Raw genomic sequence first — 57,671 nt, forward strand, 5'->3', positions numbered from 1 at the left:
CGGCGGGACGGGTCTCGTTGCCATCTTTACGAATACGGATACCTACCCCGATTCGCCGGGGGCGGCAGGTGAAACGGATCGTCCGCGCCAACGTCAAAGCATCGCTTATAGCTCGGACAAGGGGCGGACATGGACGATGTACGCGAACAATCCCGTGCTTGCAGACGAATCCATTACCGATTTCCGGGACCCCAAGGTGTTTTGGTACGAACCCGGAAAGTACTGGGTGATGGTGCTCGCGGCCGGCGACCATATCCGGCTCTATACGTCGCCGAATATGCGCTCATGGACTTTTGCCAGTACTTTCGGCAGCACCGAGGGCGCGCACGAAGGCGTATGGGAATGCCCGGATCTTTTCCAACTACCTGTGGAGAACGACGAAGGGAACGCCAAGTGGGTGCTTCTTGTCAGCATCGGAGACGGTCGGCCGGAAGGCTCCAAGACCCAGTACTTCGTAGGCGAGTTCGACGGCATGTCTTTTACTTGGGAAGGCGAAGGCATTCTCTGGATGGACGAGGGTTACGACAACTATGCGGGCGTAACCTGGTCGGATATTCCCGAGGCGGATGGCCGCCGGATTCTGATCGGCTGGATGAGCAATTGGAAGTATGCGAACGCAACGCCGACCAGCGGCTGGCGGGGAGCGATGACGCTGCCGCGGGTACTATCGATTAAGAAGACCGAGCAGGGGATACGGCTATGTCAGCGTCCTATCGATGAGGCACAGGATATTCGCATCGGGAAGCGGAGCTGGACCGCGATTCAATTGGAAAACGATACATGGTCGCATCCGGAATTGACCGGCGATGCTTTTGAGCTGGAAATGGTCTTCGAAGATGCGCATGCCAAGGAATTCGGCGTCCGCGTTCGCCAGTCCGAGCGAGAAGTAACGACAGTCGGTTATTCGGCGGACGACGCGCAACTATTCATCGATCGCACGAAGTCTGGCGAGTCCGATTTTCACGATGATTTTGCCGTCCGTCATGGTGCCCCGTTCGTTCTCGCAAACGGCAAAGTCAGCATCAGACTTTTCGTCGACCGTTGCTCGGTCGAAGCATTCGCAGGAGATGGCGAGGTCGCATTGACCGATCTCATCTTCCCTGATCCGGCTAGCCGAGGAATCGAGCTGTATGCGCTCGGAGGGACGGTGAACGTTGCTTCGTTGACGATTTATCCCTTACATGCAAATGCAACGGTACAAAGCGACCGGGCAGTGCCTGTTGCGTTCGTTTAGTTCTTAGTGTCACGTTCGTGATGTATTCTCTCCATCTATCCAGACGAAGGCAAGGTTGGATGGAGGGGATTTTCTCTGTTTGAATTGTAAGCGCTATATATATGATTTGAATCGACTAGGAGGTCAGAGCGCGTGATCAAAAAGTCAGTCTCATTCAGTCTTGTCTTATCCATGATCTTATCGTTTGTTCTCTCTGCGGGCGGTATCGGAAACGTCGCAAGAGCCTACGCGGAAGAAGCAGCGCCGGTTGAAACGCAAGATATCGCGGCAACATCCGTTGCGGCTGCCGTGTACGCGAACACGATTGAAAACCCAGGGTTCGAGACGGGGAACATGGAAGGTTGGACGGTGATAGAAGGAGGGGCCTTCGGACCGGACAGCGTATCGAACGAGACGATGTATTGGGCGGAGGGAATCCCCTACCAGCAGGAGGGAACTTATCATTTAAACGGCTGGAAGTATGCGGAGACGGCTACCGGCAGAGTGCGGTCCTCCACCTTTACGCTTGAAGGTTCGGGGTGGATTACATTTATGCTTGGGGGCGGCCGGCATACGGATCTGGACTATATCGAGATCCATAACGCGGATACGAACGCGGTAATCGCCCGTTACGGCAATACGGAATGGAGCGATCAGAACTTCCCGAAGGTCGAGCAAGGCTTGCGCCTGGCGAACCTGGTGAAGTACAAAGCGGACTTGAGCCGCTATCTCGGCCAAAACCTGTATATCGACATCGTAGATCAAGGGACATCGGACTGGGGCGTACTGTTTGCCGACTCCTTCAATACCTACCAGGAGACGAAGCCGAGCGAAGGCATCAGAGCGGACAATTTGTACGATGCCGGCGTTAAGGAAATCGAAAACCCTGGATTCGAGACAGGGGATATGACGGGCTGGACTGTCGTAGCAGGAGACGCTTTTGGCCCCGACAGCGTATCGAACGAGGATACATACTGGAACGAAGAGATTCCTTACAACCAAGAGGGCCAGTATCACCTCAACGGCTGGAAATACGCCGAGGATCGGACGGGCAAGCTGCGTTCGACGACCTTTAAGCTAGGCGGTACCGGATGGGTTAAGTTTAAACTGGGCGGCGGCAAAAATACCGATCTGGTCCATGTCGATGTATACGATGCCGATACCAGCGAGCTGGTGGCTCGTTATGGCAATACTGAATTCGCCGACGTTAACTTTCCTCATGTGGACCAAGGATTACGACTTGCGAACATGGTGCAGTATCAAGCGGATCTGCGCGCATTCCTGGGTGCGAATCTGTATTTTGAAATCGTAGACGAGGCCACGAGCGATTGGGGCGTCGTATTCGCGGACGATTTCCAAACCTATCTTACAAGTACGCCGACGGATGGCACGCTTGCCAAAAATCTGTATAACCCGGTTCGATACGAGCTGCGCAATCCCGGGTTCGAGTCGGGCAGCTTGCAGGGCTGGACGGTTGTCGCCGGCGACGCCTTCGGTCCCGGCAGCGTCTCTGCCGATACGACCTGGTGGAGCGACAATATTCCATTCGATCAGGAAGGCAGCTACCACCTGGATGGGTGGGCATACGACGAAAGCAAGACGGGCATTTTGCGGTCTTCTACGTTCACGCTAGGCGGATCCGGCTGGATCACGTTTAAACTGGGCGGCGGCAAAAACACGGATCTTGTGCACGTAGACGTGTATAACGCGGATACGGACGAATTGGTCGCCCGCTACGGCAATACGGAGTTCAAGGATATCAATTTCCCTCATATCGACCAGGGGATGAGGCTGGCCAATATGGTCCAATACAAAGCGGACCTGTCCAAGCATATCGACGAAAACTTATATCTGGAAATCGTCGACAATGCGGTCTCCGACTGGGGCGTTATTTTTGCCGATGCTTTTTTCACCAATCATGTTACCCCGCCGACAGACGGCGTACTGGCCACCAATCTGTACGTGTCGACGACGGAGAATCTGATTAATCCGGGGTTCGAAACCGGCGATTTAAGCGGCTGGACGATAGAGGGCGATGCTTTTGCCGATGCTGTAACGGATCAGTCGAGCTTCGGTGACCCTCAAACGCCATTCGGCAAGGAAGGCAAATATCATGTGTCCGGCTATAGCAAAGCCGATACGGGGACGGGTACGCTAACCTCCAATCCATTCCGATTGGGCGGAACCGGATTTGTCAGCTTCCTCGCAAGCGGCAAAGAAAATGCCGACCAACTTTATGTGTCGCTGGTACGCGCTTCAGATGGCGCCGTGCTGATGAAAGCGACGGGAAATGGATCCGAAGCGTATACGCGTGTTAAATGGGACGCAACGTCTTATATCGGCCAAGTGCTGTATGTTCAGGTCGTCGATCAAGATCCGACCGGTCATATCAATGTCGATGACTTCCAGGTCCGGGGTACGGGGTTGATTGGGAACTGGCAGCTGAACGAGGAGCAGGGAACGACGGCGAAGGACCAGGTCCGCAACCTGGACGACGCCGTGCATTATGTATTTAACGATGCCAAATACAAGCCAAATAGCGAACCGCTCTGGAGAGACGGCGTGGCCGGCAAAGGCCTGCTCTTCGACGGATACTCCACTTGGATCGCAAGACCTTCGAGCGAGATGGCCAAGCCGGGCGATGAAATAACGATTGAATCCTGGGTGTCTCCAAGATCGTACGAGTGGGGCGATCAAGGAAAGCTGTCTGCGATCGTCAATCAATATGACAGCGCGAACCGCAGCGGATATCTGCTTGGCATGGGGCGTCATGGCAAATGGTCGTTCCAGGTTGGGGTGAACGGTAAATGGACCGAAGTCTGGGCTGCGGATAACAAACCGCTTCAGAAAAATGTATGGTCGCATATCGCCGCTACTTACAACAAGACGGACGGCAAACTGAAGCTGTATTTGAACGGCGAATTGGCGGGAACCGCCACAGCCGAAAAGAAGCTCCCGATTACGCCGGCGAACACCGACTTTATGATCGGCAAGAACAATTCAGGTGCAGTAATTAACGGCGTATTCACCGCGAATATGTTCAATGGCATGATCGATGAAGTGAAGGTGTACAACACGGCGCTGTCGCAGGAAGCGATTCAAAGCGACTATCAGTCGGTGGTGTCCGGGTTTGCGGGAGGCGTCGCTCCGACGCCATCCATGGACTTCGATCGCAGCGACTATGACGGAGACCGATACCGGCCGCAATATCATCTGATCGCACCGGGCCATTGGATGAACGAACCGCATGCGCCGCTGTATTTCGAGGGCAAGTATCATATTTTCTATCAGTTTAACCCCCAAGGGCCTTACTGGCATCAGATTCATTGGGGACACGCGGTAAGCGACGACATGGTTCACTGGGAGGATATGCCGGTCGCCCTTGCCCCGGATGGCGGGTCGGAGACGCCTGACGGCGTATGGTCCGGCAGCGCGGTCGTCGGGGACGACGGCAATCCGGCGCTGTTCTTTACGGCAGGCAACGACCAGGCGACGCCGAACCAGGCGACGGGTCTGGCGAGAAGCACGTTTAAGGACGACGGCGACGCCGACCTGAAAAAGTGGGTTTATAACGGAACGCCCGTCACGACGCAAGCTGCGAATCTGACTGCGCCGGAAGGCGAAGTGTGGTACGGCAATTTCCGGGATCCGTACGTTTGGAAGGACGGAGATACATGGTACCAGCTCGTCGGATCGGGCATTAAAAATGTCGGCGGAACGGCGCTGCTGTATACTTCGGACGACATGGTGCACTGGACGTACCAGCATCCGTTTTTTGTCGGTGACTATGAAAAGTATCATAAGACCGGCCAAGTATGGGAGCTCCCGGTTCTTCTTCCTTTAGGCGAGGACGAAAACGGGACGATGAAGTACGCGTTCTTCATCAATCCTTGGTTCGATCATTACGACGCAGACAACGTCAAGTATGTCTTCCATTGGATCGGCACATGGGATAAAACGACGAATAAATTCGTTCCCGACCATGAGGAGCCTCGACTGTTCGATTTTGGCGAGCACTTCACGGGTCCGAGCGGGATGGTAGATGGACAAGGCCGCTCGATTCTGTATAGCATCACGCAGGATCGCAGGACCGAGCAGCAGCATTCGGATGCAGGCTGGGCGCACAACGGCGGATTGCCGCTCGTGTTGTCCCTGCGCAGCGACGATACCCTTGGCATCGAGCCGATTCCGGAGCTGCAATCGCTGAGAGGCGAGCAACTGGTTGACCTTAGCGATACATCCGTTGAAGCGGCTAATGCGAAACTGAGCCAGGTGCAAGGCGATATGCTTGAGATCGTGCTGGAAGCCAAGATCGATTTGGCAAAGAAGTTCGGCATTTCATTGCGGAAGACGGCGGACGGCAAGGAAGAGACACGACTCTTTTACGATACGGAAAACAAGCAGCTCAATCTGGATAGATGGAAGTCTTCGCTCGATCCGGACGTACAGAAGGGCATTCAGAACGGGCAGATGGAACTGGACGGCGATGTGCTCAAGCTGCATGTCTATCTGGATCGCTCGATGATCGAAGCCTATGCCAACGGGAAAAACAGCATCACCTCCCGGGTGTATCCGACGCGCGGCGATGCGCTTGGACTCGCGCTGTGGAGAGAGGGCGGCGCTGCTTCTGTGCAAAAGCTGCAAGTCTGGAAGATGAATTCCGCGTACGGGGACACGGTTCAGGCGAGCTGGCCGGCACCACCAGCGGACCAGGGCTCGATTGGCGAACTGCCAAACGCCGATTTTGAAAAAGGCGATTTGTCCGGATGGACGGCGGAGGGCAACGCATTCACGGATCAAAATATTACAACTGCCAACGACTGGGGATGGGGAGGTCCGTTCAACCAGGCGTGGGTGGCCAAAGACCCCGAGCGTCATCATCTGTGGGGATTTAACCCGGCATACGGAGACGATGCCACGGGATCGCTCACTTCTCAGTCGTTTAAACTGGGCGGAGACGGCAAGATCAGCTTCCTGGTCGGCGGAGGCAAAGAGATCGACAAGCTTTATGTTGCGCTCGTTCGCGCATCCGACGATAAAGTTTTAATGAAAGAAACCGGCAACGACGATGAAGCCTATCGCCGTATAAACTGGGATGCATCGGCATACAAAGGGGAGCTGCTCTACATCAAGGTCGTCGATCAGAGGACTGGCGGATGGGGACACATCAACTTTGATAATCTCAGCGTCCCAGTAGCGATTAGCAGCCCGGACAATCCCGACAACGGGACAAACAATCCGGGCAACGGGGGTGCGACTTCGAATCCGAATGCCGATGTCGTAAACCTGCCGCAGGCGGATGCAACGGGCAAAATCGCCGTCAAGATCGGGAATGACGCTAAAAAAGTTGTTATCTCCGGTCATGCAGCCATCGATAAGACAAACGTCGTCGAGTTCTCAAACGACAAGATATCCATTCGAATCCCGGGAACCGTGCTGTTGAAGCTTCAAAGCTTCCTGTCCGTAGACCAACTAAAGGATGCGACCATTGTGCTTCACTTGGCACCGGTGTCTGAGACGGATCGCACGGCACTTCTGAATAAGGCGGGGACTAAGGCTAAAGCGGCAGTGACGGCAGCCGGCGAACTGTTGGATTTCTCGCTCGCGATCGTTGACAAGGAAGGCAAAGAAACGAAGCTGTCTATCTTTGATGAACCGCTTACGATCGAATCGGCATTCGACGGGAATGCGCGCAAAGCGCTCCTCGGCATGTATAACATTGCCGACGACGGATCGCTCGCTTACGCGGGAGGCAAGATCGTCGGAGACAAGTGGGTTTCGCAAATCTACCATTTCAGCAAATATGCAGTGCTTAGCTACGACAAGTCCTTCAGCGATGTGACCGACGCCTTCTGGGCTTCCGGCGTCATTAAGGAAATGGCGGCGAGGCACATTCTGGAGGGCGTGAGCGATACGTTATTCGCACCAAATCAGGCTGTGACGCGCGCCGAGTTCGCGGCACTGGTCGTACGTGCGCTCGGACTTAAGGCGGAAGGCACCGCGAAGTTCAGCGATGTGGCGGCGGGGAGCTGGTATGCGGATGAGGTGGCTGCAGCCAGCGAGGCTGGCATTGTAACCGGCCGCTCCGATCTTGCGTTCGCACCCGATGCCATCATTACGCGCGAAGAATTGGCCGTCATGCTTGTCCGCGCCTATGCGCATGCGGCAGGCAAAAAGACGGACGTGACCAGCGGAGCTGAGTTTGCAGATCAGGCAGCTGTCAGCGCCTGGGCCATGGAAGCTGTAAAAGCGGTAAAGGCGCTCGGTTTTATCAACGGGCGAAGCAACAATCAATTTGTGCCGAAAGGTACGGCAACCCGCGCAGAAAGCGCGCAGGTCATCGCCAAGCTGTTGGCTAAGCAAGGTTAGTTTACGCCGCCTTTGATTGACGGCCGGCCCCTCTATCGTCTTCTTAGACTTTAGGGGGGCCGGCTATATCAATGGGATCCTTATTTCCGCCAGATGTTCGTTCTCGTTTCTCACAATGAAACTGCTGACAATCGAGGTCATGACGATATCGCCTCTAATCGTGAGACGATGGTCGGCGATAAACTTTTTGATCTCTGAGAATACCTGCATCAGATTTTCGATCTTCCCCTTATGGTAGGCGACAATACAGACGCCAAGCGGGTAATCTCCAATGCCGTCTCCACGGAATTGTCGCTCGAGAGGCAGAATGACCTTCTCGATGTGCCGATCATCCGCGGTATGGAAGTATTCTTCGTTATAGATATAAATATGGCCGTGGTTATGGCCGATCTCCGAATAATTCGGATAGCGAGCGACGAGCTCTTGCAGCTTCGCTTCAAAATCAAACCAATCTTGAACCGTCTGGCAGTCCCCGATTACCCCTCTAATGGAGCCGCAATCGCGTATTTCTATTTCAGGCGCACGCTCAGCATTTTCGAGCGGTCTGCTTTTTTCTTCGATGGTATCCAGTATTAAAGAGAGTCTCTGCGCAACGGTTTGCATTTGGGCGATTCTTTTTTCGAACAGCTTTTGCTGCGTTTTAAGCTTATCCATGGCTTCGCTCAAACTCGTGATTTCCTTGAATTGCTTTGCTTCTTCCAACGATAAGCCTAATAGCTTAAGAAATTTAATATGATCGACTTCAACGAACTGCTCTTCCGAGTAGTAGCGATATCCGTTCAGCGGGTCTGTGAGCTCGGGAGACAGCACGCCGATTTGGTCGTAATATCGAAGCGTTTGCGTATCGATATTTTTGATTTTCGCAAGCTCCCCGATTTTAAATTTCTTTTTCAAGGATGTCTCTCCTCTTGGAAATATGCCATTGACCTTATAGCAACTATAAGGTTTATACTGCGGATGATCAAGGAATTCGCTTACAACCTCTTAAGATTTGAAAGGGCGTGAGGACTTGCTAGACTATAAAACTTCGTATACCTATCGCGATTTAGTGGAGCGTTTGTACAACCTTGAACGGCTGGCCGTCCCCCCTGCAGCAGGGGAAAGAAGTGGCAGCTTCTCAAGCTATGATCGAAGCTCTTTCTACAATGAAGAAACCGGAAAGTACGAAAACTGGGGAGCGAACGACGATGGCGGCGGCTATATTCGCCAAGAAGTAAACGGCATCGTCGCTTGCGAAATCGAGGGTCCGGGCGTAATCTGGCGCGTATGGTCGGCATTGCCGGGGGAAGGACATATTCGAATCTTCCTCGATCATAGTGAGGAGCCGGTCTTTGACAAGCCCTTCCGAGACTACTTCGATAAATTTAACGATGAAGGCTGCCCCGCCAATTTTCCGAATCTAGCGCCCACGCTGTCTCGAGGGCGAAACAGCTATATCCCGATTCCGTTCCAGAAGCATTGCAAGGTGGTGCTCGATAACGGATGGGGAAGCTATTACCACTTTACGTATACGCAGTTTCCGAATGACGTGCGGTTGCCGTCGTTTACCGGCTTCTTCGATAAAGAAGCTGCTATTGCTCTGGCAGAGGCGGACAGGATCTTATACAGGCGGGGAAGGAACAATCCGCGTTTGCAAGAACCGTACTTTAATCAGACAGAAAATTGGACCGTTCCGCCGGGCGGAAAGGCGACCGTTTTGAATCATGCCGGCGCAGGGGCCGTCTGCATGATCCGGGTTCGAACAGACCTAGCTCTTAAAACCGAGGAACAGCAGCGAAATGCTTTAAGACAGCTGGTTATTTCGATGAAATGGGACCAAGAGGACGAACCCTCCGTTTGGGCGCCGTTAGGCGACTTTTTCGGCAGCGCCCCAGGGATCAAGCCGTATCGCGCGCTGCCGCTTGGCATGGACGATCATGAATTTTACTGCCATTGGTATATGCCGTTCTCGGACGGCGCCGTCATTGAGATCGGCAATGAGGGTCCCGAGTCGCAGACGCTTGCCGTCGATATACGGCTCGTCAGCTTGACGAAAACAGAAGCGGATCAGCTGCTGCGGTTCCATGCCAAATGGCACCGGGATGCTTTCCTTGATCTGGAGCGGGAGAGGTACGAGGAAGGAGGCGACCGCTGGCCGGATTGGCCGTTGCTGCTGGCTGAAGGCCCGGGAAGATTCTGCGGCGTTCATCTTCATGTCTACAATGCATGGAAAATCCCCGAGCAAGAGGCAGAAACATGGTGGTATGGAAAGTGGGACAGGAAGACGATCGATTGGTGGTGGGGCGAAGGAGACGAGAAGTTTTTCGTCGACGGCGAGACGTTCCCATCCACTTTCGGAACAGGCAGCGAAGATTATATCGGATATGCCTGGGCGGCGGAACCGCCGTTTCCCATGTTCGACAGCGCCTTTGCCAGCCAACCCTACGTTGAGATCGACGGCAATGGGCATACTTCAGTGAATCGGTTCCACATCTGCGACAATATTCCTTTTAACCAATCATTCGAAGGCTTTATGGAGAAGTACAAGGCGAACCGCTGGGAAGAAGTTAATCGTTGCTTGTATGCCGCTACGGCGTACTGGTACCAAGCGCGAGGAACAGCTGACAGGTATCCGGCAGTGGAGCTTCAGCACCGGGTCGGCTATGACACGCTGAATGACTGATTAACGAGCTGTAACCACTTACTTTGGAGGTGTCTCATGAGTCAGAATCTGATCGCGCATTGGAGCTTCGACGAAGGCAAGGGCAATCGGGTGCGGGAAAAGTGTACCGGACGCGAGGACGAAGTCCGCTATGTATTTAACGAAGCCCTCTACAAGCCTTCCAGCGAGCCGCTTTGGGTAGACGGCGTTAAAGGCGGCGCCTTGCTGTTCGACGGATATTCGACCTGGATCTCCGCGCCGGCCTTGACGAATACGTTTAAAGCCATGACGATTCAAGGCTGGGTTGCGCCTCGTTCGTATGAACATGGAGACGGGGGCAGATTATCCGCGATTGTGGGCCAGCATGACAGGGAGACGAAGACGGGGTTTGTTCTCGGGATGTTCCGTCATGGCGCTTGGTCCTTCCAGATCGGGACAGGCGAAGCCTGGTATGAGGTTTGGGCCGAAGCGGATCCGATTCCAAGGGATGCGTGGTCTCATGTCGCGGCCGTATTTGACGGTGTTAACGGGAGCATGACGCTCTATCTGAACGGAAAGCAGGTAGCTCGGACAAGTATCCCGCCGTACACCGAAGTGCGGCCGGCGCAAGTCGACCTCCTGATAGGCAAAAATAATAAGCCGAGCGTGCTGCATGGCACGTTTGCGACGAATATGTTCAACGGCATCATCGACGAGCTTCGATTGTATGATCGGGCATTATCGACCGAGGAGGTTAAGGCTGATTGTGATGGCGTGTCCGTCGGATCGCCGGATACCGCTCAACGTAGAAGCAGGTATGCGGGAGACAGGCATCGGCCGCATTTTCACTTTATTCCGCCCGAGCATTGGATGAATGAGCCGCATGGGCCGATGTACTTCAACGGACAATACCACATTTTCTACCAGCATAACCCTCAGGGCCCGTACTGGAATCAGATCCATTGGGGACATGCGGTAAGTTCGGACATGCTCCGCTGGCGCGATGTGCCGTTCGCCCTCTCTCCGGAGAAAGGCAGTATCGACCCTGATGGCTGCTGGTCTGGAGGAACGGCGGTCAATGACGATGGCGTGCCCGTCATTTTCTATGCGGCAGGCGACAAACGGCGGAATCCCGATCAATCCGTTGCCTTGGCCATAAGCACGTATGGCGAGGATGGCAACAACGATTTGGTCGACTGGGTCAAGCACCCTGAATATGTTGCGGCTTTACCGGAAGGAGAAGGTCTCCCGGGGAATTTTAGAGATCCTTTCGTATGGAAGGAAGACGGGACATGGTATATGATCGTGACGTCCGGCATACCGGGAAAAGGCGGCACGGCCTTGTTGTACACATCGGAAAATATGACGCAATGGACTTATCGAAATCCGATCTATGTCGGCGATTCGAAGAAATACCCCAAGACAGGGGACGCTTGGGAACTGCCGCTCCTGTTCCCCTTTTATAAAAACGAGCAAGGGGAGCAAAAGCACATTTTTATCGTTAATCCGTGGTTCCTTCACGCAAGCCCGCACTACTGTAAATATATTTTCTACTGGGTTGGGACCTGGGATCCGGCCCGCCTGACTTTTATTCCCGACGATGAAGAACCGCAAGTGTTCGATGTGGGCGAACACTGGATCGGGCCAAGCGGGTTCGTGGATCCAAGCGGAAGGATCATTCTGTTCAGCGTCATATTCGGGATGAATCCAAGAATCAGCCGCGATCTGGGTTGGTTCGGCAATGCGGGACTTCCCGTAGAGATCGCCATGCGGCCGGACGGTCGGCCGGGCATCCAGCCAATCAAGGAATTGGAGACTTTGCGGGGGCCCAAGCTGGTTGAAGCCTCCGAGCTCTCGTTTGAAGCCGCGAATGAATGCCTCAACGAAATACAAGGCGACTTGCTGGAAATCAAGCTGGAGCTCGAGCCTGGGGAGGCCGAACGTTTGGGGATCAAGGTTCGCGTTTCGCCCGACGGGATGGAAGAGACATTGCTGTATTATGACAAAGCGAGCGCAAGCTTCATGGCTGACCGCAACAAGTCGAGTATGGAACCGGATGTAGAGAAAGGCATCGAAGGCGGACCCGTCGATCTGGATGGCGACAATCTGCGACTGCATATCTACCTGGACAAATCCATGATCGAGGCGTACATCAACGGAATAAAAAGCCTGACGACGCGTATTTTCCCCTTCGGGCATGACGCACAAGGCCTGAAGCTTATGGGCGACTCTTCAATAGTAGTCAAGTCGCTCGAAATTTGGGAAATGCAGTCCGCCTATCGTGTTTAAAGGAAATTTAATCGCATGTACGTAAACGTTTGCGTGAAATTAACTTTGCGAGTAAGGAGCTTGGGGACATGACAGAATTTTTCTATCGTCCTAAAGACGCTTGGGTTGGCGACGTAATTCCCTACTTTGAGGACAACGAATTTAAACTGTTTTATCTTCATGGATGGAGAGAGAATGATCGGGAAGGTCTGGACAACGGCTGGCACTTGATCGGAACGAATGATTTTTGTCATTACAAAGCATATGGTGCGTGCCAAATATACGGCGGAACCGGTCACGTGATGAAGGTCGGAGATACGTACCACCTGTTTTATTGCATTTTCCCCGAGGGAAAGCAGCTCGTCTGCCATGCTGTGGGCACTGATCTCATGAACTGGACGACGATTCCGGAGGATACCTTCTCCTCTGACGACCGGATTTACGAGCTCTCGGACTGGCGGGATCCCTTCGTATTCTGGAATGAAGAAGAGGGGCAGTACTGGATGCTGCTTGCGGCTATGGCCAAAGGACCTTCCAATCGCAAGGGCTGCGTAGCTCTGCTCACGTCCCGGGATCTGAGCAAATGGACATATCGTGAGCCGATTTATGCGCCGAATATCCATGTAGGTGCTCATGAATGCCCCGATTTGTTCAAGATGGGGGACTGGTGGTATCTGGTTTACTCTAACTACACGGAGCGGTTCGCAACCTTTTACCGAATGAGTCGCTCGTTGAACGGTCCATGGATTACGCCGAAGGTCGATACCTTCGACGGCAGAGCGTACTACGCAGCAAAGTCGGCTTCGGATGGCCGGAAGCGATATTTATTCGGCTGGAACCCAACGAAAAATGACGACTTGTTCGGTTGGAATCCTCCGAAGCATCCGGGGAAGGATTACAACACCTGGGATTGGGGCGGCAATCTTATCGTTCATGAAATCATTCAGCGTCCGGATGGCACGCTCGCCGTTAAAGTGCCGGATTCTGTGAATGAAGCCTTTGCGGTCGAGCGACCGCTGCAATGGAAAGCAGTCGCCGGCAAGTGGTCGTCACCGGCTCATGACGAATATGCGTGCGAATCTCCCTATGCGTTTGCCGCGAGTCTGACAGAAGAGGATTTACCTGACCGATGCAAGGTTTCGTTGGAGATTCGCTTCTCGGAACATACGCAAGGAGCGGGCGTTATGCTTCGTACTGGGATGGGACTAGATGAAGCTTATTATGTGACGCTGGAACCGCAGCGGCACAGGATCACGTTCCGCGGGCCTATTATGCAGAGCGAGGACGGGGGAAAGACGTTCCCTTATGAAGTCGAGCTGGAAAGACCGGTTGAGCTGCTGCCGGATTGCAGCCATCAGCTTCAGATCTTCATCGATGGATCGATTTGCGAGATCTATATCAATGGCGAAGTCGCAATGAGCGCAAGAATGTACGATATTGAGCGAGGTAAGCTTGGGCTGTTCGTGAGCCAAGGGGATGCATTTTTTAAAAATATAATGGTTGAAATGATCTAAACGAGTAAGAGATAGCGGAAATAAATTATCAGTGAGATAGCCGATCCCGATTGGGTCGGTTATCTTTATTTACAGTTACATCGACTGCTCTTTTATGCTGACGCAATATTCGGACGAATTATAAATTGGTTCTTTCGCCTCATGCAAACATGTCGTTTAACAGTAATGAATTTTTAATTTTTGAATAAATTGATCTAGGCACTCATAACGAAGGAGGTTCCGACTATGTCAAGTTCTAATGAAAAGTACGGTGACGTTACTCATTCGCTAAAAGGCAATCGAGGCGAAGAGATTGATTCAGTAAATACTGGTGACGGTGCTCCAATAAAAATTGAGGCTACTGTTCCTAATATGAAAGCATTAGAAAAGATACACCCGCTTATATATAAAATAGAAGATGAGTTGAAAACCGAAAAAATTGCAGCAAGAATTGAATTCACAGCAAAATTTAAATTGGGTTAGGATAAACTGAGCATGGTATGCACTAGCTTTATCATTAAAGTTACTAGCAGATGTAATTTGAACTGTAGCTATTGCTACATGTTTAATAAGGGAGATACAACCTTTCAAAGCAAACCTAAAATAATGCTAAGAGAAACGGCTATTTTAGCTTTAAATAAGATTTATAGTTATTCAATGAAACACAAAATATCTGAAATTGACGTAGTTCTTCATGGTGGTGAACCACTATTAAGCGGCAAAGAGTGGGTGAGTTGGTTCCTTGAAAAATCTGAAGAACTGAAGCCCGCGAATTTAAGAGTAGCTTATTGTATTCAAACTAATGGTACATTACTGGACAACGAATGGATATCTATCTTTAAGAGTAGAAGTGTAAATATTGGAATTAGCCTTGATGGAGAAAGAGAAATTCACGACCAAAATAGAATAGATCATAACGGTAACGGAAGTTATGAGAAGGTGACAAAAGGAATAGATCTGCTATTAAAATCTGGGTACAAAAAATGGGGCGTATTAGTAGTTGCTGATCCCGAAATTTCTGGGGAAGATGTATACAATCATCTATTAGATTTAGGCGTTAAAAATATGGATTTTCTCTGGCCAAGTTATAATCATGATAACCCGCCTAAAAAATCAGAAAAGTCCTTAGCGGAGTATTATATTTCAGTATTTAAAGCTTGGTATAGCGATAAAAATGTAGAAATAAATATTAGATGGTTCTCAAATGTAATTAGGTTATTGCTATCAGGCAATTCCCGGCTCGACTGTGTTGGGCCGGTTCCCTTGAACCAAGTTGTCATCGAAACAGACGGAAGTATAGAACCAGCCGATATGTTAAGAACGTGTAGAGATGGGCTAACGAGATTGTCTTTAAATGTACTTGAAAATAATATTGATGAATTGATCCAAACAGACCTTTTTCAAAAGTGTCTTCAAAACCAAGAGTTATTGCCTTTAAATTGTAAATCCTGCTCCATTTATAAAGTGTGTGGAGGAGGGTATATGGCCGATCGGTGGAAAACTGAAACAGGGTTTTCAAATTCAAGTGTACATTGTGCTGATCTGTATGATGTAATCACATATATACGCTACCAAGTCGTTGAAGACTTAAACGATTCTAATATTAAGTATCAAATAATCCAAGAATAAAGCCTTGTTAGATTCATACCTGAAGGATCTTCTGACTCAGTAAGTTTACTAAGAAGCACTAACAAAGGAGACCATGAAGCTCATGGTCCCCTTCTTCTTTTAAGCATAGTCTGTGCTATCTTGCGCTATCTTTAAAAGGACTGCAAATAGATAAAGAAAATATTTACTTTATATTTACTTTATATTTACTTTATATTTACTGCGAAGCGGGAATCAGTGAAGTTACCGGCTGGCGACGATCAAGAGACAAGGAGCGCTTGTCTGGATGTTTCGGCAACCTATCACGATGAGAAAGGCGAGGTCATCGTCGCGGTTGTCAACTGCCAACCGGAACAGGCCGTGACTGCAATTGTGTCATTTGCCGGAACGGAAAGCTTGGAGATCTTCGAAACTATCGAATTGAATTGTCCATCTTGGGAAACGGTTAACGGCTTTGCGGTGGCGGATCAAGTGACGCACGTAGATCATAAAATGCGCGATACAGTCCGGAGGGGTGGTATGTATTCCCTCCTCATTCGATCACGCTGCTTAAACATCGCTATCTGATAGAGGCATATTGTTAAAATATCCCTTATTCCGACAAGTCGTCGGAATAAGGGATATTTGCGCTGCGCCGCTCAGTTCCTCCTGAACAGCTCCGGGAAAGCCTCTCCCGCGAACAGATCGCCGTCGCGTCCGTCCAGCAGGCCCACGTTCATGTGGCTGTCGCCGCGCGTACCGGACTTGTAACGCGTATCTCCGGTCATCAGATGGACTGCCAGCGAGCGGCGCGGCCGCGAGGTCGTGTTGGGGCCGCTGCCGTGGATGGCGAGCGCGTGATGGAAGCTCACCTGGCCGGCCTTCATGGCCATCGGGACGGGTTCGAACGAGGCATCCGCCGGAAGGTCCATGCCATGGCGCTGCTTCTCCATATCCTGCTCGAAGAAATCGTTCACGTTAAGCAAACCCCATCTGTGGCTTCGCGGAACGACCTGCATGCAGCCGTTGTCCGGATTGACGTCGTCGAAGGCGACCCAGGCGGTGATCAGCGTCGGCTCGGCCGCGCACTGCCAATAGGCGTAATCCTGGTGCCAGCCCACGTTGCCGCCCGCCCTGCGGTCGGGGTTGCCCGGCTTGAACAGCAGCTGGTCGTGCCACAGGCGAATGGCGTCGGCCCCCATCAGAAGGGCGGCGATCTCGCCGATGACGGGATCGGTGGCCAGCGTGCGAAGCTCCAGATCGGACCAGTGGGAATTGTCGGTTTTGCGCAGCCCGTTGCCTTGCTCGGGCGTCCAATAGCCGTCGTACGGCGCGCGTCCCGTCTCGAATTGGCCGGCAAATACCCGTTCCATATGCTCGCGCAGCCGTTCCAGCCGAGCCTCGTCGATGAGCTGCGGCGCGATCCAGTACCCGTTCTGTTTGTAAAAAGCGATGTCTGCCTCCGTCGGCAGCAAGTGGTTCCGATCTGACATATCCGATTCCTCCCGCTAGGATGGTTGCCGCACGTTGTTCTCGTGCGATGCTTCCATCTTAACGCGGAGATGGACTGCCGGCTTTGTCTGGCTTCCACCGGAAGTTAACGTTTTTCGTCATTCGGCGACGAAGCATGCCGATAGGCGTAAGGCGAGATTCCCGTCTGCCGCTTGAAAAACACGCTGAAGGCGTGAAGCGACGAAAATCCTAATGTTTCCGCGATCGACGTGATCGACTCGCTCGACTCCGCCAGCCAATATTTGGCGCGATCGGCGCACAGCATGCGGATGTACTTGCCGAGCGGAATGCCGAACGCGCGTTTGAATTCCCGTTCAAGATGCGTCCGGCTGAGATGCTGTCTCCTGGCCAGGTCCGTCGCGTTGAAGTCGATGCTAGCATGCTCGTGCAGGTATTGAAGCAGCTCCCTCATCGCCGGAGCGAGCGGACCGTCTCCCGGATCGCCGTCTGGCAAGGCTGCCGCGCGATAAAGACGGATGACGCGAACGAGCAATTGCTGGAACAGGCTTTCCGCCATCAGCGCCGAATGCGGACCGGGATCTTCGATCTCGACGAAGACGGCATCGAACAACCGCTTTACGTCGCCGCTCGTATCCCGTACCGTGCGGACGCGCCCCAGCCGGTAAAAATCCGCTTCAAGCTTCTGCCGGTACGCCAGCCGGAACCCGGTGTAGTACAGCCGGTAAGACGCCCCGAGGGAAGCGCCTTGATGCCCTTCTCCCGGCTTCGTCAGAAACAAGTCCCCCTGCCGCACGCGATACAAATCCCCGTCGATCGAAAACCAGCCCTGCCCTTCATCCACGTAGCACAGCTCGAAGTGCTCGTGCGTATGCCTGTCCACCTGCCAGGTGCTCAGCATTTGGATGCCGATGTACGAAAGGTTGTCGAAATCGTGCTGAAAAGGCCGTTCCTCCCGCCGTTCCGAAGCACCCTTGTCGTTGTTGCGCGAGTCGGGAGGCGGCGTTTGATGTTCGGTCATTCCGATCCCCTCCTTGCATCGTGAGGTTCAGCGGTTCAATTATAGGCTCGGGATAGTCGGACGGACAAGATGGAATCTTTCTGGCCATAAGCTGAATGAATAAACTGCCGTCAGACCGACTTGCCCTTTAGAATAGGTTCGATGGCTAACGCCAGACGTATTCTCAAACTCTCGGTTGCGTCTTTTAAATGCAGGTTGACGATTTTCTCGCATTTGTCCAGCCGGTAGAGGACGGTATTGCGGTGGACGAAGAGCGTTTTGGCCGTATCGATGAGATGACAGTGGTTGTCATAGTAGGCTTTAAGCGTTCGAAGCAATTCTTGGCGCTCGCGTTCTTCCAACATATCGAATCCCTTGAAGGTCTCGTCGAAAAATCTTCGCAGCTCCTCCGAGGGCAGCAGGCGCAGCAGGTAACCGACGTCGTTGCGGCGATGCGAGAGCACGAAGCGGCTTTTGCCCATCGAATAGCCGGTCTGCAGCGCCTTAAGCGCTTCTTTGAACGATAAGCCGATGTCGAGCGGGTCCGTTACGGGACTTCCGATTCCAATCGACACCCCGATGAGAGATTGGGAGAGCAGATCGGAAGAGATTTTCTCCAGCGCGCCCCGCAGTTCCGTTTCGTCAAGCTCGGTGTCGTCTAGTTGGACCAGAAGTCCGAAGGCGTCGTTCCGGGTGAACATCGTAAACTGGAGACGGAGGGCGTAAAAATGCCGTTTTAGCGTCTCATAATAAATATCCCGCTCGCTCTGCAAGCTTTCTTCCCTGCTGTTTAAACCCGTTGCGCGCAAGGATTCCGAAGCAATGTCCAGACGCACGGCGATGAGCAGCATAGGCGTCCGCGGGCGAAGGCCGTATTTTTTGCCTCGATGCAAGACCTCCTGCTCCGTGACGAAGTAACCATCGATCAAATCCGCGAAAAATTCATTCTTAAACCTTCGGGATCGCTCCTTGACCGCTTGCCTCTTCATCATCTCCAGTCCAATGACATTCGCGGCCTGCTCGATCGTCAAGGCCGTCAGCCGATCCTCCTTTTGCAAAAGGGGGAAAGTAACGAGATAACCTTCGTGACGGTACGTCTGAATGGGGTGCAGCGCAAGCTCGCGACATTCAGGAAACGAAGCGTCGACCAAGCAGAGCGAGAGCGTCGTCTGAAAAGGCGGAATCGAGGCCAGCGCGGCGGCAATGGCGGTTACGAGGGGCAAGGCATTTTGGCCGAGGGAGGAGGAGCGCTCCATCATCTCCAGCCGGGACCCGAGCAGGATGACGGGGGAGGCGATCAGGCTGCTGAGGAAGTCCAGTATTTTGGCCAAGCCGTTGCCGTGCATGATCAAGCCGGAAAATTGCTTGTGTACGGTAAGCGCGTAATGCAGCTCATGGTTCTTGTTGTCGAGGATAAAGCTCGTCGATTGTTGGAGGATCTCGCCGAGAGAGAAGGGGACCTCCGACAGCTCGATAAGCGGGAAGCCGAGACGATCCGCAACCGCAAGGTCTTCGGGAGAGATCGCCAGCGCGAAGCGCCTGGATTTGACCGCAAGACCGGAGCAGCCCATGGCGTGCATATTCGCAATTAATTTGCTTAGAGTATCCGGGCTTTGCTTGATAAAATACCCGTTGGATAGCAGAAACTCTTTCTGCTTCAAATAATTGATAATGTCAGGCGCGTCCATGATATTGACTGTCTGAACCTCGTTCTTAAGCCCCTTGGAGCCCGCAATGACTCTCGCGTTGGCGAAGATCGAATTCCGGATCAATTCGTCTAAATTCAAACTAATCGCCCCTTATTGATGATTGTGTTATATAAAGTAACACAAAAAAGACTGCTATTAACGAGTGGATTAGATGTTTCGTACATATATTCAAATGATTATCGTATGATTCGTACCATGACTTTTTCTTTTCCTATCGATATGATGTGAAGGTAAGATGATTATGTTATTTATAATGACATATGCGGGGTGGGCGCGTGAAACAAGACCGAATCAACGGGATCCGGATCGGCGAAGAATTATTCGATATAACCTTAGATGCGGAAAGCGGAACGATTGCTTCACTCACCTTGGCGAACGGCTCTTCCTATGAAAAGAGCGAATCGGCAATGGATGCGAACGGACTGATGTACTTGCCGACGCTGAAGGATTGGCACCTGCATCTCGACAAGCACTTTCTGGGGGAACCTTGGAAGCCGCTGCAGCCTTTCCTTGATCTCCCCGACCAGCTCCGATTCGAAAAGTCGCTTCTTCATGCGCTTCCGACGACTGCCGCGGAAAGAGCGCGCAGGCTGCTGAACAGGCTGTTGGAAATGGGAACGACCTCGATCAGAACGCATGTCGATGTGGATCCGGAGATCGGGCTAAGGCATCTGGAGGATGTTCTTCAAATAAGGGAAGAGTTCCGTGGGATTTTCGACATCGAGGTTGTCGCCTTTCCTCAGCAAGGTCTGCTTAGGTCCAATTCCCTTAGCGTTATGAGGGAAGCGATGCGATCGGGCGCTGACCTCATCGGTGGAGTCGACCCGGCCGGCTTGGACAGAGAGGTCGACATCAGTCTGGAGGCGATGTTCGAGCTGTCTGCGGAATACGACGCGGGGGTCGATCTGCATCTTCATGACCCTGGACATCTCGGCCTCTATACGATCGAGCGCTTCATTGACCTCACCGTAGCGTCGGGCAAACGAGGCCGCACGGCGGTCAGTCACGCTTATTGCCTCGGGCAAGTTGGCGAGGCGGAATCTCTCGAGATCGCTCACAAGCTGAGAGAAGCCGACGTCGCGATCATCACGAGCGTTCCGATCGATTCTTCCATGCCCAGAGTGGATCAACTCCTTCAGGCGGGCGTGAGGGTCGGCGTGGGCTGCGACAATATCCTTGACGCCTGGAGCCCGTTCGGCAACGGAGATTTGCTAGCCCGAGGGAGCAGGCTCGCCGAGAAGCTAAGATGGCGGACGAATCAAGAGCTGCTGCTCGCCTACCCCCTTATCACGGCCGCTCCGCTGCGTCCGAGAGTCGGAGATCGCGCTGATTTTATGCTTGTCGACGCCATGAATCCGATGCACGCGTTATCCTCCGCGCCCAAGCGGGAAGCGGTCTTCGCGGGAGGAAAGCTGGTCGGAGGAAGCTGGCATCAGGATGGCGCCATTCCGCTGCCGAGGGCGCAGGTCGGATCGTGAAGGAGGGGAGAATATGCGGCGAGCCATGCTGCGCTCGGAATGGATGAAGCTGAAGCGCCACTGGATTTTGGCACTGATGATCGTGCCGGGGATGGGCTATCTCGTTCTGAACAATTATCTGCCTATGGTCGGAGTGATCATCGCGTTCAAAAATATCGACTATTCCTACAACGGCCTGCTGGGCAAAATCATTCACAGCGAATGGATCGGCTTCAGCAATTTCGAATACTTGTTCCAATCCTCCGATGCCTGGACCATTACTCGCAATACGATTTTGTACAACGGAACGTTTATCGTGCTGACGACGATTGTTGCCGTTGCGCTTGCCATCCTGCTGAACGAAGTGCGCCACCGCTTCTTTTCCAGACTGTACCAGAGCGTCATCCTGCTTCCTTATTTGCTCTCGATGGTCGTTGTCAGCTACTTCGTTTTGGCGATGCTGAACGAACAGAACGGGTTCATCAACAAGCAGGCCCTTAGCCAGCTTGGCATGGAGCCGATCTCCTGGTATACGGAAGCCAAGTATTGGCCTTATATTCTGACGTTCGTTCATTTATGGAAAACGGCCGGGTACCTGTGCATTGTCTATCTTGCTTCGATCGTGGGGATCGATGCCGAGTATTACGAGGCGGCAACCGTTGACGGAGCGAGCCGGATCCACCAGATTCGAATGATCACCGTTCCGCTGCTGAAGCCCACGATCGTCGTCATGATGCTCCTCGCCGTGGGACAGATTTTTTACGCAGACTTTGGTCTATTCTATCAGGTTCCGCTCAATTCCGGCGCCATTCAGCCGACGACGGACGTCATCGATACATACGTCTACCGCGGCCTGATGAAGTTCGGAGACATCGGAATGTCGTCTGCGGCAGGCCTCTATCAATCGACGGTCGGGTTCGTCCTCGTTCTGCTCACCAATTACATGGTGCGCCGCAGAAACCGCGAACTGGCGCTGTTCTAGGAGGGGAGACATCCATGAAGCCCAGCCTGTCGTCTCAAGCGATCTCGCACGCGCTGATCGGAGCAGCCGCTCTTGTTTGCTTTCTTCCCTTCCTGTTGCTTGTCTCCGCGTCCTTCACGGACGAAGGCTCCATCATTCGGCACGGCTATTCGTTTCTGCCGAGAGCCTTCAGCTTGGATGCCTATGCCTACCTGCTGGACCAATCCGCGACGATCGTCCGGGCTTACGGGATCTCCGCGCTGGTGACCGCGGCCGGCACGGCGATCGGTCTCGCAATCTCCACGCTGCTCGCTTATCCTTTATCCCGGCCGACGATGCCGTGCCGGGGAACCGCGACCTTTCTGGTGTTCTTCACAATGCTTTTCCACGGCGGGCTTGTCTCCTTCTATCTGGTCTATACCGATCTGCTCTCGGTTAAAAATACGATCTGGGCGCTGATGCTGCCGAATCTGTTGACCAACGGCTTCTTTATTCTTTTGATGAGAAGCTTCTTCCAGACCTCCATTCCGGCCCCGATTATCGAATCCTCCTACATCGACGGCGCCAACGACTTCAAGATCTTCGTCCGGATGGTGCTGCCGCTCTCGCTTCCGATCCTGGCGACCATCGGCTTGATGACGCTCATCTCCTATTGGAACGATTGGATGAACGGACTTATCTTTATTACCGACACCTCGCTCTACAGCATTCAGAATCTCCTCTATCGGATGCTTGCGGACGTTCAGTATTTGCAAAACAACAACCTGAACGGAATCCAGACGAAAAGTGCCGGGATTCCCCTTACGACCGTTCGAATGGCCATTGCCGTCGTCGGCATCCTGCCGCTGCTGTGCGCGTATCCGTTCTTCCAGAAGTACTTTGTCAAAGGGTTGACGATCGGCGCAGTAAAGGGTTGATTCCGATTGTGTCCGGGAACCGCGGCCCGGTGCATGATATAGCCAAAAAAACATGGAGTGGGGGAAGTTGAATGTTCATGAATAACAAAAAGCGGGGACTCGCGCTATCCATTATGGCGGGAGTCGCGATGCTGCTAAGCGCATGCGGAGATTCCGATTCGAACGAGTCGGCGTCGTCGCACAGCTCCGGGGCATCCGCAGGGAGCAAGCCGGTTGAGCTGGTCATGACGTATCCGGCGTTCGGCGACGTCTCGGATCTTGAGTCCGTTCAGGGCGCGATCAACGAACTCGCCGCGGCCAAGATCGGAGCGACGGTCAAGCTCGTGCCGATCGGCGTGTCGAACTATGCCCAGCAGATCAATCTGATGCTGGCGGGGAACGAGAAGCTCGATCTGTTGTACGCGAGCGTGTGGTTCGGTATGGACTCGCAGGTAGCCAAAAAGCAGTTGGCGCCTCTGGACGATCTGATCCGGCAATACGGCTCGGGAATTACCGATTCGGTCGATGCCGAATTCCTCGAAGCCGGCAAGGTGAACGGGAAGCAGTACGGAATACCGAGCAACAAGGCTTACTCGCTTACGCCGAGTCTGGTGATGCGCAAGGATATCGCCGACAAGTATGGGATCACGGAAGCCTCCGTCTCCGGAATCGGCGATATCGGGCCGCTGCTCGCGACGATCAAGGCGAAGGAACCGAGTATCGTCCCGCTGGTCAGCTACTCGCTGAGCGAGACGCCGGTCAACCAGATGCTCTACGGGGATCCGATGGGCATCACGCCGGGCTCCGTCCCCTTCGGGTCGTCCGATCTTAAGCTTCAGGACGTCTACGAATCGAAGGACTACGCCGACCGCGTTGCCATCGTCAACAAATGGTATGAAGCGGGTTATCTGAGCAAGGACGTCGCCACGACGCAAGAGTCGGGTCCAAGCCTGCTGAAGGCGGGGAAGGGATTCGCCTTTATCCGGAATATCAACGATTGTTATTCCGAGCAGCTCTCGGCCGGAACCGAAGTAATCTGCGCGCCGCTTAACGCCCCTTACATTACGAGAAACAGCGTCGCCTCCAACCTGATGTCGATCTCCCAAAACAGCAAGAACCCCGAGATGGCGATGAAGTTCCTGAATCTTCTGTATACCGACAAGGACATCGTCAACTTGTTCACCAACGGCATCGAAGGCAAGCACTACGTGAAGAGCGGTGATGCGGTCATCGCCAAGCCGGCGGGCCAGACCGGCACCGGCTATGATTCCAACCAAACCGTGGTAGGCAACAACTTCCTGTCCTATGTATGGGAGGGTACGGATCCGAATATCTGGACGGCCACGAAGGAGCGGAACGCCAACGCCGTCAAGTCGCAAGCCATGGGCTTCAGCTTCGACATGGACGCGGTCAAGAACGAGATTACCGCTGTCAGCAACGTCTCGAACCAATACAGCCTGTTCCTGGAGACGGGCGTGTCCCCGCCGGAAAAGCTGCAGGAGTTCGTCGGCAAGCTGAAGGATGCGGGCATCGAAAAGATCATCGCAGAGAAGCAGAAGCAATTGGACGAATGGCTCAAGCTGTAACGTTTATCGATTAAGAAAGGAGCGCAGCCGACGATGTCTTCCTATCCCTTCATTGACGTTCACCATCATATCGTTCCAAGGCCCGTCGCTCGCAAGATGAAGGAGCTGAACATGGCGCCGTTTGGACCGATGGCCCAATGGTCTCCCGCGTTTTCTCTCGAGAAGATGGATCTCGCAGGCATCGCTGCCTCCGTATTGTCTGCGCCCGCCGCACCCGCATTCGTCCCGCCCGAGGAATCCAGGGTTCTCGTTCGGGAGACGAACGAGTATTTCGCCGAACTCGCCCGGAGTTACCCGGGACGCTTTGGGGCTTTCGCTACGCTTCCGATGCCGGACGTCGCCGCCTCCGCGGAAGAGGCGATCTATGCGCTCGACGTCTTGAAGCTCGACGGCGTTGCATTCCAGTCCAGCCATGACGGAAAATATTTGGCCGATCCCGCCTTTGCCGAACTGCTCGCGGAATTGGATCGCCGAGGCGCGATAACGTTCATCCATCCGATTCTGATTCGCGAGCACATCGCCGGCTTGTCCCCGGCGCTGCTCGAAGGAACCTTCGACTCGACGCGCAACGTGACGGCGATGGCCGCGAACCGGATATTCGACAAATATCCGAATATCCGCTTTATTATCCCGCATACCGGAGGCATGGTTCCCTACATTATGTGGAGAATCGCCTTGGCCGCCATGGCCGCCGATGCCGGCGCCCCCGATCGATTCCTGGCGGTGGAGCCGTCGGAGGCCGATTTTGCCAAGGAATTCGCGATTCTCGAACGGCTCTACTATGATACGGCCGTCAACGTGGGGCCTCTGCCCAAGCTGATGAAGCCCTCGCAAATTTTGTTCGGCACCGATGTTCCGTTTCCGAGCGACATCCTCGTTCGTCATCAGAAGGAAGGCGTCCTGAAGCTGGAGGCGGAGGGAGAAGAAGACACGGCGCGAGCGATCGCTTACGGGAATGCGCTCCGGTTGTTCCCGCGGTTCGCCGGCTATCCAGAGAGGATGAAGAACCTATGAACAGATCCATACCCTTAATCGACGTTCACCATCATATCGTGTCGCCGCCGGTGCTGGCGCAGATGAAGCGGCTGGGCATCCCTAAGCCGAGTATCCTGCCGGACTGGTCGCCGGGATTCTCGCTGGAGAAGATGGCGGAAGCGAATATCGACTTGTCCATTCTGTCCGCGCCGGGCGCGCCGGACTTTCTGCCGCCGGAGGAGATCTCGTCTGTGCTTAGAGAAGTGAACGACTACTTCGCCAGCCTGGTCTCGGCGCATCCGACAAAGTTCGGTGCGTTCGGGACGCTCCCGATGCACAGCGGGGAGGCGGCCGCGCGCGAGGCGGCGTACGCGCTGGATACGCTCAAGCTGGAAGGGGTTGCCTTCCAGTCCAGTTGGGAAGACAAGTATTTGAGCCATCCGGATTACGAGGAACTGCTCGCCGAGTTGGATCGCCGCGAAGCCGTCGCGTTCATCCATCCGATCCTGCTCAAGCAGAATATCGCGGGCCTGTCTCCCGCGCTGCTGGAAGGCACATTCGACACGACTCGCAACGTAACGACGATGGCGGTGCATCGGATTTTCGACCGTTATCCTCGCATCAAGTTCATCATTCCGCATACGGGAGGCATGGTTCCGTACATCAAGTGGAGAATTGCAGCGGCCGTCATTCACGCGGAGCATCTGGAAGAGACGCCGGAATCGTACGAGCGCGAGATGGCTAAGCTGGATCGGCTCTACTACGACACGACGTTGAACCTGGGACCGCTGCAGAAGCTGATTCCCCATTCGCAGATACTATTCGGTGCGGATATTCCATTCCCGTCCGAGGCGGTCGTTCGCTATCAGATCGATTCCGTGCTCAAGGACGCGGCGGAATACGGGGAAGAGAACGTGAAGGCGATCGCCTTCGGGAATGCCTTGCGCCTGTTCCCGCGGTTAAGGGAGGCGTTCCCCCAAGCGAGTTCGCCCGTACTGTAATGCTAAGGGATTCAAACGGAAGGAACGAAGCGGGAGGGCCCAAATGAAAGCCAGGCTCCATTGGCGTTCGTGCCTCCATCGAGAAAAGACCTGATCCATATCCAGGTCTTTTCTCTTTTTTGCGCTGACGTTTTATGAGGCGTTCTGTGCCCCGGACAAGGTTCAAATGACGATGGTGTTGTTGACACAATAATATCCTAGCATTAGGATAATTATATTGATATCCTAATGCTAGGATAAATAGGAGCATGTAATGGAAAAGGAGGGGTTATAGATGGAGATTCAAATCATTAAACCGCAGGACCAAGCAAAAGGCGAGTTTGACGGCGGCAAAATATTCGAACAAAAGCCAATTGGATTTTCTGGCGAGGGAGCCCTCATTAAGCGCCTTGGCCCCTTATTTTACTGGGCATGGGCACAATCTACAGGTGAAGGCGGTATCGGCCTTCATCCTCATCAGGGTTTTGAGATATTAACCTATGTCATAAAGGGTAGAGGTCGTCACAAGGATACGCTTGGTACAGACAACATCGTCGGCGCTGGCGGTGTCCAAGTGATGCAGGCGGGTTCAGGTATCTCCCATGCCGAATCGATCCTTGAACCCTACGAAGGGTTTCAAATTTGGTTTGAGCCGCATTTGACCGAAGCGCTCAAGACGACGCCGACCTATAACCATTACGATCATGAGGAATTCCCGATCGTCGAGACGGAAGATGCCACGGTGAAAACGGTCATCGGCGATGAAGCGCCGGTCAAGATGGTTACGGAAGCGCGGATGTGGGACGTGACCGTGAAGCCGGGCCGTAACTTCGTTCAGCCTGTTCGCGAAGATTACAACCTGGCGGCGCTCGCCATCCGCGGCGACGGCGCAGTTGCCGATGCGGCGTCTATCACGGACGTTACGGCGCTCAAACACAAAGATTTTGTCATTATCGGGCCAGAGCAAGCGATCGCAGCGAACTTTACGGCAACGGGCGACGCCGAGCTCCGTCTTATTGTGATCGAGGTACCGGCACAGGTCAAATATCCTCTGTATCGTAAATAAGATCGTTGGCCAAATAACGAAATGGAGCGTGGTCATTCATGAATGACGAATTCAAGCGGTACGTAGGTGAAAATATTGAAGTTATCTTCCACCCGGCAAGATGCATTCATTCGGCAAATTGCGTAAAAGGGTTGCCGGACGTATTCAATGTCAAGAAGAAGCCATGGGTTTACGCCGATGGAGATACGGCCGAGAACATTGCAGCTCAAATCGATAATTGTCCCAGCGGCGCTTTGGAATATATAAGGAAAGATAACGCGAATGAAGCGAGATAGGATTAACGAAACCTAACGAGACGGGGGAAGATGATGTTTACGATTAAAGAAGATGCGAACGGTTTTTATGTAGGGGAACAAGATCATAAAGAAGCAGAGATCCATTATGTTCCGAAGGGGAATCATACGATTATTGTAGACCACACGATCGTTTCCGACAGTCTGCGCGGTCAAGGTGTAGGACAGGCGTTAGTGAAGCGAGTAGTCGAATTTGCTAGGGAGAAAGGAATTAAGATTAAACCGCTATGTCCTTTTGCTAAAAGTCAATTTGACCGTCATCAAGATTATTCTGATGTGTTATTGAAATAAAATAGCGGTTATTTCTGCGTTTAGAAGGTCGCGCAGCAGTTTGCTGCATCGGATCTTTTAGGTGAAGGGTATGCAGCCAAGCTCATTAAGGAAAGGCAATAACGAAGTTGCGGCGACGATACAGCGGCTGCTGAAGCAATCCGAATTAATCTGAACCAGAATGAGATCGGCCATGGCGACTACTGCCGTGGCCGATTTTTGTCGAGTGTCTTTGATCCGAAACCGGGTTGATTGGTTGTTTCGATGCAGCAAATCCCGACGGGGTATTAAAGACCGCCGATCGCGTTCTACAATGGGAAGAAGAGAAACTCCCGCGTTTGTGAGATTTCCTTGAGCAGCGGATGATAGAATGGGGAGCATGAGTAGGGAAAGGTCTGGAGACATACGATGAGATTACGTCAGCATATAGCGATCGGCATTCTCCTGCTCCTTATCGCGGGCGCATTCCTGGCCATCTATTATCCGACCGTCCCTAGCCGGGAGGCGCCTCGCGCCGACAGAGGGGAGTTGGATCTAAGCGGCTGGGATTTTGAGAAAAAGGGCTTGGCCGTCCTCGATGGCGAGTGGGCGTTCTACCCGGGCGAGCTGGTGGCACCTGAGCGCTTCCGTCAAGGCTCAAGTCCTGCTGCCTCCTACTTAAAGGTGCCCGGGACTTGGCGCGGAACCGCCGAGAATGGCGACGGAATGTCGCGAAGAGGTTACGGCACCTATCGTTTGCTCCTTCGCCTTAGCCCCTCGGATGACATCTACGGAATCAAGGTGACGAGCATCCGCATGGGGCATCGTCTCTATATCGACGGCAAGCTGCTGGGGGAGAGCGGGCAGCCCTCCGAAGCCCGCGCGACGAACAAGCCGGGCAACACGCCTTATACGGCTTATTTTCAACCGAACGGCTCCGAGATCGAGATCGTTCTGCAGGTATCCAATTACGACTTCGTCACGGGCGGAATCGTCAATTCCCTGCAATTCGGCCTAAGCTCGGACATGACGAAGCTGAATAGCGTCCAAATCGGCACCGATCTCGCGATTTGCCTGGTTCTTGTCATTCTTGGAGCGTATCATATCAGCGTTTACGTGCTCGGGAGGAAGGAGAAGGCTTACCTGCTCCTCGGGTCGTACATGCTTATGCTAGGCTTGCAGATGTCGATCTACGGGGAGAAAATCACCCAGCGGATGCTTCCCGATCTGCCGTTCGACCTGGTTTACAAATCGCTTGAACTGTTCCAGTTCCTTGGCGTGGTTCTTATCATTCGGTTATTCTCGATCGTCGAGAACCGGTTGTTCAAGCCGAGAACGCGAAGATGGCTGGAGCTTCCGTTCGCTCTGTATCTTGCGTCCGTCGTGCTTCTTTCCTACCGGGTTCATATCGATTACAAGTATCTCTTCGTCATGTACGAGGCGGTCGTTGTATTGTGCCTGGCGTGCCGATTGATTTATCTCTACGCGCGCAATCCGGCCGAGAAGACGGAGAGAACCGAACGCTTCCTGCTGCTGGGCGGCCTGTTGACGCTGATGATCTTCTTGTTCGGCATCAGCCTGTACGGGGAGAACATGGTACCGACCGACCTGGTTGCCAAGTGTGCGCTGCTCGGCTTCATCCTCTTCATGAATCTGCTCCTGGCCGTCCGCGTGTCGAACGAGTACGCCAAGACGGAAGTTCTCTCGAAGCAGCTTGCGCTATCGAATCAATTGAAGGACGAATTCCTTATTCATACGTCGCACGAGCTCAAGACGCCCCTTAACGGGATCTTGAACCTGATCTCCGGCCTGCTGGAAGACGAGGAGAGAGGCTTGGGCGCTACGCAGAAGCAAAGCTTATGGCTCGTCAAGGATACCGCCTCCAAGCTGTCCATGCTGATTCGCGATTTGATCGACGTCACCCATTTGAAGCACGGGGAACTTCGCTTGTATCCGACCGTGGTGGACGTGCGGGTGGCGGTTCAGATCGTTCTCGATATGCTGTCTTTCGAATTGTCGGGCAAGCAGGTTCGCTTCGAGAACCAGGTTCAAGCGGAGACATGGATGCTCGCGGACGAGAATCGGCTACGGCAGGTGCTGTATAATCTCGTGCACAACGCGATCAAGCATACCGAGCGCGGGGCGGTCGTCATCAAGTCGTCCATGGACAAGGACAAGGTCATCGTATTTGTGGAAGATACGGGGACAGGTATTGGCCCAGAGAAGCGTGCGACGCTGTTCCGCGATTACGCCGATACGCAGTCGGCGCTTCTGCCCCGCGACGGTTACGAGAGCATGGGAGTCGGACTCTACATCAGCCGCAAGCTCATCGAGCGAATGGGCGGAGAGATCGACCTCGATTGGACGGAGCCCGGAACGGGAACGCGTATGCGATTTTCCCTGCCGGCTGCCAAGCAAATGCCCGATTATCTGGAGATCGCCGCATCGCGCGAGCGATCGAATCGAATCGAGCCGGAAGAAGGCCCGCTGGACCGGCTCGACGGGCATGAGCACACCGTGCTGGTCGTGGACGACGAGGCCTCCAACATTCTGACGCTGCGTCAGATGCTCAGACGCCATAAGTTCAACGTAGTGACGGCTTTCTCGGCCGAGGAGGCCATAAGCAAGCTGCATCAGTACCCGAACGTCGACCTGGCGATCGTGGACGTCATGATGCCTCGCGCATCGGGTATCGAGCTGTGCCGGCTGATTCGGGAGCGGCGCTCGATTCTCGACTTGCCCATTCTCATCTCAACGGTCAAAGACTCGGCAAGGGACATCGCCCTCGGCTTCCGGTCCGGCGCCAACGATTACGTGACGAAGCCCTTCGACGGTGAGACGCTGATGGCCCGCATCCAGAACCTGATCTCGATGAAGATCTCGATCCAGGAGGCGATGCTGAGCGAGCAGGCTTTCCACCAAGCGCAGATCAAGCCTCATTTTCTCTATAACGCACTCAGCAGCATTATCGGGTTCTGCTATACGGACGGGGAGAAGGCGGCCTCGCTGCTCTCCGTTCTGAGCCAATACATCCGGCACATCCTGGAGACGGATCGGCAGAAGTCTCTCGTTCCCTTGCAGAGAGAACTGGAGGTTATCGAAGCATACGTGGAGATCGAGAAAGCCCGATTCGAAGAGCGCTTCGACTTTCTCTGCGAGATCGAAGAAGGCTTGGAGGAATTCGAGGTGCCGTCGTTATCCGTCCAGCCGTTCGTCGAGAACGCCATCCGGCACGGCTTGTTCGAGAAGGATGGACCGGGCACGGTCCGGCTCTCGGCCTGTATCGAAGAGAATTATGTCGTCGTGACGATCGAGGATAACGGCGTCGGCATTCCGTACGAACGGATGCAGAAGATCGGCAAGGGAGAGCCAAGCGAGAGCAGGGGCGGGCATGGCATCGGAATCGCGAACGTTCGCAAGCGGCTGGACGGCATTCCCGGGGCGGCTCTGACGCTGCATTCCGAGCGTGGAGCCGGCACGGTCGCGACAATCTACTTGCCCTATCAATCGTAGAAGGCTGGAAGGGAGCGCGTTAGATGTATCGTGCCATCATCGTTGAAGATGAGAAACCCGTCCTGGAGATGATGAAGGTGATCATTGGCCGGAACGGCAATTATAAGATCGTGGGGACGTTCGGCAGTCCGCTGGAGGCGTTGGAGCAGCTTCCGGTCCTGATGCCGGACGTCGCGTTCATCGACGTCGAGATGCCCAAGATGAACGGACTCGAGCTGGCTCAGCGAATTCTGGAGACTTCGAAGCGGACGGCTATCGTCTTCTCCACGGCTTACAAGCAATATGCACTGTCTGCGTTCGACGTGCAAGCGCTCGACTACGTGCTGAAGCCGGTCACGCCGGCTGCGATCGAGCGGGTGACAAGCCGGCTCCGGGAGAAGCTGCCTGCAGCCGCGCCTTCCGGCAAGCCCGACGCTCTGCCCATGATCCGTTGCCTGGGCGGCTTCGAGATTCGCAATTCGGCCGGCGCGCTGGTGCGCTGCCCGACGCGCAAGGCGGAGGAGCTGCTTGCGTACCTGCTATGCCACTCCGGCACGGACGTCTCCAAGTGGCATCTGACGGAGCTGCTCTGGCCGGAGATGTCCGAGGAGCGGGCGATGCCCAACCTGCATACGGCGATTTACTTGCTGAAGAAGATGGTCAAGGAGAATGGCCTGCCGCTAGACATCCTAAAGACGACCGAAGGCTACACGCTGGAGGCGAACGGAGAGCCTTACGACCAATTGACGTACCGGACTTACGCTGCCTCCAATGCGAACGGAACCTTAAGCCCGGAGCAAGCGGAGCAGCTTCGCGCGGCATACCGGGGACCTTTGCTCGACGGGAAGCCTTATTTGTGGAAAATAGGACAGGAGCAGGCGCTCGAGAAGCAGTATACGGGGATCGTTCGGCGTCTTGTGCGGGAGGATCTGGAGCAGCGCAATTGGGAGAGAGCGGTGAGCCGCCTCGAGGCGTATCTCTCGATCTATCCGGTCAGCGAAGAGATGAACGTCAGTCTGGTCGAGCTGTATTCCAGCCTCGGCCGGACGGAGAAGGCGGCGCGGCAATATTCGAGCTTCGAGCAGAAGTACATCGAGGAGTTCGGCTGCCTTCCTCCGCAGCGGGCCTGATTAGCTACGGAAAAGAAAAGAGGCGCTTAAGCGCCCGACTGCTTCTACAATAGCGACTGAGGCGCTCATTCAAAGAAGGCCGTTAACAGCCGATATTGTTAGCATCGCTTGTAAAGACGGTGAAGTCATGATTCGGAAAAATGCGCTGTTGCTCGGAATGATCGGTTTGTTCGTTATCGTTACGATCGTGAACGTATTTCAATGGCTCAGTCCCGCGACGCAATCCGAGAAGGCGAGCGGCGGATTGCTGGATGCGACGCATTGGGACTTTGCGAAGCGGGGCGTCCTCTCGCTGCGCGGGGAGTGGGAATTCTACGAAGGGGAATTGCTGAGGCCGGAAGACTTTCGAGCCGGCCGAGTCGAAGGCCGCTTCGTTCAAGTGCCCGGGGGCTGGAAAAACAAGCTGGCTTCGGCGAACAAGAAGGGTTATGGCGCCGGTACGTACCGGCTGCTCGTCCGCACGGACGAAGCCGCATTATACAGCATGCGGGCCAAAAAAATTCGCATGTCCAGCCATGTCTTCATGAACGGCGTCGATATGGGCGGCAACGGCAGTCCTTCTTTATCGGCGGATGGCTTCGAGGCAAGCAATGCGCCGTTCTTCGGCACCGTCCTAGCAGAATCGGGAACCGTCGAGATTATTATTCAGATAGCCAGCTTCGATTACCTGGAAGGCGGGTTGGTGCAGCCGCCCGAATTCGGCTTGGCGGATGACGCGATGAAACGCCGCGACGATTCCAGGCTCGCCGATATGATTCAGACGACGATCCTGCTGGCGTTCGGACTGTATTATGCGGGCATGTTCAGACAGTGGCGCCGGGAACCGCACCTGATGCATTTTTGCCTGTTCTGTCTGTCGCTCGGACTGTTCTTCAGCATCGACAACGAAATACTGGCGCTTGATTTCTTGCCTGGCTTGACGTTCCCGTGGCTTCAGAAGATGCTTTTTCTGTTGCCGCTCTTCTCCTTTTACTTCTTCACCTATTATGTGTACCGGTACCTGAAGGAACGGGATAACGTTGTATTTACTTGGCTTCGCAGAGTGTCCTACGCTTATCTTGCGACGATTGTGCTGCTTCCCAACCGTTACCTGGTCAGCTTCCTGGACGTCGGGATCGCGATCGGAGCGGCCGCCTTCGGGGCGATGCTTTATGCCGTTTTCCGCAGCCGCAGCCGCGGAAACCATAGCAGCCACTATATTACGCTTGGCATTTTCTTTCTGTTTGTCAGTTGGCTCTATGCGCATCTGCGTTACCAGCTCGCGCTGGACAATCCCTACTACATGGTCGTGACGCCGGCGCTGCTCGTCTTGTCGCAGGCGCTGCTCATGTCCGACGAGCTTCAGCTGAGCTATCGAAGAAGCGAGCGCTTGTCCCAGCGGTTGCTGCACTACGATCGCCAGAAAGATGAGTTTCTGGTGAAAACGTCGCACGAGCTGCGAACGCCGCTGCATGGCATTGTGAACCTGTCGCAGGCGCTGTTGGACAACCGGACGAGCCCGCTTCAGGCGGAACATCGGGACAATGTACATATGCTTCATTTGCTGGGCAGGCGTCTGGCGGGACTCGTGCACGATATTCTCGATCTGAACCGGATTCGTCACGGACAGCTCCTGATCCGTACGACTTCGGTCAACCTGGGTCAGTCGGTTCGGTTCGTCATGGAGACGCTGTCCATCTCGCCGGTCAACAAAGAGGTGCGGCTCGTTAATGCGCTGCCGGCCAAGCTGCCCCTTCTTCTTGCGGACGAGAACCGGGTGAAGCAAATTTTATACAACTTGCTGGAGAACGGGCTGAAATTTACGAAGCAAGGGACGGTGACGCTCTCCGCGGAGAGGAGAGGGGACGAATTGGCCATCTCGGTGACGGATACGGGGAGAGGCATTCCCGCGCATGAGATCGCCGGCTTGTTCCAGACGTTCGTCCAGTCGGAGGAGATCGGGCATGCCGGCGAAGGTCTAGGCTTGGGGCTAAGCATCGCGAAGCAGCTGGCGGAACTGCAAGGCGGCCGGTTAGAGGCGGAATCCACGGTCGGCGTCGGCTCGCGGTTCACATTCACGCTGCCGATCGATCCGGCATCGGAGGAGGCGGCTGCCGCGGCCGCCGACGAAGAGCTGTCTTCGTCGTTAGCCGTGCCGATGCAGGACAATCAGCCGGCCGAATTTCACCTTCTGATCGTAGACGACGAACCGTCCAACCTGAAAGTGTTGATCGATGAAGTCTCTTCCATGGGATACGGTTATACGGCGGTCGGAAGCGGAGAAGAGGCGCTCGAAGCGTTGCGGCGCCACAAGATGAAGCCGGACTTGCTGCTGCTCGATCTCATGATGCCGGGCATCTCGGGCCTTGACGTATGCAGGGAGATCCGGCTGCTGCAAGGACTTGCCGAGCTCCCGATTCTGATGATGACCGCCTCCGGACAGACGGGCGATATCGTGGCCTCGTTCGCCGCCGGCGCAAACGATATTGTGCAGAAGCCGTTCGAGCTGGCCGAATTGCGGGCGAGGGTACAATCGCTGCTGGCGATGAAGAGCTCCTCGGAACGCGCGGTGCGGCGGGAGATGGACCTCCTGCAAGCCCAAATTACGCCGCATTTCCTGTACAACAGCATGAATGCCCTCGTCGGGCTCAGTTATAAGAACGTAGAAAAGCTGAGGGAGACGATCCACCACCTTTCGACATACTTGCGGGCCAAGTTTACTTTCGTCTTCTCCGAGGAGCTCGTTCCGTTCGAACGCGAGATGGAGCTGGTCAAGGCGTATCTGGCGATCGAACAGCTGCGCTTCGGCAGCCGACTGGCCGTCGAGATCGATATCAAGGCGGATTTCCGATGCATGCTGCCGCCGCTAACGCTGCAGCCCATCGTAGAGAACGCGGTGCGGCACGGCATCGGGCCGAAAGCGTCCGGAGGAACGCTCCGGATTGCGGCACGCAGGCGAGACGGCGGAGCGGAAATAACCGTGGAAGACGATGGCGTCGGCATCGGCGAGGAATTGCTGCGGATGCTGAAGGAAGGGCGAGCCGCCGGGGTCGGCGTCGGCAACGTCAACCGGCGCCTTCAGCTGGTGTACGGCGGCGGATTGGACATTCGAAGCGGCGACGGTACGGGAACGCTGATTAAACTGCAAATACCGGAGGCGAGATCAAGCAATGGTTAGGGCGATATTGATCGACGACGAGGAAATCGCGCTGGACGTGATGGAAATCTTGCTCCAGGAGGTCGGCGGAGTTACGGTGCTCGGTAAATTCAGCCTCGTGTCCGATGCGCTCGCGCAGGCGGATGAGCTGCTGCCCGATCTGATCTTCCTCGATATCGAGATGCCTGAGACGAGCGGGCTTGCGGCTGCGGCCAAACTGCAAGAGCGGTTTCCCGACGCGGATATCGTGTACGTGACCGCTCACAGTCAGTATGCGGTGGACGCTTTCGATACGAAGGCGATCGGGTACTTGCTGAAGCCCGTCGCCAAGCCCCGGCTCGTCGCTGCCTTGGAGCGGCACGCGGAGCTTCGCGAGAAAGCGGCGCGACGGGCCGGGGGCGGAAGCTCGACGAGCGGCCGGGACGGCGCGCAGCCCTCCGAGTCATCCAGACGAACGCTGTCGCTGAAGCTGCTCGAAAGCGTCGAGCTTTACGATGCCGATGGCCGGTTAATCACCTGGCGGACCAAGAAGACAAAAGAGATGTTCGTTTATTTGTGGCACCATGGGGGAACCCCCGTATACCGGTATCGCATCCTCGAGCATTTGTGGCCGGAATTGGATGCCGAACGCGCGCAAGCGCTTTTTCATACGACGATGTACTACGTGCGGAATACGCTGAAGTCCGCGGGCTACCCCGAGATGATCGGTTCCGGAGACGAGCGTTATTGGATGCGAACGGACGAAGTCGCCTGCGACGTGACGCGGCTTGAAGCGTTGATCGGAACGGGGAGACGGGCGAGCGATGCGGAGGCGCTGCTGTCGCTCTATCGCGGCGATTATTGCGAGACGGAAAATTACGGTTGGGCGAATAGCAGGAGATACGAGCTGCGCGGGGCAGTCATGCGCCATCTGGAGCTATGGGCGGAGCATGCGGCGGACGATTCGCTCAAGGAACGCATGCTCCGCAAGCTGATCGAACTGAATCCGTACGAGGAGAAATATTACGACCGGCTGGTTCTGCATTTGACGTTCAGGGGGGATTCTTCGGCTGCGGACAAGGTGTTTCGTCATAAAGAAACGGCGTTTCGTGCCGACCTGGGACTGCCTATCGCCGACAATAACCGCGAATAATCGATTTTGTTTGGAAAATGTTTAGCGTTCGATTGTTACGCTTCTCCTATGCAGCCTACGAATTTATTGCAGAAGGAGAGAGTTACATTGAAGGTACGATCGATGTTCCGTTTGTTGTCCCAAATAAAGCTTCAACTGCTGCTGGCCGTTGCGCTGGCGATCCCGCCCATCGCGATGGCCGGCACCGCGAGCGCGGAGTCGGATTCGTCGGGTACGTTCTCCGGCACATTGCTGGCAAGCTGCGAGTACAAAAGCGACATGGAGGATGGGCACACAACCGCTTCTTGTCCGAATGCAATATCGATCGGCGCAAATGAGGAAAGCTCGTTTGCGGGCGTACTCAAGTTCGATTTGAGCGGTCTCGGCGCAACGGTGCTTGAAGCCGATCTCAAATTGTATGTAACCGCTAATAATGCCGATGAAGAAGCCGGTCCCGAGCTGACGATCTATCAGCATGACGGGAACTGGACGGAGCCGACGACCGGAGCCGCGGCTTGGCCTTCCTACGGCAGTGGATTGCATGCGAGAGCGGTTGCAGTAACGGCAAAAGATGGCGCATGGATGACATTCAATATTGCCTCGTTGGTGCGCGACAGTATCAATAAAGGAAAAACCGAACTTGTTCTCGTGCTGGCGAACATGAGGTGGGATGCTGGGGGACAGCGAATTTTCCAATTTGAATCGTCCGGTACGAATCGCCCGCAGCTGGATATCTCCTATACGACATCTTCCGTTCAACTGCCGGTCCCGCATGCGCGAATTGCGGCTGGGGACGGATTTACGCTGTCGCTTCAGGATGACGGCACGGTCAAAGCCTACGGTTGGATTAACGGACGCAAAATTGACGTGCCCGACAACCTGACCGGCGTGCATTCGGTGTACGCATCCAATTCCTGCGGCTATGCGATTAAGGCTGGCGGATCTGTTGTAGCCTTGGGCGACGGCTGCACGGTTCCCGTGGAAGTGCCGAACGGCAATGTCGTCGGGCTGGCGCTCGACGGGAACACCTCCGCCGTTTTGAAGAATGACGGTACGCTTATTACTTGGGGCGGCTATGCATTCCCGGAAGAATGGGGAATGACCTATGCCCCGTTCAAGTCCATCTCGGGCGGGAATAGTCATGTGTCGGCGCTGACATGGGATGGCGATGTCGTCAGTTGGGGATCCGCTTCGATGGGGGCGACGTCGGTGCCTGAAGATCTGCCGGAAACGGCGGTCATCGCTTCAGGAATTAACCATACACTCGCGCTGCTGCCGAACGGGACGCTCAGATGGTGGGGCCCGTATTATTTAGAGCCGATTCCGGACGATTTGACGGACGTAGCGGCGATTGATGCAAACGACAACTTTTCCGTAGCGGTTAAGACCGACGGCTCTGTCGTCGTATGGGGAGACGGCGGACGGCTGCAGCCGCCGGCCGGGCTTGGCGGCGTCATCGCTGTTGCGGCAGGAAGATCCCATATTATCGCCTTGAAGTCTGACGGCACCTTGGTCGGATGGGGGAACAATCAACATGGCGAGACGATCACGCCCGCGCCGTATGTAAGCGGATTGTCATGGTCGGCCGGCAGCGAGATCGGCACGACGAAGGCGGTTATCGCGGACGGAAGTCTGGACGACGAGAACTACGGCGAGCTGACGCTGAAATATCGGATCGGCGCCCCGGGAAGCGTCAGACATCCTTATGCCGGCGAAGACCCGGCCGACCTCGGTTACGATACGGAGCTTCACGACGGCGACGAGCTGACGGTCCCTTCGGGACAGCATGTCTATGTCATGGCGGAATACGAAGAGAAAGACGAATACGACAACACGCCGACAGGCATCTGGAAAGTTGCCTACTGGTCTGAGGCCGACCCTGTCGTAGCGGCAGCGCCTCCCGAGGCGCCAAGCGTGAGCGCCGACGATGCGTCCAACACGATCGTCGGCCTCACGACCGCGATGGAGTTCCAGGTCGATGACGGCGCATACGTGAGATACGACGGAACGAACGCACCGGATCTCTCGGGCACGCATACGGTCAAAGTGAGAGTCGCGGCCGATCCGGGGACGGGAACGCCGGCCGGTGCGGCAGCCACGCTGAGCTTTACGACAAACCCGCCTGCTCCTGAAGCGCCGAGCGTAAGCGCGAACGATGCGGCGAACACGATCGTCGGCCTGACGACCGCGATGGAGTTCCAGGTCGATGACGGAACTTACGTGAGATACGACGGAACGAATGCGCCGGATCTCTCGGGCACGCACACGGTCAAAGTGAGAGTTGCGGCAGATCCGGCAACGGGAACGCCGGCCGGGGCGGCAGCCACGCTGAACTTTACGACGAATCCGCCTGCCCCAGAAGCGCCAAGCGTGAGCGCCGACGATGCGTCCAACACGATCGTCGGCCTCACGACGGCGATGGAGTTCCAGGTTGATGACGGAGCTTACGTGAGATTCGACGGAACAAACGCGCCGGATCTCTCGGGCACGCATACGGTCAAAGTCAGAGTCGCGGCCGATCCGGCAACGGGAACGCCAGCCGGAGCGGCAGCCACGCTGAGCTTTACGACAAACCCGCCTGCTCCTGAAGCGCCGAGCGTAAGCGCCAACGATGCTGCTAACACAATCGTCGGCCTCACGACGGCGATGGAGTTCCAGGTCGATGACGGAACTTACGTGAGATACGATGGGACGAACGCGCCGGATCTCACCGGTGCGCATACAGTCAAAGTGAGAGTCGCTGCAGATCCAGCAACGGGCACGCCAGCCGGTGCGGCAGCCACGCTGAGTTTTACGACGTCATCGACGTACGAATCGCCGACGTCCACGCCGTCTGCGCCGCAGAATCAGGGAGTGGATGTACTCGTTAACGGTAAGGTGGAAAGTATTGGCGCCGCCACCACGTCAACGAGAAGCAGCCAGACCGTAACGACCGTAATCGTGGACGAAGGTAAGCTTGAACAAAAACTCGCAGCAGAAGGCCAAAAAGCCGTTTTAACGATCCCGGTTAACAAGAAGTCCGACGTCGTAATCGGACAACTTAGCGGTCGAATGGTCCAGAGCATGGAGCAGAAGCAAGCGATTATTGAAATCAAGACGGATCATGCAACCTACACGATTCCGGCGCGGCAAATCAATATTAGCGCGATCTCCGAACAACTCGGAAAGACAATCGGACTGCAGGATATTACCATTCAAATCGAAGTGGCAGCTCCAAATGAAGATACCGTGAAACGCGTGGAGCGCTCGGCTAAAAATGGCGGTTTTTCCGTTGTCGTTCCATCCGTTGACTTCGTAATCAGAGCCGTCTACGGAGATCAAAAGATCGAGCTTACCCGTTTTGAAGCTTATGTAGAAAGAACGATTGCGATCCCGGACGGCATTGATCCGAGTAAAATAACGACGGGTATCGTCGTGGAACCGGATGGAGCGGTTCGCCATGTGCCAACCCAAATCGTCGTGACGGGGAACCAATATTTTGCGAAGATAAACAGCTTGACGAACAGCACCTATTCCCTTGTCTACAACCCGATAACTTTCAACGATGTAGAGCGGCATTGGGCGAAGACGGAAGTAAACGACATGGGCTCGAGAATGGTTGTTGACGGCAACGGCAATGGTTTGTTTAATCCCGATCAAGCGATCACGCGGGCCGAGTTTTCCGCCATTATGGTTCGTGGTTTGGGCTTGAAATTAGCTGACAGCGCGACTGCATTCAGCGATGTGAAATCGACGGATTGGTTCAGCGGGGCTGTTCAAACCTTGTATCAGTACAAGCTGATCGACGGGTTCGAAGACGGAACCTTCAGACCGGCGGATACGATTACGCGCGAGCAGGCCATGAAGATCATTGCGCAAGCGATGTTGCTGACCGATCTTAAGTCCAAGCTCTCGTTCGAAGGCTCGGCAGAAGCGCTAAGACCATTTACAGATGGAAATACAACTGCGGATTGGGCTAAAGACAGCGTGGCCGACGTTATTCAGGCGGGAATCGTTTCGGGCAGAAGCAGCACGAGCCTTGCTCCGAAAGCGAATATTTCAAGGGCGGAAGTCGCGGTGATGATTCGGAAATTGCTTCAAACTTCGGGCTTAATTTAAGCAACAAAAATGATCCGAGCAACAAAAATAAGCTCTTCTCCTAGGCGGGAAGGGCTTTTCTTGTGCGCCTCGATGTGCAATCTACTTGGACATTTAACTGCTGTAATGATAAAAGGCCTATGAACTTGCGGGCAATCTCGCCGAATACAATCCGAACTCGGGGGTTCTCACTACAAAAACGTATCCGGATAGCAAAACTGTATATGTACTTGAGGAATGACCGGAATCAATCCGGCAAGCATGGAAACGACATGTTTACGAATTACGGCTATATCGGCTTTGATATGACAAGCTTAAAGCATGTACAAGCCAATGGTATGGAAGTTAATATTATTCATACGCATTATGACAATGCGGGCAACTCGTACCCAGAATAGCATCACTCATACGTACACCTACGACAAGCTCGTCCGTGTGCAGACAAACAGCGAGTTTGAGGAAAGCCACAACTATGACCCACGCGGCAATCGAAGCGATTTGACGAGTTCCATGCAACCTGATTTTTCAGGTGCTGCTTATGAGTATGATGACTGAATCATCTATCCATTTAAGAGGTGAAAAAGAATTGTGGTATGAAACTTTGGATAAAAACAAATTTCTAGTTAGTTTGTACGGACAAGTACCTGAACTTAAGAACGTTCGAATTGCTGAAGTAAACATTCACGATGAAGGACGCATTATTGCAATTATATTTGATATGCCATATTATGCTGAATTTCCTCCTGAAAAGTGGGTGGAATTGAATAGTAATACTGTCTCTGTGAGAGTTGATTTATCGGCTGTGCATGAAATTAAACTGGATTCCGGTAAATTGGACTACAGAGCAAATATTGAAATTTTGAAGGATGAGTCCGACTTAATAGTAGTCAACATAACTGGAACAATTAATGCGCTATTTAAGGCTGAGTCTGGATTTATTCAATCTGTTACAGGTTATAGTAATTAAAGGGCACCTAAAGTTTCAATTCGGATTTGCGTTATCCTCCTACGCGATTAAGCCGAAAAATTCAGTCTTTAGAATCGATGAAATCGCCTTCGCTTGGCCTTTCAGGTCAGTTGAAGGGCGATTTCTTTCATGTTCATACACAGTAGCGTATTTCAGTTAATGCAAAACTAAAAATCTGTTCGATTAAGTCTTCTCCAGTTAACGACGTATTTCGAACCTTGATTGGCTTTAGTCTTTCACGACCTTTTTTAAGCTGCTACGACAAGGAGGAAATAGAAGGAAATGATATGAAATTGTCGAAATTATAGCTTTCGTGTTGCGTTTCATTCTTCCATTAATGCTTAAAAGGAGTAACCGGAATGTTTTGCTCGAATTGTGGTACGAAGCTTCAGGAGGACAGCAAATTTTGCAATCGCTGCGGTGCCAGTGTCAGCCCCGTAGAGCCCGTTGCGCAGACGGAAATCGTGGAATGGGAGAAGCCGGGGAGATCACCCGTTGCCATGTCCGCAGAGACGGAGATCGCCGCCGCTTATGAAATCGGTACGCCCATGTCGGCTGTTGCCGTTTCCGGTGTGCCTGTCGCAAGGCGTCGGATCGGTCTTTTTGTCTGGCTGCTGCCGACGGTTAGCCTGATTGTCGCCGCGGTGCTGATTGGCGCGGTTTACCTGTATCAGATGAATATCAACCGTCAAGTGGACCGGCTGCTTCAGGAGGGGGAGAAGCTTGCGCTGGAAGGCAAGCTGGCCGAAGGCAAAGCGGTCATCGAAGACGCGATCGAAAAGCGGCCGGATCATCGGATCTTGCTGGCGGACCGCGCGTTGCTAACGGATGCCATCAGCCTGCAATCCCGTTTGTCCGGTACGGATGGTCAATTGAAGAACAAAAAATACGAGGATGCCCTCAAGGAAGTCGATAAGCTGAAGTCGGAGCTTGCCGCCCGCTCGGGTCCGGTGTATGAGAAGCTTGCCGCCTCTGCCGCCAATATGGAAGAGCGAATTGTCGTCGCACAGGTCAATGCCGGCGCGGCGGTGAAGAAAACGGTGGAGGAGCTCGTTCCGCTGCTAAATAACGTGAAAGCATACAAGGGCGAAGATGCGCAAAAATCGATGAAGCAAATCAAGCAGAAAATCGTCGATATCTCCTATGAGGAAGCTTCGGCCCAGCTCAAGGAAAAGCAATTCGCCGAAGCCATGTCCACCATTGAGGAAGCGTTGAAATATGATGAAGCGAACCAAAAGCTGATCGCGCTGAAGACGGAAGTCGAAAAGCAGAAGAAAACGTTCGAAGACGCCGAGAACAGCCGCATTCAGCAAGCCATCGAAGCGGCCGCACAGGAAGACACTAAAAATCGTACGCAGGCGGTCAAGCTGATATCCATTAACGCTTATACGGACGCCGATGGCTATTTCAATGTAGAAGGTACTGTCAAAAATACAGCGACGCGTTCGATCAGCGATGTGGTCATTTATATCGATATTTTGGATGCCGACAAAAACATCGTAGACCAAGCGACTGTCTATGTTACGCCGAATGAATTGGATACGGGGGAAACGGGGACTTTTTATGATTATTACTACAACCTCGGAAGCATGGACACCGTCAGCGTGACCCGCACCGAATGGCATCTGAATTAACAGAAAGGAGGCATCTGGAACGCCATGAAAAATTGGATTACGGTCATAGTCTCTGTCTTGATTCTCGCTGCGGGAGGCTTCTCTGCTTATGAACTGAACGGACGTTGGGACACTCCCGTAGTAAACGCGGAGTCGAAGCTGGGGGTGCCGGGCAGCACGGTCAAAGCAAACGCCAAACCGGATCTCAAGGAAATGATTCGCGAGGATCAGAAGCACGTCGTATCCGTTGAAGTTACCTTGGAAGACGGTTCGTCATTAGGCTCCGGATTTCTGTACAACGACAAGGGCGACGTCATCACCAACGCCCACGTCGTAAGCGGCGCGCTCAAAATACGCGTAAAAACGAACGACATGAGCATCTACTCCGGCAAGCTGATCGGCATGAACGAGGAGAAAGACGTTGCCGTGGTGCGGGTAGATGCGCTGGCCGGCAAGGAGCCGATCGTCGTCGATAAAGAAACGAAGGCGGAAATCGGGGACACGGTGCTGGCATTCGGCAGTCCGCTGGGCTTGGATAATACGGTAACGACGGGCATCATCAGCGGCGTGGACCGCGATATGGATATCGATGACATCAAGTATCGGGGCATCTATCAAATTTCCGCGCCTATCACGCACGGCAACAGCGGCGGCCCGCTCGTATTGGAAAGCAGCGGCAAGGTCATCGGCATCAACTCGGCGGGGAACGATCAAGGCAGCATCGGCTTTAGCATTCCTTTTTACCAAATCGCTGCTATGGCTGAGGACTGGAGCGCACATCCGGATGAGCAGCTCGCAAGCGAATCCCTCAGTTTGGACGATGAAGATATGCCATCCTCGTCCGGGTATACCAAGGAATCGCTGTCTGCGGACGCCCAATACTTGGTTCAATACTTTTACGATTGCGTGAGCGGCGGCGATTACGTGTCGGCCTACAGCGTACTGGGCAGCAACTGGCAGACCAAAACCGCTTACGAGAAGTTCCGGGAAGGCTATTTGAATACGCAAAGCGTGTCTATTACCAGCATTTCCGTCACCTCGGCAACCGAGAAGGAAGCGCAGGTCGCCGTTATTCTAGAGGCTTGGGAAAACAAAAACGGAGAGACGGTACTCAGCAAATACAGCAGTACCTATACGGTCAAGTTAGAGAACGATACGCTCAAAATCGTGTCTGGCAAAGGGAAGAAGTTATAAACGGTATCCGTGTCAAACCCGACTTTCTAACGCTAAATGAAGCAAAGGAAACGGTTTCCCCGAATGGTCGAGCTCCGATCTTCCGATCCGCACAAAGCCCAATTGCTTATAAAAGGTGTATGCATTTTCATTTTGCTCGTTGACATCGACCTCAAGATGGTTGCCTTTGATCGATCTGGCATGCTCGATGAGCCCGCTGCCTACACCTTTTCTATGGGATTCGGGATGAACGAATAACATCTCGATCTTTGTTCCGTCAAGCCCGATGAAGCCGGACGGTTCATTGTTATCGTTGAGCGCGATCCAAATTTCAACTTGATGCAGTGCTCCGCTTTGAAGCATATCGCGATAAAAGTTAATGTCCGCTTCCGTTAAGAACGTATGGGTAAGACGCACCGCTTCGTACCAGATATCGATCAACTTGTCATGGTAGGATTCTTGATAGGGGACAATTCGATTGCTCATGACTCCGCCTCCGTGTCGCACTCATATAACAGCTTGGTATTACTCGAATAAGTATACATAATTTAATCAAATCGTCCACCTCATATGCGAGCCGCAGCCTCCTTTGTCTTGCCGTCCGATTGCTATAATCGGCGTAAGCAGACGACAAGGAGGCTGATAGGCTATGAGCAATGCCGATACGCTGCGCCGGCAGTTCGCTTCCGCGAACCCTCCCCGCAGCCTGTACCCGCTCCTCTGGCTGCATGGAGATCCGCGGGAGACGGAGGAGACGCTGCGGCGAGAGATCCAAGCGATGGATGACGCCGGGTGCGGCGGGTTCGTCATTGAATCGCGCCCTCACCTCGATTACCTGGGCGATGGATGGTGGCGCGACGTCGGGATTTGCCTCGACGAAGCCCGCAGCCGCGGCATGGAAGTATGGATATTCGACGAAGAATATTATCCGTCAGGGATCGCGGGCGGTAAAGTGCTGACTAAGATGCCGGACTATCGCATGCTGGTGCTGGCCAAAGAGACGTTTCGGTGGACAGGCGGGCAAGCCCGTGAATGGGGAGCCGCATCGTTCGCCGATGACGCCGTGCTGAAGGTCGTCTGCGTGCGGGAAGACACAAGCGAACGGGTTGCGCTTGCCGATCTTCAGGCGCTGAACGCCTGGGCGGACAGCGAGGAGGCGGAAGGCACCGATGATGTGCGATGGACGATCCATACGATCGGCATCAAGCCCTCCTGGAGCGGCCGGATGTTCGAGAAGATGGTCGATTACCTGTGCCCCGAAGTGACGGACTGCTTCATCGAGCTGACATACGAGGCAACTAAATCGCGCTTTCCGGAATATTGGGGGACAACGATCAAAGGCTTCTTCGGCGACGAAACGAGCTTCGAAAATTTCGGCTCCTACGACGTGCTGTTCGGGGAAGAGACGCCGTGTTTCCCTTGGTCGCGCGTCCTTCTCCGGACATTCGCCGAGGCGAAGGGGTACGATCTTGTCGACTTCCTCGAGCTGCTATGGTTCGATTCGGGCGAGCAGACTGCCCGGGTGCGGGTCGACTTCATGGATCATCTGACGGCGTTGTTCGCGGAAAACTTCTTCGGCCGCATTCAACGCTGGTGCCATGCGAACGACGTCCGCTTCATCGGCCATATCGTCGAGGACAATCATGCGCACATGCATCACGGTTACGGCGTCGGCCATTTTTTCCGCGCAACGAAGCACTTCGATATGGGCGGCTATGACTTCGTGCTGCGGCAGTTCGATTCGGAGCAGAAGCGTTCTTCCTGCGAGGAGCATTTTCCGCAGTTCAAGCACTACAGGGACCTGCCGTATCCCGACTTTTTTCAATATACGTTGGCCAAGCTGGCGCAGTCGGCCGCACATCTTGAAGTCGGCACGAGCCTCGTCATGTGCGAAAACTTCGGCGCCTACGGCTGGGATCTCGGACTGCGCGAGATGAAGTGGATGACCGACTGGATGACGGCCAGAGGCACGAACTGGTACGTGCCGCACGCTTTTTCCCCGATATATCCAGACCCGGATTGTCCGCCTCACTTCTATGCCGGCGGCCATAACCCGCTATGGCCCTACTTCAGGCAATGGGGCGACTACGCGAACCGCTCCTGCCTCATGCTTCGGGAGGCGCAGCATGTCGCGGCGATCGCCGTGCTCTATCCGGCTGAAGCGCATTGGGCAGGCGACCGGGACATGTTGGACGGCGTATGCAAAGCCTTGATGCGAAGCCAGTACGACTTCGACATCCTGTCGATGGATCTGCTGGCGGACGAAGGGCGGTGCGCGATCGAGAGGGGCGAACTGCGCATCCGCGACGAGCGGTTCGCGACGATCGTGCTGCCGGGCATCCGTACGCTGCCGCCCCGGGTGCAAGACCGGCTGCAAGCATTCGCCCGCGCGGGCGGGCGAATCGTAGCCGTCGGCGAGGCGGCTGCTTGCGGCGGGGAAAACGTCGAGCTGCCGCAGCTGGCCTCTCAATTGTCGCGGACGCTGGCGCCCGGAATTGCGCCGGCCAGGCCTTTTCCGGAGCTGCGTTTCTGTCATTACCGGAAGGACGGGCTCGACATTTTCTTTCTGAATAACGAAAGCGTGGAGGAAACTTTCGAGGAGCTCGTTGAATTTCCGGCAGACGGCTGGCCCGAGCGCTGGTCGCCGATGGACGGCAGCATCGCGGCGCTGCCGCTGTTCGACCGGCCGGGAGGCCGGGTTCGCGCGCCGGTGCGGCTGGCGCCTTACGAGGCTTGCTTCATCGTCATCCGTCCGGATGAAGAGGGGCAGCCCGGCCACTTGACGACATCGGACGTACCGCCGGACAGCTGGCACCGGACCGAGCGCGAGGCGGACGGAAGCATAAGCGTCGTGCAGCCGGTCAAGTTGTTGTCCGTCGACGGATGGCGCGTTGCCGACATTCGCAGTCCCGTGCCGGATACTGCGATTCCTGCTGCGCAAGCGGTTCGCGGTCTCGGCAATTGGCACGCATACGCGGGGATGGAGACGTTCAGCGGCAGCGTCGTATACGAAGCTTCGGTCGACCTCGATACCCCGGAGCTCCTGCACGCACTGGATCTGGGCGAGGTCGGAGAGATCGCCGTCGTCGAGTTGAACGGGCACGAGCTGCCGCCGCGCATTTGCCCGCCTTATGTCTGGAGGCTGCCGCCTCTTCTGCTGAAGCCTCGCGACAATCGCTTCCGCGTGACCGTCACGAATACGCTCGGTCCGGCTTTCCCGGAAGACGGCTTCCGCAGGGACATACCGGCGCCGGCCGGATTGATCGGACCGGTTACGTTGACGGCCTGCGAGAAGAGACCATTTGGATCGGCGACAACATAACGACGCGAAGTAGTGGACCGGTCTTAAACTGCATATTCGGCAACGCTCGAGCCGCTGCTTCTCCCGCATGGGGGAGCGGCGGCTTGTTTGTTTTTAAGGCGCATAGCCGCGCCCGGGACTAATATGACGCAAGTTGTCATAGGGGGTGACAACATTGGATGACAATTCCAGTGACTTGTCTAGTCGGATGGATGCTTACGCGCGGAACGGGGCGGCCGCTATACTATGTCAAACAGTCAGGGTGAGGAGGCACGAAAATGTACAGAAAGCTGATCAAACGGTATATGCCGCTGCTGCTGGCAGCGGTGCTTGCCGTGCAGCCGCTCGTGCCGGCGGGCGCTGCGGAGACTGCGGCGGGGCCGGGGAGCATGGAAAGCGCGAGCGGCGGCGAAAGCGCAGGCAGCGGCGCTGCGGGATGGAGCGACCGCTTGCCCGCGTGGGCTACGACCGAGGTTGGGGAGCTGGCGGACGCGGGCGTTGTGAACGGCTATGAAGACGGAACCTTCCGGCCAGACCGGGCCGTGACCCGGGCGGAATTCACCGTGATGCTGAATCGGCTGCTGGCCCAGCTGCCGAAGAATGGGCTGGTCGAAGGCGATCAGTCGCAGGAAGCGATTTTTACCGATGTCAAGGATGAATGGTATGCGGAGGACGTGAACAAGGCGGCGCGTATGGGGCTGGTGCAGGGGGATGCGACCGGCGCCTTCCGGCCGCAGGCGCTTTTAAACCGCCAGGAGACGGCCGTCATGCTGGGACGGTTGACGGGCCGGAAGGCGGAACGAGCGGTCGAATTCACCGACAGCGGCCGGATTCCGGCCTGGGCGGCCCCGGCGATCTCGGCTCTTCATGAGGCCGGCATTGTTCAAGGCTATGAGGACGGCGCATTCCGCGGCGAGAAGAGCCTCACTCGCGCGGAAGCGGCGGTGGCGCTCCATCGCACCTTGAAGCTGCTGAAAGGTCCGGACAAGGCGGCTCCGCTGACTGTTGCAGTCAAGTCGGATGAAGGGCAGCCGCTGGCCCATGCGCTCGTTCGCGTTCACGCGAAGGGCAAGCGGGCTCAGCTCGCCTCGGGGCGGACGGATGCGCAAGGCAAATTTGTGCTGCCTGGAGAGTGGGAGAGCGGGTCGTACGATATCTATGCGACAAGCGACGGCGTCGCCGGCTTCCGAAGCGTGGATTGGATGCCAGGTACGACAGCCTATGAATTGGTTGCAAGAAAGGCAGCCGTGCTGGAAGGCAAGTTGACGGGAGACGACGGCAAAGCGGCGGCCGGCATCGTTCTGGCGTTTACGACGAATCCGACTTTTTATGCGATAACGAAGGCCGACGGTTCTTTCACCGCGTATGTCGAGCCGGAGCGCGTATACCGATTGTCTTATATCGCGGACGACAGCATCCGCGCGGCGGCTGCGAAGTCGGGGACGACCGAGCCGGAGCTGCTGCAGACCGAGCAGGCGAAGCAGGCGCTCGGTTTACTGGACAGTGAAGCGGCGAAGTCGGATGGCTGCAAATGCGTCCGTACGGAAGCGCCGGGAACATTCACAGCCCCCAAGGCCGGAGACAGGCTGGAGCTGGGCGTGCTTCGCCTTGACGGACGGGTGCCCAGTTCAGGCGGCGGTGGCGGAGGGGGCACGCAGCCGGACCTGACGCCGCCGGCTGTGCCGGGCGGACTGAAGGCGGAGCCCGGCGACGGGCTGATCGCGCTGGCGTGGACGGCGAATGCGGAGAGCGACTTGGCCGGCTACCGGATCTACGGGCGCGAGGAAGGGACCGAGGCGTGGACCATCCAGGCCGATGCGGGCGTGTCCGTGTCGTATACGGCGAAAGGGCTGACCAACGACCGGGCCTACGAATTCGCGGTAGCGGCCTACGACAAAAGCGGCAATGCGTCTGCGAAGTCGGAGCTTGTCCGGGCGAAGCCTAAAGCGGACGGTCCGCCGCCGGATGTAACACCGCCCGAGGTTCCGGGCGGCGTGAGGACGGAGGCGGGGGACGGGAAAGTCATGCTGACCTGGGATCCGAGCTCGGAGGACGATCAGGCCGGCTACCGGATCTACTGGCGCGTATCCGACGGAGCGGCCTGGAGCGAGTTCGACAAGCCCGGACGCGAGAGCGGTCATACGATCACCGGACTGACGAACGGCACGACGTACGATTTTGCCGTGAGCGCCTACGATGCGAGCGGCAACGAGTCGGCCAAATCCCAGACGAGGCGCGAGACGCCGCGGGGCGATCAGACGCCGGATCGGGAGCCTCCAGCCGTGCCGAGCGGGCTGAAGGCAGAGCCGGGCGTTCGGAAAATTGAGCTGAGCTGGACGGCCAACATCGAAGTCGATCTGGACAGCTATCGGATCTACAGCCGCGTGCAGGGAAGCCAGACCTGGAGCGGAGGCGTCGACGTCGGCCTGGAGACGACGTATACGGTGCTCGACGTCTGGCATGACCGGACGTACGAGTTCGCCATTGCGGCGTACGACACGAGCGGCAATATTTCTCACATGTCGGCGATCGTCAGCGCGACGCCGCTGAGCGAAGAGGAGCCGGACACGACGCCGCCGGCCGTGCCTGCCGGGCTGGCCGCCGTGGCTGGAGAAGGGCGGATCGCGCTGAACTGGACGGCGAACGAGGAAGACGATCTGGCCGGCTACCGGGTCTATGTCCGGGCGGCAGGGGCAAGCTCGTGGGGTGCAGCGCTTGAGGCCGGAATAGGCGCCTCTTACACGGCGACTGGCCTGACGGGCGGCATCGCCTATGAGCTGGCCGTATCGGCATACGACGAGAGCGACAACGAGTCGGCCAAGTCCGGCGCGGTGCAAGCAACGCCGACCGGCGGCGGAGGCAATCTGCCGCCCGATCCGGGCAGCGTAGCGTCGGAGCTGCCGGCCTCGGGCCAGGCGAGCTTCCAGGAGATGACGGACTTCCTGTACACAGGACCGAATCCGATTCAGACTGGCGTGCAGCCGGGCGCGATCGAAGCGGATCGCGCAGGCGTGCTGCGAGGGCGCGTGCTGGATTCGGCCCAGGCGCCGGTCGGCGGCGTACGCATCACGGTGCTGGATCATCCGGAGTGGGGGCAGACGCTGAGCCGAGCGGACGGGATGTTCGACCTGGCCGTGAACGGAGACGGGATCTGGACGCTGCAATACGAGAAGGACGGATACATGACCGTTCAGCGGAAAAAGCAGGCGACGCCGGGAGACTACGAACATCTGGAAGACGTCGTGCTGACGGCGTACGACAGCAAGGTGACGCAGGTGCAGCTGGAGGACAGCACGGAGCTCCAGGCAGCGCAAGGTACGCCGGTAACGGATGAGGACGGAACCCGCCAGTCGACGGTGCTGTTCCCCGCGGGGACGACGGCGACGATGAGGCTGCCGGACGGGACCGAGCAGCCGCTGACTAGCATCAGCTTCCGGTCCACGGAGTATACGGCAGGACCGGAGGGTCCGAAGGCGATGCCGGGCGAGCTGCCGCCGTACGTGGCGTATACGTATGCGGTGGAGTTGTCGGCGGACGAAGCGGTGCAGGCGGGAGCGACGGAGGTGACCTTCGACCGGGAAGTGTACCATTACCTGGACAACTTCATCGGCTTCCCGGTCGGGGAAGCGGTGCCGAATGCGTACTATGACCGGGAGAAAGGGCGTTGGATCGCGGCGCCGAACGGCAAGGTGATCAAGATCGTCTCGGTGAAGAACGGCTTGGCCGCAATCGATGCGGACGGAGACGGCGAAGCGGACGGCGAGGAGCAGCTGGCGAAGCTGGGCGTGACGGAGGAGGAGCTGCGCAAGCTCGCGGAGCTGTATGCACCGGGGAAAACGCTGTGGCGGGTGCCGATCACGCACTTCACGCCTTATGACCACAACTGGCCGTACGGACCTCCGGGAGACGCCGAATCGCCGCCGGATCGGGAGCCCTGGGAGAAGCGGAAGAAGGAAGACGATCCGTGCAAGAAGAAAGGCTCGATCATCGGCTGTCAGAACCAGACGTTGGGGCAGCAGATCCCGATCGCAGGAACGCCGTACATGCTGAACTACATGAGCGAGCGGGAGGAAGGCTACAAGGCGAAGTCGACGCTGGAAATTCCGGTGAGCGACGGCAAGCCGCTGCCGGCTTCTCTGCGGAGGATGAACGTGAGCATCCAGATCGGCGGCAAGCTGTACCGTGCGAGCTTCGCTCCGTCTCCGAACAAGACTTATACGTTCGAGTGGGACGGCAAGGATGCTTACGGTCGCGAGCTGACAGGCTCCCATCCTTACACGGTCCGCGTCGATTATGTGTATAAGGCTCAGTATTATCCGACAAACGGCGAATTCGAGCGCAGCTTCGGCCGGATCTCGGCTGCACCTTCCTCCGTATTCTCGGGAATGCGGGACACCTCCGAGGTCAGCGTAGGCCAGGAATGGCACGGAGCGCTGGAGAGCCCGCGCAACCCGTACGCGGAAGCCGGCGTTGCAGGCTGGAGCCTTGATCCGCATCATATTTACGATGACGGCTCGAAGAGACTGCTGCTGGGAGACGGCACGACACAGACTAAAACCAAGTCGCTGCGGGGCGAAGTGGACTTCTCGTTCCAAGGGTATACCATCGACTACGGTACGATGACAACCGGCATGGACGGGTGGATTTATTATTCAGCAGTCAACTTCTTCAATCGGAGCAGAGCGATTTTAGGACTCGATCCGAGCGGAAAAGTCGTTAAGGTGGCGGAGGTTCCGCTGTCCAACGGGAGCGTCATCGCGGTTGACGCGCAAGGGACGATCTATAGCTACGATACCGACAAAAACCAGCTGCTTCGCAAAACGAAGAGACAGACCGATTGGGAGGTTATTGCAGGCACGGGCAGAAGAGGCCCTACAACGCCGCTGCCTGATGGAGCGGAGGCCACGAGCGTAGCGCTGGCAGGCATCGTCGAGTTGGCTGCAAGTCCGGACGGTTCCGTCTACTTCACGTCCTACCCGACTCGGCCGGGCGATCAAAACTTGGTTCCGTACCGAACCACCCTGTACAAGATCGGTCCGGACGGCATCCTCCAGACGCTTGGAGATCATATGGCTAAAGGCAAGGACAGCGGTCCCGGCGACAAGGCGGGAATCGGCGCGGTGGAGCAGATCAGGATAGGAAGCGACGGCTCTCTTTATATGACCGATACGACTGGGGGGACGATATATCCCGACAGCCGCGCCTTCACGCGGATCCGCAAGCTAAGCCCGGACGGCACCTTGTCCCGGGTGGCGGGCGTGCTGCTCGATGAGCCTGGGAGCAGGCCGGCCGCTCATGGCATGAAGGCGACGGAAGCCGAGTTTTTCTTCCTTTCGAGTTACTATGTCGGCGGACTAAGTAGGCTTTTCCTGGACGCGCAGGACCGGCTTTATTTCAGAGCCGGAGGCAGGGACGTTTACCGGGTTGCGCAGGACGGACTTCTGGAGAAGCTGGAGACTCCGTCATGGGTCATGGACCAGGCGACGCAGAAGTTTAACCTGACGGCGGTTACCGCCGACGGCGGACGTATTGTCGTAACGGAGAGTGATCGGGTCCGCTATTTTCTGGTGAAAGAGGCTGATAGCCTGCTTGAGACGCCCGACGAAGGTGGTCAGGTCGTCTATGCGTTCAAGGGCGGGGACCAAACGCATGCGCAGACGACGGACGCCTTGACAGATGCGGTGTTGACCAAGCTGGGTTATGACGAAGAAGGCCGTCTGATACGAATTACCGACCGAAGCGGCAATGAGATGTCGATCGAACGGGATAGCGCAGGCAAGCCGTTGGCGATTATCGGAGCCGGCGGACAGCGGACGGAGCTGACGACGGATGAGCAGGGACGTTTGGTTGCGGTGACAAGCCCGGCCGGAGAAACGTATCGGATGACGTACGATGCCGGCGGACTGCTGCAAACGTTCGTCGATCCGCTGGAGCAGACCAGCAGCTACGCTTATGACGAAGACGGACTGCTGATTCGCGCCGAGAACGGGGCGGGAGGCGTGCAGACGCTGAACCGCGCGGATACGGCCGACGGGACGACCGTCACCTATACAGATGCGGAGGGACGTTCGACCGTATACGAGACGAAAAGGATCGAAGGCGGCTTGCAGCGGACGACGACCGGTCCGGACGGCACGCGTCTGGTCGCTACGGTGCGGCCGGGCAGCGAACGGATCGAGCTTCCGGACGGAAGCGTCATGACGAAGACGATGACGGGCGATCCGCGCTGGGACATGGACGTGCCGGTCATGAAGGAGGCGACGCTGACGCAGCCTGACGGCAAGAAGGCGATCTTCAACGAATCGCGCGCGGTGGCGTTTAATGAGGACGGGAGCTTGAAATCGTTGACGTATACGAACAAAACGGGGACTTCCGTAACCGAGTCTAAATACGAAGCGGCGACCCGGCAATTGACCGAGAATGGGCCTGACGGGTTGAAGCAGGTTTTCACCTACGATGAATACGGTCGGGTCGTACAGGTGGAATACCCAGGGCAGCAGCTTGCACCGATCGTATACACGTACGACGAGAAAGGACGGCTCGCCCAGTCAACGCAAGGGGAACAGCTCGCCAAGTACACGTACGACGAACGGAACCGGCTCACCGCATTGACGGATGCGGCCGGCCGGAAAAGATCGTTCGCTTATGACGAAGCCGACCGGTTGATCTCCTCCACGACGCCGGGCGGCAAAGTATACGGCAGCTCGTACGACGAGCTGGGGCAGCTGACTGGTCTGACGATGCCGGACGGCACGACATACCAGCAAAGCTACAATGAGCTGGGCCAGTTTGACGGATTAGCGTCCGCGGAAGGGCCGGACTGGATCAGCCTGGCGCATGGCGCCGGCGGCAAGTTGGAGCGGTCGACGCTGCGCGGCGGCCGTCAGATCGACTATGTCTACGATACGGCAGGCGGCAAGCGGATTACCGGCATGAACGATGCGGATATCCTGCGCACGTTCGAATATGCGGACCATACGGACCGGGCGAAAAAGCTGGAAAGTGTCGGCCAAGCCCCCGGATCGCTGCCGCAAACCAACGAGTTCGCGTATGTCGGCGATCTGGTGAGCAAGCAGACGATCACGGGCAAGGCCAAAGGCGTTTACGATTATTCCTACGACGTATTGGCCCATTTGACAAAGATCCAGACTTCCGTCACCAGGATGGTCTATGGCGTGTCGCAGACGGCTAACGTGACAACCGATATGCGCAGGGATGACATGGGCCGGCTGGTCAAGTACGGACCGTTCACGTTCGACCGAACCGGACCGAACGGAAGCGTGGCGGGGATGAATGACGGCAAGCTGCAGGTGACGCAGACCTACGACGAGCTGGGCCGGCAGAAGGAGCGTATTTATACGCTTGGCGGCCTTGAAGTCTACCGGATCAAGCCTGAATACGATCTGAGCGGCAGCGTCGCGAGCTTGACGGTGACTACACCGGAAGGCACGGAGACTACCGTCTATATGTTCGACCTGGATGGGCAGCTGACGAACGTGCAGCGCAGCGGTCCTGAAGGCGCGACGTCGGAAGCGTACGAATACGATGCGAACAAAAACCGAATCGTCCGCGAAGTAACGGGTTCGGAACGGATGACGAGCAGCTACGGGCAGCATGACGTACTGATGGCTGTGGGCGGTACGGCGTACAGCTTCGACGAAGACGGCTATCTTCGACAGCGCGGCGCGGACACGTTCAAGTATGGCGCCCGCGGGGAGCTGCTGACAGCGTCAGTAAGCGGCGTGACGTACAACTATGCGTACGACGCGCTGGGCAGACAAACGTACCGCGAGGACGGAGCCGGGCATTCGATCCAGTATTTTTACGGAGACCCGACATCGCTGCAGCTGGTAACGAGCACGGTCAACGAAAACGGGGAGCTGACGAATTACCTGTACGACCAGGACGGCCTGCTGCTCGGGCTGGAGCGGGGCAACGTCCGTTATTATGTGATTACGGACGGCGTAGGGACGCCGCAGCAGGTGCTGGACGGTCAAGGGAAGGTCGTCAAGCGGCTAAAGTATGACAGTTACGGCGGCTTGCTGTCTGATTCGAATCCAGGGTTCGCGCTGGCGATCGGATATGCGGGCGGACTGGAGGACCGGGGTACGGGACTGGTGAGGTTCGGGACGCGGGACCTGGATACGCTGTCGGGCCGCTGGACGGCGCGCGATCCGATTCTGTTCGAGAGCGGCCAGGCGAATCTGTATGCCTACGTCAATAACAATCCGGTGCAGTACCGCGATCCGTGCGGGACGATGTGCATCGGGGCGACCGCCTATGACGGAATCGGCGGGGGCGGGCGCGTCTGCTTTAACAACGAAGGTTTCTCCTCCTGTCTGGAGGCGGGCTTTGGCGTCGGGGGCGGCCTGGATATTGCGCCGCTCGAGGGCTTGACCGCGGACGGGTTGTCGGTCGAAGCGACTGCCAAAATCGTCAAAGGCCCGCTGGCTCTGACGGTCGGCGTCAAGCTGAAGGATCGATGGGAAGGCGGGTGCCTGGAAGTCGAGCCGATCGGAAAATTCGAAGCGGGCCCGTTCAAGACCGACCTGTTCAGTCCGATAGATAAGTTTTCGGTGAAAGGAAAGGAAGAGAATTTGGGCAAAAATATTCTCGATCTTTTCACGCCGAGTAAACCCGAGCTGGCCCTGAAGGCCAAAGGCTGCAAGTCTTTTAAGTGGTAAGCCGGTTCAATCGTACCCTGCCGGCATAGCCGGCGCGAGCCGCTTCTCATCCCTGAATGGGGAGAGGAGCGGCTTTGCCGTTGCGGAAACTTTTTCTTTTTACGTCTGCCGGGCCCTGTTCCGCCTCGCGAGCATCAAAGCCAGCGGCAGGATGAGTGCGCTGGCGGCGGCCAGCACATACAGGCTGACGTTAAACGCGTCGGGATAAGCGGAGGTCGCTCCGGTTCGGGCGTCAAGCGCGCTCAGCCATACGATGCCGATCAGGGCGATGCCGATCGTTTGGGCGATTTGAATGCTCGTGGTCATGACGCCCGATGCGGAGCCGATGTCAGTCGTGCGGATTTTCGCCAATACGATATTCGTCAGCGGAGCGGCGACGAAGCCTTGACCGATGCCGAGCACGGCCAGCGCGGGGATCCATATGCCGATGTTGGAGGAAAGCCCGGTCGTCTGGACCGCCCAGGCCAGCAGTAGATAGCCTGCCGTCGTCAGAACGGAGCCGACGGTCAGCACGTGGGTGCCAAGCTTCGCGGCGACGCGGGAAGAGAACAGAGAGGCGAGGAAGTAGCCCATCCCCATCGCGCCGATGACAAGGCCTGCCTGCAGCGCCGAGAAATGAAGTCCGAGCTGAAGCATGTAGGCGGCGACAAGGAAAAAGGCGCCCATCGACGACATGAGCAGCAGCACGACGAGAATGCCGAACGTGAACACTTGATGTCTAAACAGATCGACATTCATAAAGGGGAGCCGTCCGCGTCGCGACAGCCGCCGCTCGTACCAGGCGAACAGCGTCAG

32 protein-coding genes and 1 pseudogene (2 of these 33 running past the window's edge) are annotated in these 57,671 nt (G+C 55.7%); 27 read left to right on the forward strand and 6 right to left on the reverse strand.

Annotated features, from left to right (window positions below):
- Window positions 1-1,234, forward strand: the 3' portion of a protein-coding gene (locus tag KB449_RS01050) for a PfkB family carbohydrate kinase (protein WP_282906576.1). 1,241 nt of this gene lie to the left of the window's left edge; 1,234 of the gene's 2,475 nt are visible here — the last part of the coding sequence; its start codon lies off the left edge, out of view; it ends in the stop codon at window positions 1,232-1,234.
- A gap of 333 nt (window positions 1,235-1,567) precedes the next feature.
- Window positions 1,568-7,582, forward strand: a complete 6,015-nt coding sequence (locus KB449_RS01055; protein WP_434082543.1) for an S-layer homology domain-containing protein — start codon at window positions 1,568-1,570, stop codon at window positions 7,580-7,582.
- 63 nt (window positions 7,583-7,645) lie between these two features.
- Here KB449_RS01055 and KB449_RS01060 read toward each other — a convergent pair whose 3' ends face one another.
- Complete coding sequence (locus KB449_RS01060) at window positions 7,646-8,476, reverse strand: MerR family transcriptional regulator (RefSeq protein WP_282906578.1); 831 nt, start codon at window positions 8,474-8,476, stop codon at window positions 7,646-7,648.
- A gap of 115 nt (window positions 8,477-8,591) precedes the next feature.
- On the opposite strand from KB449_RS01060, the gene KB449_RS01065 reads away from it, so the two are divergent.
- From KB449_RS01065 to KB449_RS01085, 5 genes are all read left to right on the forward strand, one after another.
- On the forward strand, window positions 8,592-10,244 hold the full coding sequence (locus KB449_RS01065) for a glycoside hydrolase family 172 protein (protein WP_282906579.1): 1,653 nt from the start codon (window positions 8,592-8,594) through the stop codon (window positions 10,242-10,244).
- 36 nt (window positions 10,245-10,280) lie between these two features.
- Complete coding sequence (locus KB449_RS01070) at window positions 10,281-12,491, forward strand: GH32 C-terminal domain-containing protein (RefSeq protein ID WP_282906580.1); 2,211 nt, start codon at window positions 10,281-10,283, stop codon at window positions 12,489-12,491.
- Between the two features lie 68 nt (window positions 12,492-12,559).
- A complete protein-coding gene (locus tag KB449_RS01075) occupies window positions 12,560-13,984 on the forward strand; it encodes a glycoside hydrolase family 32 protein (protein ID WP_282906581.1) in 1,425 nt (474 codons plus the stop codon).
- Window positions 13,985-14,209: 225 nt separating this feature from the next.
- Window positions 14,210-14,446 (forward strand): hypothetical protein, encoded by a 237-nt coding sequence (locus KB449_RS01080; RefSeq protein ID WP_282906582.1) that lies wholly within the window; start codon window positions 14,210-14,212, stop codon window positions 14,444-14,446.
- A gap of 12 nt (window positions 14,447-14,458) precedes the next feature.
- Complete coding sequence (locus KB449_RS01085) at window positions 14,459-15,592, forward strand: radical SAM protein (protein WP_282906583.1); 1,134 nt, start codon at window positions 14,459-14,461, stop codon at window positions 15,590-15,592.
- Window positions 15,593-16,209: 617 nt separating this feature from the next.
- Here the strand turns inward: KB449_RS01085 and KB449_RS01090 are convergent.
- The 3 genes from KB449_RS01090 to KB449_RS01100 all read right to left on the reverse strand — a co-directional run bounded on the left by KB449_RS01090 (window position 16,210) and on the right by KB449_RS01100 (window position 19,807).
- Complete coding sequence (locus tag KB449_RS01090) at window positions 16,210-17,043, reverse strand: phytanoyl-CoA dioxygenase family protein (RefSeq protein ID WP_282906584.1); 834 nt, start codon at window positions 17,041-17,043, stop codon at window positions 16,210-16,212.
- A gap of 104 nt (window positions 17,044-17,147) precedes the next feature.
- Window positions 17,148-18,041 (reverse strand): AraC family transcriptional regulator, encoded by an 894-nt coding sequence (locus tag KB449_RS01095; protein WP_282906585.1) that lies wholly within the window; start codon window positions 18,039-18,041, stop codon window positions 17,148-17,150.
- A 110-nt stretch (window positions 18,042-18,151) separates the two neighbouring features.
- Entirely contained in the window at window positions 18,152-19,807 is a 1,656-nt protein-coding gene (locus KB449_RS01100; RefSeq protein ID WP_282906586.1) for a PucR family transcriptional regulator, read from the reverse strand.
- A 197-nt stretch (window positions 19,808-20,004) separates the two neighbouring features.
- Between KB449_RS01100 and KB449_RS01105 the strand changes: the two genes are divergently transcribed.
- The 18 genes and pseudogenes from KB449_RS01105 (at window position 20,005) to KB449_RS01185 (ending at window position 44,912) form a co-directional block, all read left to right on the forward strand.
- Window positions 20,005-21,207, forward strand: coding sequence for an amidohydrolase family protein (locus KB449_RS01105; protein WP_282906587.1), 1,203 nt, complete (start codon window positions 20,005-20,007; stop codon window positions 21,205-21,207).
- A 13-nt stretch (window positions 21,208-21,220) separates the two neighbouring features.
- Window positions 21,221-22,168: an ABC transporter permease gene (locus KB449_RS01110; RefSeq protein WP_282906588.1), complete on the forward strand. Its 948-nt coding sequence runs from the start codon at window positions 21,221-21,223 to the stop codon at window positions 22,166-22,168.
- 14 nt (window positions 22,169-22,182) lie between these two features.
- Window positions 22,183-23,064 (forward strand): carbohydrate ABC transporter permease, encoded by an 882-nt coding sequence (locus tag KB449_RS01115; RefSeq protein WP_282906589.1) that lies wholly within the window; start codon window positions 22,183-22,185, stop codon window positions 23,062-23,064.
- A gap of 77 nt (window positions 23,065-23,141) precedes the next feature.
- Window positions 23,142-24,629, forward strand: coding sequence for an ABC transporter substrate-binding protein (locus KB449_RS01120; RefSeq protein WP_282906590.1), 1,488 nt, complete (start codon window positions 23,142-23,144; stop codon window positions 24,627-24,629).
- Window positions 24,630-24,662: 33 nt separating this feature from the next.
- Window positions 24,663-25,643, forward strand: coding sequence for an amidohydrolase family protein (locus KB449_RS01125; RefSeq protein ID WP_282906591.1), 981 nt, complete (start codon window positions 24,663-24,665; stop codon window positions 25,641-25,643).
- Window positions 25,640-26,605 (forward strand): amidohydrolase family protein, encoded by a 966-nt coding sequence (locus KB449_RS01130; RefSeq protein ID WP_282906592.1) that lies wholly within the window; start codon window positions 25,640-25,642, stop codon window positions 26,603-26,605. The genes KB449_RS01125 and KB449_RS01130 overlap by 4 nt, the downstream gene beginning before the upstream one ends.
- Before the next feature lie 274 nt (window positions 26,606-26,879).
- Window positions 26,880-27,650, forward strand: a complete 771-nt coding sequence (locus KB449_RS01135; protein WP_282906593.1) for a pirin family protein — start codon at window positions 26,880-26,882, stop codon at window positions 27,648-27,650.
- A gap of 38 nt (window positions 27,651-27,688) precedes the next feature.
- Window positions 27,689-27,925, forward strand: coding sequence for a (4Fe-4S)-binding protein (locus KB449_RS01140; RefSeq protein WP_282906594.1), 237 nt, complete (start codon window positions 27,689-27,691; stop codon window positions 27,923-27,925).
- A gap of 33 nt (window positions 27,926-27,958) precedes the next feature.
- Entirely contained in the window at window positions 27,959-28,234 is a 276-nt protein-coding gene (locus tag KB449_RS01145) for a GNAT family N-acetyltransferase (protein ID WP_282906595.1), read from the forward strand.
- A gap of 387 nt (window positions 28,235-28,621) precedes the next feature.
- Window positions 28,622-31,705 (forward strand): hybrid sensor histidine kinase/response regulator, encoded by a 3,084-nt coding sequence (locus KB449_RS01150; protein WP_282906596.1) that lies wholly within the window; start codon window positions 28,622-28,624, stop codon window positions 31,703-31,705.
- Window positions 31,706-31,728: 23 nt separating this feature from the next.
- A complete protein-coding gene (locus tag KB449_RS01155) occupies window positions 31,729-32,814 on the forward strand; it encodes a response regulator (protein ID WP_282906597.1) in 1,086 nt (361 codons plus the stop codon).
- Window positions 32,815-32,941: 127 nt separating this feature from the next.
- On the forward strand, window positions 32,942-35,971 hold the full coding sequence (locus tag KB449_RS01160) for a hybrid sensor histidine kinase/response regulator (RefSeq protein ID WP_282906598.1): 3,030 nt from the start codon (window positions 32,942-32,944) through the stop codon (window positions 35,969-35,971).
- Entirely contained in the window at window positions 35,964-37,082 is a 1,119-nt protein-coding gene (locus KB449_RS01165; protein ID WP_282906599.1) for a response regulator, read from the forward strand. Before KB449_RS01160 ends, KB449_RS01165 begins: the two co-directional genes overlap by 8 nt.
- Before the next feature lie 87 nt (window positions 37,083-37,169).
- Window positions 37,170-41,159 carry an S-layer homology domain-containing protein gene (locus KB449_RS01170; RefSeq protein WP_282906600.1) on the forward strand — a complete coding sequence of 1,330 codons (3,990 nt, stop codon included), beginning with the start codon at window positions 37,170-37,172 and terminating at the stop codon, window positions 41,157-41,159.
- A gap of 517 nt (window positions 41,160-41,676) precedes the next feature.
- On the forward strand, window positions 41,677-42,105 hold the full coding sequence (locus KB449_RS01175; protein WP_282906601.1) for an Imm50 family immunity protein: 429 nt from the start codon (window positions 41,677-41,679) through the stop codon (window positions 42,103-42,105).
- Window positions 42,106-42,464: 359 nt separating this feature from the next.
- Window positions 42,465-42,530 (forward strand): annotated as a pseudogene (locus KB449_RS36385) (zinc-ribbon domain-containing protein); the annotation flags it as partial.
- Between the two features lie 75 nt (window positions 42,531-42,605).
- A complete protein-coding gene (locus KB449_RS01180) occupies window positions 42,606-43,739 on the forward strand; it encodes an FxLYD domain-containing protein (RefSeq protein WP_282906602.1) in 1,134 nt (377 codons plus the stop codon).
- A 24-nt stretch (window positions 43,740-43,763) separates the two neighbouring features.
- On the forward strand, window positions 43,764-44,912 hold the full coding sequence (locus KB449_RS01185) for a S1C family serine protease (RefSeq protein WP_282906603.1): 1,149 nt from the start codon (window positions 43,764-43,766) through the stop codon (window positions 44,910-44,912).
- Window positions 44,913-44,924: 12 nt separating this feature from the next.
- Here KB449_RS01185 and KB449_RS01190 read toward each other — a convergent pair whose 3' ends face one another.
- On the reverse strand, window positions 44,925-45,377 hold the full coding sequence (locus tag KB449_RS01190) for a GNAT family N-acetyltransferase (protein WP_282906604.1): 453 nt from the start codon (window positions 45,375-45,377) through the stop codon (window positions 44,925-44,927).
- Window positions 45,378-45,540: 163 nt separating this feature from the next.
- On the opposite strand from KB449_RS01190, the gene KB449_RS01195 reads away from it, so the two are divergent.
- Window positions 45,541-48,213: a glycosyl hydrolase gene (locus KB449_RS01195; RefSeq protein WP_282906605.1), complete on the forward strand. Its 2,673-nt coding sequence runs from the start codon at window positions 45,541-45,543 to the stop codon at window positions 48,211-48,213.
- A 257-nt stretch (window positions 48,214-48,470) separates the two neighbouring features.
- Entirely contained in the window at window positions 48,471-56,876 is an 8,406-nt protein-coding gene (locus KB449_RS01200; RefSeq protein ID WP_282906606.1) for an S-layer homology domain-containing protein, read from the forward strand.
- Between the two features lie 99 nt (window positions 56,877-56,975).
- On the opposite strand, the gene KB449_RS01205 is transcribed toward KB449_RS01200, so the two are convergent.
- Window positions 56,976-57,671, reverse strand: the final stretch of a protein-coding gene (locus tag KB449_RS01205; RefSeq protein WP_282906607.1) for an MFS transporter. The gene runs 786 nt beyond the window's last position; the window shows 696 of its 1,482 coding nt (coding positions 787-1,482); its start codon lies off the right edge, out of view; the stop codon is at window positions 56,976-56,978.

This window comes from Cohnella hashimotonis (genome assembly GCF_030014955.1).
Taxonomy (GTDB): Bacteria; Bacillota; Bacilli; order Paenibacillales; family Paenibacillaceae; genus Cohnella; species Cohnella hashimotonis.

What these genes read in the sequence shown, in the direction of transcription:
- KB449_RS01055 (WP_434082543.1), top strand. Translation starts at nt 1,568, where the DNA reads ATGGAAGGTTGGACGGTGATAGAAGGAGGGGCCTTCGGACCGGACAGC.
- KB449_RS01070 (WP_282906580.1), top strand. Translation starts at nt 10,281, where the DNA reads ATGAGTCAGAATCTGATCGCGCATTGGAGCTTCGACGAAGGCAAGGGC.
- KB449_RS01075 (WP_282906581.1), top strand. Translation starts at nt 12,560, where the DNA reads ATGACAGAATTTTTCTATCGTCCTAAAGACGCTTGGGTTGGCGACGTA.
- KB449_RS01080 (WP_282906582.1), top strand. Translation starts at nt 14,210, where the DNA reads ATGTCAAGTTCTAATGAAAAGTACGGTGACGTTACTCATTCGCTAAAA.
- KB449_RS01085 (WP_282906583.1), top strand. Translation starts at nt 14,459, where the DNA reads ATGGTATGCACTAGCTTTATCATTAAAGTTACTAGCAGATGTAATTTG.
- KB449_RS01090 (WP_282906584.1), bottom strand. Translation starts at nt 17,043, where the DNA reads ATGTCAGATCGGAACCACTTGCTGCCGACGGAGGCAGACATCGCTTTT.
- KB449_RS01095 (WP_282906585.1), bottom strand. Translation starts at nt 18,041, where the DNA reads ATGACCGAACATCAAACGCCGCCTCCCGACTCGCGCAACAACGACAAG.
- KB449_RS01110 (WP_282906588.1), top strand. Translation starts at nt 21,221, where the DNA reads ATGCGGCGAGCCATGCTGCGCTCGGAATGGATGAAGCTGAAGCGCCAC.
- KB449_RS01115 (WP_282906589.1), top strand. Translation starts at nt 22,183, where the DNA reads ATGAAGCCCAGCCTGTCGTCTCAAGCGATCTCGCACGCGCTGATCGGA.
- KB449_RS01120 (WP_282906590.1), top strand. Translation starts at nt 23,142, where the DNA reads ATGAATAACAAAAAGCGGGGACTCGCGCTATCCATTATGGCGGGAGTC.
- KB449_RS01125 (WP_282906591.1), top strand. Translation starts at nt 24,663, where the DNA reads ATGTCTTCCTATCCCTTCATTGACGTTCACCATCATATCGTTCCAAGG.
- KB449_RS01130 (WP_282906592.1), top strand. Translation starts at nt 25,640, where the DNA reads ATGAACAGATCCATACCCTTAATCGACGTTCACCATCATATCGTGTCG.
- KB449_RS01135 (WP_282906593.1), top strand. Translation starts at nt 26,880, where the DNA reads ATGGAGATTCAAATCATTAAACCGCAGGACCAAGCAAAAGGCGAGTTT.
- KB449_RS01140 (WP_282906594.1), top strand. Translation starts at nt 27,689, where the DNA reads ATGAATGACGAATTCAAGCGGTACGTAGGTGAAAATATTGAAGTTATC.
- KB449_RS01145 (WP_282906595.1), top strand. Translation starts at nt 27,959, where the DNA reads ATGTTTACGATTAAAGAAGATGCGAACGGTTTTTATGTAGGGGAACAA.
- KB449_RS01150 (WP_282906596.1), top strand. Translation starts at nt 28,622, where the DNA reads ATGAGATTACGTCAGCATATAGCGATCGGCATTCTCCTGCTCCTTATC.
- KB449_RS01155 (WP_282906597.1), top strand. Translation starts at nt 31,729, where the DNA reads ATGTATCGTGCCATCATCGTTGAAGATGAGAAACCCGTCCTGGAGATG.
- KB449_RS01160 (WP_282906598.1), top strand. Translation starts at nt 32,942, where the DNA reads ATGATTCGGAAAAATGCGCTGTTGCTCGGAATGATCGGTTTGTTCGTT.
- KB449_RS01165 (WP_282906599.1), top strand. Translation starts at nt 35,964, where the DNA reads ATGGTTAGGGCGATATTGATCGACGACGAGGAAATCGCGCTGGACGTG.
- KB449_RS01175 (WP_282906601.1), top strand. Translation starts at nt 41,677, where the DNA reads ATGAGTATGATGACTGAATCATCTATCCATTTAAGAGGTGAAAAAGAA.
- KB449_RS01180 (WP_282906602.1), top strand. Translation starts at nt 42,606, where the DNA reads ATGTCCGCAGAGACGGAGATCGCCGCCGCTTATGAAATCGGTACGCCC.
- KB449_RS01185 (WP_282906603.1), top strand. Translation starts at nt 43,764, where the DNA reads ATGAAAAATTGGATTACGGTCATAGTCTCTGTCTTGATTCTCGCTGCG.
- KB449_RS01190 (WP_282906604.1), bottom strand. Translation starts at nt 45,377, where the DNA reads ATGAGCAATCGAATTGTCCCCTATCAAGAATCCTACCATGACAAGTTG.
- KB449_RS01195 (WP_282906605.1), top strand. Translation starts at nt 45,541, where the DNA reads ATGAGCAATGCCGATACGCTGCGCCGGCAGTTCGCTTCCGCGAACCCT.
- KB449_RS01200 (WP_282906606.1), top strand. Translation starts at nt 48,471, where the DNA reads ATGTACAGAAAGCTGATCAAACGGTATATGCCGCTGCTGCTGGCAGCG.